This window comes from Streptomyces sp. NPDC012508 (assembly GCF_042902595.1).
Classification (GTDB): Bacteria; Actinomycetota; Actinomycetes; order Streptomycetales; family Streptomycetaceae; genus Streptomyces.
On the sequence record NZ_JBIBEO010000008.1, the window covers coordinates 305,932 to 346,902 of the forward strand.

Here is a 40,971-nt window from a genome sequence, read left to right on the forward strand (position 1 = left end):
CTCCTGAATCACCCCCATGATCTCGACACGCTTGATCGAATCAATCCCCAGATCCGACTCCACACCCATGTCGAGCTCCAGCATCTCCGCCGGATAGCCCGTCTTCTGCGCCACCACCTCCAACAACACCGACCGCACCGTCTCCACGTCCACACCCGCAGACGCCACAGAGACAGCACCCGCGGCAGGGGCAGGGGCAGGGGCAGGAGCGGAAACGGGCTCCTGAGCCGGGGCCGGGGCCGCCTCCGGGACCGGAGTCCCGACCGGTACGGGCGGGGTCCAGCCCGGGGGCAGCGCCGGGAGGACCGGGGGCTCCGGCAGGGCCGGCGCCTGGACTGCGGGCCTCGGCGCGGGGACGGACGGCGCAGGGACGGACGGCGCGGGGGCGGAGCGCGCGGGGGCCGCGGCGGCGGCACCGCCCATCTCCAGCTGGGCCAGCTGACGCAGCACGTCGTTGGCGTGCGCATGGGTGCGCCCGATCGCGAGGCCGTGCTCCTTGACGGAGCTCACACCCGGCAGCACCTGCTCCAACTGCCCCTGATCGGCTGCTCGTTCCAGGATGTGGGTGAGGCGCTCGACGCTCTGCAGCTGGCCGTTGAGGTACTCGTCGTGGAGGGAGAGATGGTCCGAGAGAAGTTCGGTGAAGCGATCACTGGGCATGTGCTCGTTCTCCTGAGCAGGGGGCTGGGTGTCCAGAGGGATCCGGACGTCCCCCGCTGCGGTACCGGTGACCGTCGGGACGGCCCGGGTCGGTTCGGGGAGGGGCTGCTCCGTCGCCCGCGCAGGGGCGGCCTGCGGGAGGCTCGGGGCCGGAGGTTCCGCACGTACGGCCGGCTGCTCCGCTCCACGCGCCCCAGGCAGGACGGCGGGCGCGGCGGCGGCCGGCACGGCGGCGACCGGCACGGCGGCCGAAACCGGTGTCACGGCCGAAACCGGTGTCACGGCCGAAACCGCTGCGGCGGCGCCGTTCGGTGCGACGGCCGCGGGCACCCGGTAGCCGTTGGACAGGGCATCCTGGTACGCGGCCCGGCGCTCCGGGGACACGTAGTTGATGCCGTTCAGCATCAGCGACATGCCCTTGGTCGGGACGGGCTCCTCCACGGCGGCGGCATACCGGTCGGTGACGGCGACCGGGAGACCGAGCACCGCGAGCCGGGCCACGGACTGCTTGAGGGTGAGGTCGGCGTCCTTGCCCGGTCCACCGTCGAGGGCGATCGCGCTGTGCGGGCGGTCGCCCAGGATGCGGCCGACCAGCCCCGTGAGGACGGACTGGGGACCGAACTCGACGAAGACCCGGAACCCGTCCGCGTACATCTCCTCGACACGCGTCGCGAACTCCACCGGGTTGATGAGCTGTTCGGCGAGGACACGACGGTTGTCGACGGGGTCCGTGCCGTAGACGGCGCCGGGGCTGTTCGCGTAGACGCGCCCACGCGGCACGCCGATGTCGACGGTGTCGACGACGGCCCGGAAGTCGTCCACGGCGTGAGCGACGAAGGGGGTGTGGAAGGCCGCGGAGACCGGCAGCCGTCGGGCGCGCACCCCGGCGAGGCCCGCGGCCTCGACCAGGCGGTCGACCTCGGCGGTGGCGCCGCCGATCACGATCTGGTCGGGCGCGTTGCGGTTGCAGACGCGCAGCCCCTCGCGCTCCGCCAGGAGTTCGGCGACGCGCTCCTCGGGGGCGAAGACGGCGGCCATCGCGCCGGTGTCCTCGGCGGCCTGCCCGGAGGCGGGCGACATGGCCCGGCCGCGGGCGCGGGCCAGCTGGTGGAGGGTGTCCTCGTCGTACGCCCCAGCCGCGTAGAGGGCGGTGAGTTCGCCGAAGCTGTGGCCGAGGAAGCCCTCGGCCTCGAAGCCGAGTTCGGTGAGGTACCGGAAATGACCGGCGGAGAGGGCACCGATGGCCGGCTGGGCATAGGCGGTGGCCCGCAGGGCGGCCTCCTGGGCGGCGCGGCCCTCGTCGTCGACGAGCGGCGGCGGGAACGCCACCCTGGAGAGCGGGGTGTCCTCGCGGAAGTGCTGGTTGGCACGGTCGAAGGAGGAGCGCAGCGGGGGCAGCGCGAGGACGGCGCTCAGGCCCGGGTCGACGTACTGGCTGCCCTGTCCGGCGAAGAGCGCGGCCACCCGGCCCGTGTCGCCGGCGGACCGCCGGTAGTGGACCCCCTTGGGGTGGGACCACGCGTCGCGGTCCGTACGCGCGCGCAGTTCGCCCGCCGCGATGTCGCGCAGCGCGTCGGCCTCGGCCTCGTCGCGGGCCACGAAGGCCACCCGGGCGTGGGCCGCGGGGACGGGTCCGCCGGTGGGCGGCGTCTTCGCGGCGAGGGCCTCCGCGAGGGCCTCGGGGCCCGCGGCGTGCCAGAGGTGGACGCGGGCGACCGGGAAGCGGACCGCCAGGTCGTCGCCGTCGCCGTGCTCCTGGAGCACGGCGTGGAAGTTGGTGCCGCCGAAGCCGAACGCCGAGAGCGCCGCCCGGCGCTGGGGGCGCTTCGGGTCGCGGATCCAGGGCCGGGTTCTGGTGTTGACGTAGAACGGGCTGTCCGTGCCGAAGGCGGCGTTGGGCCGGTCCACGTTGATGGTGGGCGGCAGGACCTTGTGGTGCAGCGCGAAGGCGAGCTTGATCATCGAGGCCGCGCCGGCCGCCGCCTTGGTGTGGCCGATCTGGGACTTGACGCTGCCGATGGCGGCATAACCCCGTTCGCCGCCGTCCTTGGCGACCACCTCGGTGAGCGCGCTCAGCTCGGTCGCGTCGCCGACGGCCGTACCGGTGCCGTGCGCCTCGAAGAGCTCGATGCTGTCGGGGGCCGCGTCGGCGTCCTGGTAGGCGCGGCGCAGCGCCTCCATCTGGCCCTCCTTGCGGGGGGCGTAGATGGATTTGAAGCGTCCGTCGCTGGAGGTGCCGAGACCCCGGAGGACGGCGTACACCTGGTTGCCGTCGCGTTCGGCGTCGGCGAGGCGGCGCAGGGCCAGCATGCCGATGCCCTCACCGATCAGCGTTCCGTCGGCCTCACTGTCGAACGGGCGGATCCGCCCGGACTTGGAGAGCGCGGGCGTCTTGCTGAAGCAGAGGTACATGAAGATGGTGTTCTCGGCGTCGCAGCCGCCGGTGAGCATGGTGTCGGCGCGCCCCTCGAGGAGCTCGCTGACGGCCGTTCGGACCGCGCCGAGCGAGCTGGCGCAGGCGGCGTCGATCGTCATGTTGATGCCGCCGAGGTCGAACCGGTTGGCGATACGGCCGGCGACGACGTTGCCGAGCATGCCGGGGAAGGAGTTCTCCTCCCACGGGGCGTACGCCATACGGAACTTGGCGGCGATCTCCTCGGCGTCGCGCTCGGAGAGCCCGCAGCTCCTGACCACTTCCTTGAGCACGGGGCTCTGGAGCCGGGCGGTGAGCGGCTGGGTCAGCTGGTTGGCGCCGGTGATGCCGAGGACCACGCCGGTGCGCTTCGGGTCGTACCAGCCCTGGTCGGCTCCGGCGTCCTTGAGAAGGTCGCGGGTGACCGTGAGGCTCAACAGCTGGAGCACATCGGTCACTTCGAGCGTGTTCGGCGGGAGGCCGAACTCGAGGGGGTTGAAGGGTACGTCGGGGATGAAGCCGCCGCGCCTGGCGTAGGTCTTGTCGGGCACCGAGGGGTCGGGGTCGTAGAACTCGTCGACGTCCCAGTGCCCGGCGGGCACATCGGTGGTGCAGTCGGCCGCGGCCACGACGTTGGCCCAGAACTCCCGTACGTTCTGCGACTTCGGGAAGAGCCCGGACAGGCCGACGATGGCGATGGGGTCCCGGGCCAGTCTGCGGTCGAGCATCCGTTCCTGGAATTCGTTCACTGCGTGTCCCTCCGGGTGGTGACGAGCTGTGGAGGCCGGGCGTCCGGAATCAGACCGGCGATGGCCCGCGAGGCGTCCGGGCGGATCAGCATGGTGTAGTGGTCGCCGGGCACGGAGTGCGCCTCCACCGTGCGATCGGCCAGTTCGGCCCAACCGAGGGTCGGGTCGGAGGGGATGAGGCTGTGCCGCGCCTTGATCTGGGTGAGGGGCACGGTGGCGGGCAGCGGACGGTACGGCGAGGTCAGCCGGTTGTTGCGCAGGAGCCCCGCCGTGTAGGCGTCGAAGAGCTTCCGGATGCTCTGCACCGGCGTCCCCTCGGGCAGCGCGCCGCACGCCACGGCGTCCTGGAGCAGCTGCTCCAGTCCGGCGAGGACATGGTCGGCGCCGACGGCCGAGGACGGAACCTCGGACGACGTCGCGGCCGGGGGGACGGACGGGGTACGGAAGGGAACATCCGTGCCGCGCTTGGCGCCGAGGAACATCGCGAACCAGCGCAGGACGATCCTGGGGTCGACGAAGTCGTCCTCCGCGTAGGTGTACGTCTCCGTCGGCGCGATGCTGTCGAGCAGCACGATGCCGTCCGGCCTTTCCTCGGGCTTCAGACGCTCCGTCATCCCGTGTGCCAGGACACCGCCGAAGGACCAGCCGACGAAGGTGACGGGCCCGGCCGGGCCTCCGCCCCCCGCTTCCGCACTGCCGGCGACGTCCGCGCGGTAGGCGTCGATCAGGATGTCGACCAGGCGGTCGACGGTCAGGTCGGACGCGCCGGGATTCAACGCCGCCTCCACGTACGCGGGGACGGCGCCGACGTCGAGCACCGCGAACCCCGTGTCCTGCGGCAGCGCTCCGGCCAGGTTGGCCCAGGTCGCGACCGGCAGGGCACCGGGGTGAACGGCGTAGACGGTACGGCCACCGGGCGGGGTCGCCCGGTGACGTACCAGCACCTGTGCGGCGGCCGCTCTGCTAGGCCGCCGCGCCACGCTGAGCACTCTCCTCGGCGATGTGTGCCGACAGGGCCTCGATGGTCGGGTGGTACCACAGCGCCGTGGTGCCCAGCTCGAACCCGAGCCAGTTCTCCATCTCGCCGGCGATGACGAGCGCCTCGGTGCTGTCGAGGTCGAGCTCGTCGAAATACTGCCCGGGGGAAATGCTCGACGGGTCTTCACCGAGCCGGTCCGCGATCTTCTGCACAAGCCATTCCTGAACCTCGCCGGCCGTGACCTTGACCATTACCTGTTCCTTTCTAGAACCTGCACGCACCTGCCACCCCGGACGCCACTGAAACAGGCTTCCGGGGTGCACAGGTGTACGTGAGAGAACAATGAGCGGTCAGGCCTCCGCTCGCAGTTCGAAAGCCTAGGGAGAGCGTCACCGATTGTGCAACACACCCCTGGGTAAACGACTTCCCATTTCGGAAGCACCGACCGTGGCCGGCCCGGAGACGGCAGCGGCCCGGCGCAGCCGGGCCGACCAGGAACGACACCGGGATTCCGCTCCGCGCATCCCCTCGGCCCACCCCTCCGTACGCAGACGAGTCGGTGGAAACGGGCTCGGCGACCCCATCGAGCCTGGTCCGAAGCTCTTTCGGAATGTCAGCGGCGCGTCAGAAGCAGCTCAGCGCGCCGTCCGGGCGCTTTCGTATGATGTGAAAGAGCCAATGGAATTCCATGCCCCATTCACCTTGCTTCGCCGCGATCCGAATCACCCACCAGGCGCGCCGCGCACCCTCGACCCGGCTGGGTCCCATCAATTCGACTGCGTTGCGGCACAAATGATTTCGACGGCGTGACGTCCAGGAATCCAAGAAGGAAGAAATCCCTCACCACGTCTTCTCTCCGACGCCTGAAGAAGATCCGGAAGAATGCGACCGGAAACGAGGTGTCCTGGGCGGTCGCAGCTCTCCACGAGGGGCCGGCATGCCGTCGATAAAGCCTCGTCGACAGGTGGCGGAATTCTTCGGACAGGGAACGTGCGCGACGTACGGGCAAGAGCACGGCCGGAACGGCGCACCTCACCCGGCGACCGCCCCCACCCCCCGCTCGACGACGAGCCGTACGAGCTCCGGGGCGGCGCCCAGCGGCGCGGACAGGACGTCCGCCCCGGCGGCCGCCGCCTCGGCGGCGATCCGGTCGGGTAGCAGGCCGGGCGCGAGGACGTACGGCGCGACGGCCACCCGCGGCACCCGCCGGGCGCGCAGTTCCCGTACGGCGTCGCCGGGCCGCCGCCCGGGACCGGTGACGTACGCGGGAAGGGCGTCGCGCCAGCCGGCCTGCCGCAGCGCTCCGGCGACGGCGGCGACGGACGCGCGCGCGTCGGCGTCCCTCGACCCGGTCGCGGCGACGACGACGCCGGTCGATTCCCGGTCGGCGGTCCCCGACCCGGCTTCGAGAAGCCGCCGTTCGAGAGCGGCGACGAGCAGGGGCGATCCGCCGAGGACCTCTGTCGTGCGCACGGGCACGGCCCAGTCCCCGGCCAGGGCCGCGGGCAGGTCCGTCGTCGCGTGGTAGGCGCGGGAGAGAAGGAGGGGGACGACGACGACCCGATCGGCGCCGTCGGCGACGCTGTCGCCCAACACGTCGGCGATTCCGGGTCGGTCGAACTCCAGGAAGGCCAACTCGGTCCGCAGGCCGGCGAGGGACCGGACGCCGTCGGCGAGCGTGCGCAGGGTGGCCGAGTGGCGGGGGCCGCGGCTGCCGTGGGCCACCAGGAGCAGGGCAGTCCCGGCCGGACCCACCGTACGTACGACGGGCGTGGCATGCGGTCCGTGCGGGGCGAGCATGCGACCGACGGACATACGGCACCTCCTGGGCCCCCCGTACGACGGGAGGTTCCGCCGCGCTCGGCACGCTAGGCGAGGCCGGTCACACGCCACTGACCGGGCGCTGACCGACCCCGGAGCGGACGCCGCCGGCGGGCGGAACGGGAAGCGGACCGGTGGGGTTCACCGGTCCGTTTCACTTCGAGGCGGAGGTTCAGGCGCTGCGCAGTTGGCCGAACGGCGACTCTCCCCGCACGACCGCGCCCCCATTTCCGGCCACGTCGAGCGTGAGGGTGGGGTCCCGGCGGAGCATCCGCTGGTGCGCGTCACGAACGGCCTCGGACGGTTCGAGTCCGAGCTCCGTCACGAGCCGCGTGTGCAGCCGGCGGTAGGTCTCGAGGGCCTGCCAGATCCGCCCGACCTGGTACTGCGTGACCATCAGCTGAAGATGGAACCGCTCGTGCATCGGATAGCGGGCCGTCAGCTCCGTGAGCCTGCTCAGGACCTCGGCGGTGTGCCCGGAGGCCAGGTCGACGGCGACGCAGGTCTCCAGGACGCTGAGGCACGACTCCTCGAGCCGCAGCGTCTCGACCCTGAGCGGCGGGCCCTGGGCGACGTCCGAGAGGGCGTTGCCCCGCCACAGGGAAATGGCCTGGTTGAGCAGTTCGGAGGCGCGCGGGTGGTCTCCGCGGCGTGCTGCCGCGAGGCCGGCCGCGGCCAGGCTCTCGTGCTCCAGCGCGTCCACGTATCCGGGACCTATGTTGAGGACGTAACCGCCGTGCGTGGTCGCGAGGATCTCCTTGACGCGGCACTCCGTCCCGCTCTTCACACCGGCGGCGGTGATCGCACGCCGCAACTGCATCATGTACGTCTGCAACGTCGCCTGGGCGCTGCGCGGTGGGCTGTCGCCCCAGAGTTCGTCGATCAGCTCCCACATGGGCACCGTGTGCCCGGCTCTCAGTGCCAGTAGGGCCAGCACCTGACGGTGCTTGGCAGCGCTGGGTGTCCACGCCGTACCACCCAGATGCGCGGCCAACGTCCCCAGCAACTTGATCTCCACTTAGCCAACTCCCCCCCGACCAGTAAGCACCTTGATGCTGGCAGGGACGATCAAATTCCAGTAGTGATCCGGTCACCAATCGGCCGTGAACGGCAACGTGATCGCTTTGGCCGGATCTCGACTCCAGCGAAAGCCCAGAGGGGCATCAGACGCGTCTCAAGTACCGGCTCCCGGTGCCGTGTGAGGCTTCCCCCATGAGATTCACCATCCTCGGACCGGTCGGAATCGTCACGAACAACGAGTTGACCCCTGTCGCCGGTCACCGGCAGCGCATCCTCCTCGCCTCCCTGCTCCTGGCGGACGGACGGCTCCTCACCAACGAGCAGCTCTACAACGAACTGTGGGGCGACGACCCGCCGCACACGGCCCACAACGCCCTCCAGGCCCAGGTGTCCCGCCTCCGCCGCACCCTCAGCCGGCTGTCCGCCTCCTCCGACGACACGCCGCCCGTGGTCACCCACTCGGCCGGCTACGTCCTGAAGGTCGATCCGAGCGCCGTCGACATGCACACCTTCCGGAGTCGCACGACGGAGGCGAGACGCGTCGCCGACAAGGACCCGGGCCGCGCGGTCGACCTCCTGGACTCCGCCCTCGCCCTCTGGCGCGGCAAACCGCTCCAGGACGTCGGCAACAGCCCCCTCTGCCACAGCATGGCCGTCCAGCTGGAGGAGGAGTACCTCACCGCCCAGGAGACCCGCCTGGAGCTCAAACTCCACTGCGGCCGCACGGAGGAGGCGATAGGCGAACTGCGCGCGATCAGCGTGGTCCATCCCTGGCGCGAGAGGATCACCGAGATGCTGATGCTCTCCCTCTACCACGTGGGCCGCCGCGCCGAAGCGCTGGAGACCTACCACAGCGCCCGCCGCCAGCTCACGGACCACCTGGGCATCGAACCCTCCCGCCGCCTCAAGGACACGCTCCGCGTGATCCTCCACGAGGAGCCCACCCCCACGCCCCGCACACGACCGGTCCTGGTCCGCTGACCTCAGGCGTCCTTCATGACCGGCGCCAGGATCCACGACTGCCGAGGGAACCGAGGGGCGGAGTCGGCGTCGTCCGGAAAGCCATGCCGGTCGACCCCGTTCACGACGGCCGGTCGGCGGTGGAAACCTCCGGCTTGTCGGGCTCGTTCGCGGTCGGTGGAAGCCCGGTGAGAAAGGCGCGGATCTCGTCGGCCTCGGGGACGGCCAGGGCGGTGTAGAGGTCGAGGGCCTGCCGGGCGTGGTCGTGGGCGAGGTCGATGCGGCCGAGGTCGCGGTGGACGTGCGCCAGGCCGTCGTGGGCGCGGGCCTGCTCGGGGCGGTAGCTGCACTCGCGGGCGAGGGTCAGCGCGGTGTCGTGTTCGGCCGCGGCCCGGGCGAGGTCGCCCATGGACCGTGCGGCTTCCGCTAGGGCGTTGAGCGACTCGGCCTCGTCTCCGGGGAAGTCGAACCTGCGGCTCAGCTCCAGGGCCTGGTGGTGATGGTGCCGGGCCTCGTCGTAGCGGCCCTGCCGTTGGTAGACCAGCCGGATGTTGTTGAGCACGACGGTCTGGCCGATGCGGGACCCCGTCTCGCGGTGCACGTTCAGCGCCTGCCGGTGGTGCTCGTGGGCGTCCTCGTACCGTCCTTGGCATTCGTGGACGATGCCGAGGTCGGTCAGGCACCTGGCCGCGCCGACGCGGTCGCCGAGCTCGCGGAAGAGCTCGAGGGCCTGCGCGCTGTGGTCGTGGGCCTGGTCGTACTCCCGCCGTCGCCTGGAGACGGCGCCGAGGGCCTGCAGCGCGCCGGCCGCCGCGCCCTGGTCGCCGATCCCGCGCGCGAGGTCCAGGGCGTTCCGGTAGTGCTCGGCCGCCTGCTCGTAGGCGCCGTGCCACCAGAAGTACACCTGGCCGCGGTCGATGAGCGTGCGGGCTTCGGCTGCCGAGTCGCCGCTCCGGCGGGCGGCTCGCAGTGCCAGGTCGTTGAGGGCCAGCGCGTCGGCCTGGTGGGCGTGGCCCAGCAGGTAGCGGTGCAGGGTGGCGGCCAGTTGGCTGGTGTGCGGCAGCCAGTCGTGCTCGGCCGCGTACTGGCCGGTCGCCATGAGGTTCGCGCGTTCGCTGTCCAGCCAGGTGATCGCCTCGGCCTCGTCCTGCGGGGGCCAGGCCGGGGCGTCCGGCGCGGGGATGCGTGGCCTGCGGTCCTTGCCCTCGGGGTAGAGGTGGTCGATGGCCGTGCTCGCGAGGTGGAGATAGTGGTGGAACAGCCGGCCGAGGGCCTCGCGCTGGGCATTGAGGGGTTCCTGGGCGGCCGCGGTGGCGAGGGCGTGTTCGCGCAGCAGGTCGTGGAAGGTGTAGCGGCCGAGCTGGTGCTGGGTCAGGACATGGGCGTCCAGGAGGTCTTCGAGGAGCGTCTCGGCCTCATCCAGCGGGAGGTCGGCCAGCGCGGAAGCCGCCTCGGGGCTGATGTCGCGGCCCGGCTGGAGCCCCAGGAGCCGGAACATGCGTTGCTGGTCCTCGGTCAACTGCTCGTACGACAGCGTGAACGCCGCTGCCACTCCTCGCTCCGAGGTGGCCAGCTCGGAGAGTCTGCGGCGCTGGTCGCGGAGCCGGTCGGCCAGGTATGCGACGGTCCAGCGGGGCCGATGGTGCAGGCGGGCGGCGGCGATGCGGACGGCCAGCGGCAGGAATCCGCACAACTGCAGGACATCGAGGACGGCCAGGGGTTCTGCGCCCGCCCGTTCGCCGACGATCGCCGTGAACAGCTCCACGGCCTCCGCGGCGGGCAGGACGTCCAAGGACAGGGCGTGTGCCCCGTCGAGGTCGGTCAGCCGTCGGCGGCTGGTGATCAGGATGAGGGTGCGGGAGGCTCCGGGCAGCAACGGTCGTACCTGCTCGGCGCCGAGGGCGTTGTCGAGCACGGCCAGCACGCGACGGCCGGAGAGTTCGGACCGCCACAGCGCGGCGCGGTCGGCGACCGAAGCGGGTATGTGCTGGGCGGCCAGGCCGAGTTGGCCCAGGAGGATCTCGAGCGCGGCACCGGCGTCGAGGGGCGCCTGGCCGGCGGTGTGCGCCTGCAGATCGATGAAGAGCTGTCCGTCCGGGAAGTGATCCGCGAGGCGGTGCCCCGCGTGGACCGCGAGCGTCGTCTTGCCGACCCCTGCCATCCCGTCGATCGCCGAAATCGTCACGACGCCGCCGTTGTTGCCCGACCACAGGCGGATCAGCCCGTCGAGCTCGTCCTCGCGTCCGGTGAAGTCCGGGACGTCGTACGGAAGGAAGTTGATCCCCTGCGGCTTCGGCGGCGCGGTGACCGGCGGCCGTAGATCGGGGGCGTCCCGGAGGATGTCCTGTTCGAGCTTGCCGAACGCATGGCCGGGGTCCAGTCCCTGCTCTTCTGCCAGGGTCTCGCGGAAGGTTCGTGCCACCTGTAGCGCGTCGGTCTGGCGTCCGGCGCGGTGCAGGGCGAGCATCAGCTGGCAGCAGAGCCGTTCCCGCAGAGGGTTGGCCGCCGCGTGGACGGACAGTTCGTCGATGAGGTCGTCGTGCCGCCCCCGGGCCAGTTCCAGCTCGGCCAGGCGCTCGACGGCGGTCAGCAACTGCCCGTTCAGACGTGCTCTGGCGCCCTGGACGTAATGGGCGGTGATGTCGGCCAGCGGCTCTCCCCGCCACAGCGCCAGCGCCGCACGTATCTGGTCCGCGGTCTCCCCCGGGTCGTCGGAGACGTCCGCTGCCTTGGCGGTCAGGCTGGTGAACTCGTCCAGATCGAGCTGTCCCGGCTCGGGGGTGATCACGTACCCGGCCGGCCGCGTGGCCAGCATCCGGTCGGCTTCCGAAGCGCGCAGCATGCGACGGATCGCGGCGATGGTGGTCTGGATCTGTGCGCGGGCGGAATCCGGGGGCAGCGGCCCCCACATGGCGTCGATCAGGCGATCCGCACTGATCGGGACCCCGGCATGCAGCAACAGGTAGGCGAGCACCGCGCGGTGGCGGGGTGCAAGGCCGGGCGCGTCCGAACCGGGAGCCACGGCCTCCACCGGGCCGAGGATCTTGAACCGCATGCCGTCACTCCAGAGGTCACCAGCGCGTGCATCGAGGAAGCATCGGGAATGTATCAAGATCACCCTGCATGGTTGTCGGCATGCAAGGACTCCACACCGTCGAACCGGAGATCACGACCGATGAAGCCGCAGCTCTCTTCACCGCCACCCACCAGGCCCTGGGGGTCGTCCCCAACCTGGCCAGGGTGATGGCGAACAGCCCGGCCGTGCTGAAGGGGTACGTGGACGCCGTCACCGCCCTGGGCGCGGAGGGAACCCTGTCGGCGGGCGTACGCGAGCGGATCGCGCTGCTGGTGGCGCAGGAGAACAGATCCGACTACTGCCTCTCCGTGCATGCGTTCCGCGGGACGAAGGTGGCCGGGCTGAGTGCGGCCGAGGCCACCCGCGCGCGGCGGGGCGAGGCCGACGACCCCTGGGCCGCCGCTGTCCTGGAGCTGGCCGCCGTGATGGTCCGTGAGCGCGGAACCCTTGCCGACGAGCAACTGGCCGCCGCCCGGCGCGCCGGCCTGTCCGACGGGCAGATCGTCGAGGTCGTCGCCCATGTCGCCCTCAACGTGTTCACCAACTACCTCGCCACGGCCGCCCGAGTCGACATCGACTGGCCGCTGGTGCGCCACACCGACTGAAAGAACGCGGACGCGGTGATCCGGTAGAGCCGGGTCGTCCGAACCGGGTCGCCCCAGCCCCCTCCGTCGCGGTCCCTCGGCGGACGGCAGCGCACCCTCGGGACCATCCCGACGTACGAACAACTCGACGACGAAAGACATCACCTTGACCACAGCAGTACACGTCAATCCGCTCCAGCGCGTTTCGGCCGCCGATGCCGTCGCGTGGCATCAGGTCGTCGCGGCCTCGACGGCCCACGACCTGCCCGGAGTGCCGACCCCCGACCCCGGACAGATCCACGCCCAGCTCACCAAGCCCGCCCTGGGCAGCCACCGGCTGACCTGGCTGGCCACCGCTGCCGACGGGCGCCCTGTCGGAGTCGCAGCCCTGCGGGTGTTCACCTCCCCGGGCCAGGAGCACCTGGCCGAACTGGAACTCCACGTCGACCCCGCACACCGCCGCACGGGAGCCGGCTCCCGCCTGCTGTCGGCGGTCGTGGCGGCCTGCCGCACCGAGAACCGGCGCAGCCTGATCGCCACAGCCGCGGCGGACGGTCCGGGCGAGGCCTTCAGCGAACGGTCGGGCTTCCGACGGGCGCTGACCCTGGATCACCTCATGCTGCGCCTCGACGGGACGGACGCGGACGACCTGCTCCGGATCGCCGATGCCGAGCACCCCGGCTACCGGCTGACCGGCTGGACCGGAACGGTTCCCGACGACCTCGCCGCCGCTTTCGCCGCGGCCAAGAACGCGATGAACGACATGCCCGTCGGAGACCTGGACTACGGCAGTGTGGCGTGGGACGCGGACCGCGTTCGCGCCATGGCCGCGGTCGTCGCCGACCGCGGGGACACGCTGCTGACCGTCGCCGCCGTCCACGACGACGGCACCATGGCCGGCTACACCGAGATCCTGATCCCCCAGGGCTCGGCGCCGCGCGTCCAGCAGTACGACACGGCGGTCGTGCCCGCGCACCGCGGCCACGGGCTGGGGCTGTGGGTCAAGGCCGCCATGGTGCGCCGGCTGCGCGACGAGCACCCCGGCGTCGTCGAGATAGAGACGGACAACGCCGACGACAACGTCCACATGCTGGCGGTCAACCACCGCATGGGCTTCCGCTCCTACCGGCGCACGCGCGAGTTCCAGCTCGACGTCCCCGCGACCTGATCCGTACCACCTCCACCTCACCTCCGACACGCAGAAGCGAGAAGACGTGCGCAAGCTGATCTACTACATATCCGCCACCCTCGACGGCTACATCGCAGGCCCCGAGGGCCAGTACGACTTCCTCCCCTTCGAGGGCGAGGAAGCCGCGGCGATCCTCGCGGACTTCCCCGAGACCATGCCCACACCCGCGCGTGAGCCGTTCGGCGTCGCCGACCGGGCCGCCCAGCGGTTCGACACGGTCATCATGGGCCGCGCGACCTACGACCCGGGCCTGAAGGCCGGGCTCACCAGCCCGTACGCCCACCTGACGCAGTACGTCGTCTCCCGCTCGCTCGTCAGCCCCGATCCGGCGGTGACCGTCGTCGACGACCCGGTCGCGCTCGTCCGTGAGCTCAAGGCACAGGACGGCATGGACATCTGGCTGTGCGGCGGCGGCAAGCTGGCGGCCGTCCTGGGCGACGAGATCGACGAACTGATCATCAAGCGCCACCCGATCTTCATCGGATCCGGCATCCCTCTGTTCGACGGCCCCTTCACCCCGACGCGCTTCGCCCCGGTCGCCACACGGTCCTTCGACTCCGGGTTCACCATCACTCACTTCGCGAAGGAACTGGCATGAACGTCTCCGCCTCCACCCTCTCCCTGACCGTCGCCGACGTGGACGCCTCCCGCGCGTTCCTCTGCACCCACCTCGGCTACGAGGTGGCCATGGCCGACGACGGCTTCGTGTCCCTGACGCGCGGGGACGCCGCCGTCGATGTCGTCCTGCTCCGCGGAGGTACGGACGTCCTCCCGCCCGAGCAGCGCGACCAGCGGGCGGCCGGTCTGATCCTGGCGCTCACCGTCACCGACCTCGCGGCGGAGGAGGCCAAGCTGCGCGCGGCAGGCGCCCCCATCACCATGCCGCTGCGCGAAGAGCCGTGGGGCGAGCGGCTGTTCCAGATGACCGACCCGAACGGTGTCGTCGTCCAGCTCGTCGAATGGGCGGCCACCGCCGACGGCCATCCGGCCGACGACGAGAGCGCCGCCATGGTCGTGATCACACCCTCCACCGACCACGTCACCATCTCCCCGAACGCCACCATGGCCGGCCTGGCGGCCCCCAGCCGCGGCAGCTCCGAACTCAGCACCTGGACGGTCACGATGGACGCCGGCGCCACCGGCCCCGAGCACTCCATCAGCCGTGAGCAGGTCTGGACGGTCACCGCGGGTGCGCTGGAGGTGACCTGCCTCGGCCGCACGGAGAAGGTCGCGGCCGGCCAGACCCTGATCCTGCCGCCGGGCCTCCTCCGCCGGATCCACGCTCCGGAACAGGCCGAGGCCCACGTCTCGATGCCCGCCGACGGGGTCGCGTCCGTTCCCGGCACCGAGGGCACTCGTGAACTGCCCTGGGCCATGTAGCTCGACAGACACAGCCGAAGAAACCACGAACAGCACAAGACAGGAGATTCACAACATGCGTGCGCTGTTGTCGACATATGGATCGCGCGGGGACGTCGAACCGCTGGTGGGGCTCGCGGTGCGGTTGCGGGAGCTCGGCGCGGAGGTGCGGGTGTGCGCGCCGCCGGACGAGGTCTTCGCGGAGCGGCTGGCCGGGGTCGGCGTGTCCGTGGTGGGTGTCGGCCGGTCGGCCCGCGCGCTGACGACCGCGGCTCCGCCGCCGTCGAAGGACAATCTGCCCCAGCGCGCAGCGGAACTGATCGCCAGTCAGCTGGAGGTGATGCCCGCGGCGGCAGAGGGGTGCGACGTGCTGGTGGCGACGGGGGCGATGCCGGCCATCGCCGGTGCGCGTTCGGTGGCCGAGAAGCTGGGCATCCGCTACGTGTCCGCGATCTTCCAGCAGCTGACCCTGCCTTCGCCGCAGCGCCCGCCGCTGGCATACCCCGGGCGGCCGTTCCCGCCGGAGGTGACCGACAACCGGGCGCTGTGGGAGCTGGACGCCCAGAGCATCGACGCGCTGTTCGGCGAGGCGCTGAACACCAACCGGGCGTCGATCGGCCTGCCCCCGGTGGACAACGTCCGCGACTACGGCTTCGGCGACCGGCCGTGGCTGGCGACGGACCCGGTGCTGGACCCGTGGCGGAAGACGCCGGACCTCGACGTCGTACAGACGGGCGCCTGGGTGCTGCCGGACGAACGCCCCCTGCCCGCCGACCTGGAGGCGTTCCTGGACGCCGGCGCCCCACCGGTGTACGTCGGCTTCGGCAGCATGGCCGTACGCGGGGGTGACGAGGCGGCGCGGGTTGCCATCGAGGCGGTCCGGGCGAAGGGCCACCGGGTCCTCGTCGGGCGCGGCTGGGCGGAACTGGGCCTCATCGACGACCGGGACGACTGCTTCGCCGTCGGCGAGGTCAACCATCAGCAGCTGTTCGGACGCGTGGCTGCCGTCGTGCACCACGGCGGTGCGGGTACGACGACGACGGCCGCTCGGGCCGGCGCACCGCAGGTGGTGGTCCCCCAGCTGGCGGACCAGCCGTACTGGGCCGCCCGGGTGGCCGACCTCGGCATCGGCGTAGCCCACGACGGCCCGGTTCCGACCGTCGACTCCCTGTCGGCCGCGCTCGGGACGGCCCTGGCCCCGGAAACCGGCAGCCGGGCGAAGGCCGTGGCCGGCGAGGTCCACACCGACGGCGCGGCAACGGCAGCGAAACTACTCCTCGACACCGTCGGCTGAGGAAGGGAAGGGGCCCGCGAGTCGTCAGCTGCCCTGCTTCACCGGCTCAAGGATCGCCACGCACTCCACATGGTGCGTCATCGGGAACAGGTCGAACGCGCGCAGCGTCCGGACCCTGTAGCCGCCCTCCTTGAAGTAGGCGATGTCGCGGGCCAGGGCCGCCGGGTCGCAGGCCACGTATGCGATGCGGCGGGCGCCCAGGCCGGCGAGGTGCTTGACCGTCTGCTTGCCGGCGCCCGCGCGGGGCGGGTCCAGGACGATCAGGTCGACCTCGGAGATGCGGGTGCGCGGGAGGACGGTCTCGACCTTGCCCTGCTCGATGCGGACCCGGTCGTAGGCCTCCAGGTTGTGGCGGGCGTCCTCCACCGCGCGCTTGCCGGACTCGATGCCGAGCACCGCGCCCTGGTCGCCGACGCGGTCGGCGATCGCGCCCGCGAAGAGGCCGACGCCGCAGTAGAGGTCGAGGGCCGTGTCGCCCTTGCGGGGCATCAGGCCCTGCATCACGGCGAGGACCAGCGTCTGGGCGGCCTTCGGGTGGACCTGCCAGAAGCCGCCGTTGCCGACGCGGTACGTGCGGTCGTCGGCGCGCTCGCGGACGAAGGGGCGGCCGTGGACGCGGTGGACGCCGCCGTCCTTCTCGTCGACGCGGAGCACCGAGACCGGCTTGTCCAGCTCCACCAGCGGGAGGCGGGCGCCGGGGCGGGGAGTGAGGATGACCTGGCGGTCGCCGGAGCCGGAGGCCGCGATCGCCTCGACCGAGGCCATGCCCTCCCAGTCGCGCTTCTCGATGCCGAGCTCGGAGACCCCGGGCGCCGCGATCATGCAGTGGTCGATCACCTCGACCTCGTGCGAGCGGTGCCGGCGCAGGCCGGCGTGGCCCTCGGTGTCCACCGCGTACTGGACGCGCGTGCGCCACTGCGGGACCTCGCCCGCCGGGACCTTGTCGCCCTCGGCCGGCATGACGGTGCCGTCCCAGCCGGCCTCCTCGGGCGTGAGCCCGGCCAGGCGCTGGAGCTGCTCGGCGACGACCTCGCCCTTGAGGCGGCGCTGGGCGCCCGGCTTGGCGTGCTGCCAGTCGCAGCCGCCGCACTTGCCCGGGCCCGCGAACGGGCAGGGCGCCTCCACCCGGTCCTTGGACGCCTCCAGGATCGTGACCGCGTCCGCGCGCAGGTAGCGGGACGTCTCCTCGCCCTCCGTGACCCGCGCGACGACCCGCTCGCCCGGCAGCGCGTGCCGGACGAAGAGGACCCGGCCGCCCTCCGTACGCGCGATGCAGTGGCCGCCGTGGGCCACCGGGCCGACCTCGACCTCGTACTCTTCCCCGACCAACGAAGAAACAGGTGCGTTCTGCATGACGGGGTGACTCCAGAGAAAGAGAGAGGTGGGCTGCCGCTAGCGGCAGCCCACCAGTCTACGTGCCCTTGCCGGTCGATTCCTTCGCGCGCTTCTCGACCGGACCGCGGCGCACCGAACCCGGCGCGTTCCAGTCCTGGCGCTTCCTCGCCCGCTTCCGCGCGGCCTCGGAGGACTGCAGCTGGTACGGGACGGACGTCACCATCACGCCGGGGGTGAAGAGCAGGCGGCCCTTGAGGCGCAGGGCGCTCTGGTTGTGCAGCAGATGCTCGTACCAGTGGCCGACGACGTACTCGGGGATGTAGACCGAGACGGCGTCGCGCGGGCTCTCGCGGCGGATGTTCTTCACGTACTCGATCACCGGCCGGGTGATTTCGCGGTACGGCGAGTCGAGGATCTTCAGCGGTACGTTGATCCCGCGCCGCTCCCACTCCTCCCGCAGCGCCTTGGTCTCCGCCGGGTCGACGTTGACGCTCAGCGCCTCCAGCTCGTTCGCGTGGAGCAGCTTGGCGTACGCGAGCGCGCGCAGCGTCGGCTTGTGCAGCTTGGAGACGAGGACGACGGACCGGACGCGCGACGGGCGTACGTACTCGTCGGGGCGCTCCTCGGCGGCGGCGATCTCGTCCGCGACCGAGTCGTAGTGCCGGCGGATCGCGGTCATCGTCCCGTAGAAGATCACCATGCCGAGCAGCGCGACCCAGGCGCCGTGCGTGAACTTGGTGGCGAGGACGACGACCAGGACCAGGCCGGTGAAGAAGGCACCGAAGGTGTTGATCGCGCGGGAGCGGATCATGTGGCGGCGCTTGGCCGGGTCCTTCTCGGTCCTCAGGTGCCGGTTCCAGTGCCGGACCATGCCGGTCTGGCTGAGGGTGAAGGAGACGAAGACGCCGACGATGTACAGCTGGATCAGCTTCGTCGAGTCGGCGCCGTAGACCCAGACCAGGAGCGCGGCGGCGCCGGCGAGGAGCACGATGCCGTTGGAGAAGGTGAGCCGGTCGCCGCGGGTGTGCAGCTGGCGCGGCAGGTAGCGGTCCTGGGCGAGGATCGAGCCGAGGAGCGGGAAGCCGTTGTACGCCGTGTTGGCGGCCAGGAAGAGGACGAGCGCCGTGGCCGCGGCGAGGAGCACGAAGAAGAACGTTCCGTCGCCGAACACGGCGGCGGCGACCTGGGAGATCACCGGGTCCTGGACGTAGCCCGGGCCGACCGGCACGCCGTTCTGCAGCAGGTCCTGGGCGGGCTTCTCGGCCATCCGTACGTCGGTGGCGAGGGCCAGGAAGATGATGCCGCAGAACATGGTGACGGCGAGGGCGCCCATGAGCGCGAGCGTCGTGGCCGCGTTCTTCGACTTGGGCTTGCGGAAGGCGGGGACGCCGTTGGAGATCGCCTCGACGCCGGTGAGGGCGGCACAGCCGGAGGAGAAGGCGCGGAGCAGCAGGAAGAAGAGCGCGAAGCCGGCCAGACCCTGGTGCTCGGGCTTGATCTCGAAGTCGGCGGTGGGGGCCTTCATGGTCTCGTCGAGGACGATCCCCTTGTAGGCGCCCCAGGCGATCATGATGAAGACCCCGGCGACGAAGACGTACGTCGGGATGGCGAAGAGGCTGCCCGACTCCTTCACCCCGCGCAGGTTCATCAGCGTCAGCAGCACGATGACGCCGACCGCGCAGAGGACCTTGTGCTCGACGACGAACGGGATGGCCGAGCCGAGGTTCTCGATTCCGGAGGAGATCGAGACGGCGACGGTCAGGACGTAGTCGACGAGCAGGGCGCTGGCGACGGTCAGTCCGGCCTTCGGGCCGAGGTTGGTGTTGGCGACCTCGTAGTCGCCGCCGCCGCTCGGGTAGGCGTGGACGTTCTGCCGGTAGGACGCGACGACCGTGAACATCAGGACGACGACGGCCAGCGCGATCCACGGGCTGAAGTGATAGGCCGACAGACCCGCGATCGACAGGACGAGCAGCACCTCGCCGGGTGCGTACGCCACCGAGGACAGCGGGTCGGAGGCGAAGACAGGGAGGGCGATGCGCTTCGGAAGCAGGGTCTCCCCGAGCTTGTCGCTGCGCAGAGCCCGTCCGATCAAGATCCGTTTGGGCAGGTCGGTCAGTTTGGACACGGAGAGGATCGTAAGCGTTCGAAAACAGCCATGCTCACCGCGACCCCCAATCCGCACGGAATCTCCCTGGCGGGGACCGCGGATGCGGTCCCGAAAGGTGTTGCCGCATAAGCTCGGATCGGGCAGCACGGCAGGGCGCTGCCCGCCACGGCCCGGGCCAGTCGGGTGAGGAAAGTTGTGAGCAGGGTGTATTCGCAGGTCAGTAAGACGATCAGGAGTGCGGGGTAAGGGGACGTGCACATCGTCATCATGGGCTGCGGGCGAGTGGGAGCCGCTCTCGCGCAGACCCTGGAGCAGCAGGGGCACACCGTCGCCGTCGTGGACCAGGACCCGACGGCTTTCCGCCGTCTCGGCTCCGGCTTCGGCGGACGGCGTGTCACCGGCGTCGGCTTCGATCAGGACACGCTGCGCGAGGCGGGGATCGAGGAGGCCGGTGCCTTCGCCGCGGTGAGCAGCGGCGACAACTCGAACATCATCGCGGCGCGGGTCGCCCGCGAGATGTTCGGCATCGAGAACGTGGCCGCCCGGATCTACGACCCCCGGCGCGCCGAGGTCTACCAGCGTCTGGGCATCCCGACCGTCGCCACGGTCCGCTGGACCGCCGACCAGATGCTGCGGCGCCTCCTGCCGTCCGGCGCGGAGCCGCTGTGGACCGACCCCAGCGGCGGGGTGCAGCTCGCCGAGGTGCACACGTCCGCCGCGTGGATCGGCCACAAGATCAGCAAGCTGCAGGACGAGACGGGCGTGCGCGTGGCGTTCCTCACCCGGCTGGGCGAGGCGATCATCCCCTCCTCGCAGACCGTGCTGCAGGAGGGCGACCTCGTGCACGTGATGATGCGTACGGACGAGATCGCGAAGGTCGAGGAGGCCTTCGCCGAGGGTCCTGAGGAGGGCGGTCACTGATGCGTGTCGCTATTGCGGGCGCGGGTGCGGTGGGCCGTTCCATCGCGGGCGAGCTCCTGGAGAACGGCCACGAGGTCCTGCTGATCGACAAGGCGCCCACCGCCATCTCGGTGGAGCGGGTGCCGCAGGCGGAGTGGCTGCTCGCCGACGCCTGCGAGATCACCTCGCTGGACGAGGCGGCGCTGCAGCGCTGCAACGTGGTGATCGCGGCCACCGGTGACGACAAGGTGAACCTGGTCGTCTCGCTGCTCGCGAAGACCGAGTACGGCGTGCCGCGCGTGGTCGCCCGGGTGAACAACCCCAAGAACGAGTGGCTCTTCAACGAGTCCTGGGGCGTCGACGTCGCCGTGTCGACCCCGCGTCTGATGTCGGCCCTGGTGGAGGAGGCGGTGAGCGTCGGCGACCTGGTCCGGCTGCTGCGCTTCAGCCACGGCGACGCGAACCTGGTGGAGCTGACGCTCCCGCCGGAGTCGGCAGTCGCGGGGACGTCCGTGGGCGATGTCGCCTGGCCGCAGGACACCTCCCTGGTGACGATCATCCGGGGCTCGCGGGTGCTGACCCCGAGCCCGGAGGAGACTCTGGAGGCGGGCGACGAGCTCCTCTTCGTGGCCGCCCAGGCGCGCGAGGAGCAGCTGGAGGACCTGCTGTCGGTCCGCCGCGACGAGGGCGCCGCCGGCTGAGTCCGGCCGGTACGACGAAGGGCCCGGGACCTTGTTGAGGTCCCGGGCCCTTCGTCGTACCGGTGACGCCGTCGAATCGGTCGTACCGGCGTACCGGTCACGCTTCCGGATCCGGCGTACGTACTGGTTACGCCTCCGGCGGGCGCGACGCGGCCGCCTTACGGGCCTTCTCGGCCTTCTCCTCCGCCTCCATCTCGGCGAAGACGTCGATCGGCGGCGGGGCCTTCGCCAGGAAGACCCACGTCAGGTACACCGCGAGCAGGAAGGGCGGGATCTTCAGCGCGACGAGGACCCAGCCGAACTTGGTCGTGTCGGCCCACCAGTACATCGGGAAGAGGATCGCGCACTTGCCGAGCAGGATCAGGCCCCACGCCCAGCTCGCCTTCGCGTAGGCCTTCTTGCGGCCGGGGTTACGGGTCCGCCAGGAGAGGTTCTCCTTGAAGACCGGGCCGAGGATGAGGCCGATCAGCGGGACGCCCGCGAGGGTGGTGATGATGTACGCGAGGGCGAGGCCCAGCGTGTACAGCATGCCCGGCAGGTAGAAGTCCTTGGCGTTGCCGGTCATCATCGCGAAGACCACACCGAACGCGACACCGAAAACACCGCTGAAGGCGTGCTTCACGGTGTCCCGGCGGATCAGCCGGACGGCGACGAGGACCAGGGAGACCGCGAGTGCCGCGATCGCCGAGATGTGCAGGTCCTTGTTGATCGTGAAGATCGTGACGAAGAGCAGGCCGGGGACGACCGTCTCGATCATGCCCCGAAGGCCGCCGAAGGCCTCGAACAACGCGGCCTCGGTGACCTCCTTCGAGGCCTGGCTCTGCTGAGCGCCCTTGCTGTCCGGGGCGTCCTGATCCGTCGTCGGCTTGTCGAGCGACGTCACCGGCTACTCCTGTCCGAGCGGTCGGAGCTCGTATTTGGGGTTGAAGAGGACCCGCCGGCCGTGGCTCATGGAGATCCGGCCGGAGGCGATCAGCTTGCGGCCCGGCTCGATGCCCACGATGGACCGCCGGCCCAGCCACACCACGTCCAGCGGGGCCGTGCCGTCGAACAGCTCGGCCTCGAGGGCGGGCACACCCGCCCGGGGGCGCAGCGTGACCGTGCGCAAGGTACCAGTCACCTTGACTATCTGGCGGTCGGAGCAGTCGCAGATACGCGTGCAGCCCGACGCTTCGGCGTCCTCCTGGAGCTCGACGGACTCCAGCTCCTCCTGCGAGGTGGACAGCCGGTCGAGCATCCGGCGGAAGCGTCCGGCCGGCTTCTCTGTACGCGGTGCAGCACTCATACAGAAAGCGTACCGGCCCCCACGGACTGGGGAATCGTCCTCCGGACGGACCCCGACAGGGCCTCTCCGGACGCTGCACCGGAAGCCCCGCGACGGTCGCACGGACGGCCCCACGGACCCCACGGACGACACCACGGGCCCCACGGGCCTCTCAACCGGCCCCCTCGAACGCCTCTCCCGAGCCCCGCCGGCTCCTCTGCCGGTCGATTCAGCGCTCGAAGCGGTAGCCCATGCCCGGTTCGGTGACGAAGTGGCGCGGGTGCGAGGGGTCGACCTCCAGCTTGCGCCGTAGCTGCGCCATGTAGACCCGCAGGTAGTTGGTCTCCGTGCCGTACGACGGGCCCCAGACCTCCTGGAGAAGCTGCTTCTGGCTCACCAGGCGCCCGCTGTTGCGGACGAGTACTTCGAGCAGGTGCCACTCGGTGGGCGTGAGGCGGACGTCACGCCCGTCTCGGTGGACCTTCTTCGCGGCCAGGTCGACCGTGAAGCCCTCCGTCTCGACCGTGACGACGCTGTCGTCGCCGCCGACCGGCTCGGCCCTGCGGACCGCGGCACGCAGCCGGGCCAGGAGCTCGTCCATGCCGAAGGGCTTGGTGACGTAGTCGTCGGCCCCGGCGTCGAGGGCCTCGACCTTCTCGTCGGAGGTCTGCCGGGCCGAGAGCACCAGGATCGGCACGCGGGTCCAGCCGCGCAGCCCCTTGATGACCTCGACACCGTCGATGTCCGGCAGGCCGAGGTCGAGGACGACCACGTCGGGATGGCGCTCGGCGGCGAGCCGAAGGGCGGTGGCGCCGTCGGGCGCCGCGTCGACCTCGTACTTGCGCGCCTTGAGGTTGATCACCAGCGCGCGGACGATCTGCGGCTCGTCGTCGACGACGAGAACCCGGGTCATCGAGGGCTTCCTTCTCTCTGCTGCGTACGTCGGGGAGTGCGGGGGGTGCGGGGAATCGGTGGGCTCACGTGGTCACCCGGGCGGGCACGTCGGCGGCAGGGGGCGGCGGTGGCCGTCCCGTCACGGCCTTGAGGGTGATCGTCATGGTCAGGCCGCCGCCGGGGGTGTCCTCCGCGGTGATGGTGCCCCCCATGGCCTCCACGAAGCCGCGGGCGACCGCGAGACCGAGGCCGACACCGGAGCCGCGCGGGGCATCGCCGAACCGCTGGAACGGCTCGAAGATGCCCTCCTTGCTCTCGTCCGGCACGCCGGGCCCTCGGTCGACGACCCGCAGCTCCACCCGCTCGCCCAGAGCGCTGGCGGAGACGACCACCGGCACACGTTCCGGACTGTATTTCACGGCGTTCTCGACGATGTTGGCGACGACGCGCTCCAGGAGCCCCTTGTCGACCTCGACCATCGGCAGCGTCTCGGGGATGTCCAGCTCGGCGCTGCCGTCGGGGACCCCGCCGAGCGCCATCGGGACGACCTCGTCGAGGTCGATGGAGCGGATCAGCGGGGTGACGGTGCCGGTCTGGAGCCGGGACATGTCGAGGAGGTTGCCCACGAGGTGGTCGAGCCGGTCGGCGCCGTCCTCGATGCCTTCGAGGAGTTCGGCCCGGTCCTGCTCGGACCACTCGATGTCGTCGGAGCGGAGGGAGGAGACGGCCGCCTTGATGCCGGCGAGCGGGGTACGCAGGTCATGGCTGACGGCCGCGAGCAGGGAGGTGCGGATCTTGTTGCCCTCGGCCTGCTTGCGGGCCTCCTCGGCCTCTCCGACGAGCCGCTGGCGGTCCAGTACGACGGCCGCCTGGGCGGCGAAGGCGCCGAGCACGCGCCGGTCCTCGGCGGGCAGCACCCGGCCGGTGAGCGCGAGGGCCAGATGCTCACCGACGGGCATGTCCACGTCGGCGTCCTCGGGCCGTGCGACGGGGCGCGCCCCCACGCTCGCCGCGCAGGTCCACGGCTCGACGTCGCTCTCCCGTTCGAGGAGCGCGACGGATTCCATGGCGAAGGTCTCGCGGACCCGTTCGAGCAGGGACTCCAGGCTGGTCTCGCCGCGCAGCACGCTGCCCGCGAGGAACGAGAGGGTCTCGGCCTCGGCCCTCAGCCGGGCCGCCTGATGGGTCCGGCGGGCGGCCAGGTCGACCACCGAGGCCACGGCCACGGCGACGCCGAAGAAGACGGCGATCGCGACGATGTTCTTCGGGTCGGCGATGGTCACCTGATGCAGCGGCGGGGTGAAGAACCAGTTCAGCAGGAAGGAGCCGAAGGCGGCCGACGCCAGCGCCGGCAGGAGTCCGCCGAGCAGCGCCGCGGCCACGGTCAGCGCCAGGAACAGCAGCATGTCGTTGGCCAGGCCGAGGTCCGCGTCGACATGGGTGAGCAGCACGGTGAGCAGCGCCGGGCCCCCGACGCCGGCCAGCCAGCCCCAGATGATCCGGGAGCGCCCGAGGCGGGTGCCGCGGGTGACGGGCAGTCCGCGGCCCTTGGCGACCTCCTCGTGGGTGACGATGTGGACGTCGAGGTCGGGGCCGGACTCGCGGGCGACGGTCTGGCCGACGCCGGGGCCGAACATGTACTGCCAGGTCTTGCGGCGGCTGGAGCCGAGGACGATCTGGGTGGCGTTGACGCCCCGTGCGAACTCGAGGAGCCCGGAGGGGATGTCGTCGCCTATGACGTGATGGAACGTTCCTCCGAGGTCCTCGACCAGGGTCCGCTGGACCGCGAGCTCCTTGGGCGAGGCGGCCGTGAGGCCGTCGCTGCGGGCGATGTAGACGGCGAGGACCTCGCCGCCCGCGCCCTTCTCGGCCAGCCGCGCGGCGCGCCGGATGAGCGTGCGGCCCTCGGGGCCGCCCGTGAGCCCGACGACGATCCGCTCGCGGGCCTGCCAGGTGGAGCGGATGCCGTGCTCGCCCCGGTACTGCTGGAGGTACTCGTCGACCCGGTCGGCGGTCCAGAGCAGTGCCAGCTCGCGCAGGGCCGTGAGGTTGCCGGGGCGGAAGTAGTTGGCGAGGGAGGCGTCGATCCGGTCGGGTTTGTAGATGTTGCCGTGGGCCATGCGGCGGCGCAGGGCCTGTGGCGACATGTCGACCAGCTCGATCTGCTCGGCGCGCCGCACCACCTCGTCGGGGACGGTCTCCTGCTGCCGTACGCCGGTGATCGACTCGACGACGTCGCCCAGCGATTCGAGGTGCTGGATGTTGACCGTCGATATGACGTCGATCCCCGCGGCGAGCAGCTCCTCGACGTCCTGCCAGCGCTTGGAGTTGCGGGAGCCCGGCACATTGGTGTGCGCCAGCTCGTCCACGAGGGCGACGGCCGGCTTCCTGGCCAGGACCGCGTCCACGTCCATCTCGGTGAAGGAGGTGTCGCGGTACGGGAGGGTGCGGCGCGGAACCTGTTCGAGGCCGTGCAGCATGACCTCCGTGCGCGGCCGGTCATGGTGTTCGACGAAGGCGACGACGCAGTCCGTGCCGCGCTCGACCCGGCGGTGTGCCTCGGAGAGCATCGCGTAGGTCTTGCCGACACCCGGTGCCGCACCGAGGTAGATCCGTAGCTTGCCCCGTCCCATGCCATGACCTTACGTCCAGCGAATCGGACATTCCGCACAAGGGGCAAGGGCGACGAGCCGTATTGACGCGATTCTGATGGGTCCGGCAGCGGGCGTCGGGACCGGCCGAGCCGCCCCGCGCCCGTGTCACCGACCGTGTTCGACGATCTCGCCGTCGCTGAGTTCGAGCACGCGGTCCGCGAGCCCCAGGAGCTGGGCGTCGTGCGTGGCGACGAGCGCCGTGACGCCCTCGCTGCGGACCACCGCACGCAGGAGTTCCATCACCGCGAGCCCGGTCTCCGCGTCGAGCTGCCCCGTCGGCTCGTCGGCGATCAGCAGGGCGGGCCTGTTGGCGAGGGCCCGGGCGATGGCGACGCGCTGCTGCTGGCCGCCGGAGAGCTCGCCGGGCCGCTGCGCCGCGTGGTCGGCGAGGCCGACCAGGGCAAGGAGAAGGGCGACCCGCTCCTCCCGCTCCTTCGGGTCCGCCTTGCGCAACCGCAGCGGCACACCCACGTTCTCAGCGGCGGACAGGATCGGGATGAGCCCGAAGGACTGGAAGATGAAGCCGATGCGGTCCCGGCGCAGCTCCAGGAGCCCGTCCTCGCCGAGGTCCGCCAGGTCCGTCCCGTCGATGGTGATCCGGCCGCCGTCCGGGGTGTCCAGGCCGCCGACCAGGTTGAGCAGGGTGGTCTTGCCCGAGCCCGAGCGGCCCTTGAGCGCCACCAGCTCGCCGCGGTGGACGTCGAAGGAGACCCCGCGCAGGGCGTGGACGGCGGCCGCGTCCGTACCGTACGAGCGTCGCAGGTTCTCGACGCGGACCATGGGTCCGCCGGCCGGGTCCTCGGCGACCGCCGTGGCGGACCGCGCGCTGCTCTCGCTCATCCCTCTGCTCCCACTCGTCGAACGTGTGCGCCCGTCGGCGTGCCCGTCAGTATCGGTCGCCGAGCGCTGTCCGGCCAGGGTCGGCCGCGGCCGGCCGCGGCCCGGGACGCACCGGTGGGCCGCATTCCGGACAAGCTGTTCGGAATACGGCCCACCGGCCTTGATCTGTTGTGCGGTACGGAACGGGGTCAGCGGACCTCGGTGATCTCCGGTCCGCGCTGGAGCTGGCCCATGCCGCCGGAGAAGCGCGAGCCCTCCTGCTCCTCCTGCTGCACGCCGTCCGGCACCATCTGCGCGTCGTTGGGCAGCTTGAGGACGATCGGGTCGCGCGGGGCCATGGGGCCCTCGCCACGGACCACCACGGTGTCCCGGACGATCTGCTCCAGGAGACCGGCGGCCTCCGGCTGCACCGCGCCCTGGCCGGAGATGACTCCGCGCAGGAACCAGCGCGGGCCGTCGACGCCCACGAAGCGCACCAGCTGCACACCGCCGGTGCCGTCCGGCAGCTGCACCGGGACCTGGGCCCGCAGCTCCCAGCCCAGCGGCCCCTCGACCTCGTCGATGACACCGCCCTGCTGGGTGATGCCGGAGGCGATCTCCTCGCGGACCTCGCCCCAGATGCCTTCCTTCTTCGGTGCGGCGAATGCCTGCAGCTGTACCGCGCTGTCGCGCAGCACGACGGTGGCCGCGACGATCGCGTCACCCGCGACCTCGACCCGGAGCTCCATGCCCTCGACTCCGGGCACGAAGATGCCACCGAGATCCACGCGCCCGTCCTCGGGCTTGGAGACCTCGGAGATGTCCCACGGTCCGTCGGGCCGGGGCGCCGGCGGAAGGTTCACCCGACGCGGCGCACCGGCCGTGTCGTCAGTGTCGACCTCGTCGACGACCTGCTCGGCCTCGCCCGCTGCGTCCTCAGCGGCACCGCTCTTCTTGCGACGTCCGAACACGTCACTGTCCTTCCCGGTCGGATACGACCGAAGCGTATCGATTCCCACCCGTTGTGCCGTCCACAGCGGAATGACCGCCGGTGGACCCGAAGCCCCCCTCGGCCCGCGCCGAGCCGGGAAGCTCCGCCACCTCGTGGAAGCGCACCTTCTCGACCTGCTGGACGACCAGTTGGGCAATCCGGTCGAACCGTTCGAACCGCACGCTCTCACGCGGGTCGAGATTGACCACGATCACCTTGATCTCTCCACGGTACCCGGCATCCACCGTCCCTGGGGCATTCACGAGGGCGACTCCGCACCTGGCAGCGAGCCCGGAGCGCGGGTGCACGAACGCGGCGTAGCCGTCGGGCAGGGCGATGGAGATCCCGGTGGGCAGCACGGCGCGCTCCCCGGGGGCCAGGACGGCCGCCTCGGTGGTCACGAGATCGGCTCCGGCGTCGCCGGGGTGACCGTAGGCGGGGATCGGTACGTCCGGGTCCACACGGCGGATCAGTACGTCGACAGGGTTGGTCATCAGGGGTTCACCTCGAAGGCGCGGGCGCGCCGGACCTGGTCGGGGTCGGACATGGCGGCGCGGATCTCCTCCGGGCGGCCGTTGTCGATGAAGTGGTCGACCTTGACCTCGATGAAGAGGGCGTCGGCGCGGACCGCGACGGGGCCTTCCGGCCCGCCGATCCGGCCGACGGCGGTCGAGTAGATCTTGCGCCCGTGCACGGCGGTGACCTCGGCCTCCAGGTGCAGGACGGTGCCGACCGGGACGGGCCGGGCGAAGTCGGTCTCCAGACGTCCGGTGACGGCGATGACGCGCAGCAGCCAGTTCAGGGAGCCGAGGGTCTCGTCGAGCGCGGTGGCGAGGACGCCGCCGTGCGCGAGACCGGGGGCGCCCTGGTGGTCGGGGGTCACGGTGAACTCGGCGGTGACGGTCACGCCCTCGCCGGCCCGGGCCTCCAGATGGAGTCCGTGGGGCTGCCCGCCGCCGCACCCGAAGCAGTGCTCATAGTGCGCGCCGAGCAGCTCGCCGGGGGCGGGCGCGTCGGGGTGGCGTACCGGCGGTATGGCGTCGGCCGGCGGGGTGAGAGCGGGAGATGTTGCGGTCACAGCCGCAGACCTTACCCGCGAGGCCAGGCGCAGGTCGCGCCGTGCCAAGCTTGGACGCATGCAGCCTTCCCCCTCGTCCCCCGCTCCGACCGCCGCGCCGCGCTTCGACGAGCGGCTGACCGCCCCCGGCTCGTGGTGGGTCATCACGGTTCTGCTGGGTCTCAGTGGCGGTCTGGTGATGTTCCCGCTGGGCACGGTCCCGGCGCTGGGCGGGCTGATCGCCGCGGGCGCGCTGGCGGCCGTGGGCGTCTCCGCGTACGGCTCCGCCCGGATCCGGGTGGTGGCCGGTTCGCTGGTCGCGGGCGAGGCGCGGATCCCGGTCTCGGCGCTGGGGACGCCGGAGGTGCTGGACGCGGAGGAGGCGCGGGCCTGGCGCACGTTCAAGGCCGATCCGCGCGCCTTCATGGTGCTGCGCAGCTATGTGCCGCGGGCGGTCCGGATCGAGGTCACGGACCCCGAGGACCCGACGCCGTACGTGTATCTCTCCAGCCGAGACCCGGAGGGTCTCGCCACGGCCGTCGAGGCGGCCCGCACCGAGGCCTGAGCGTGCGCTGGTGGGCCTGAGCCCGCGCTGTGGCCTCCGCCCGCACCGAGGTCCGAGCCCGCGCTGGGGCCTGAGCGTGCGCCGACGGCTCAGCCGGCGCCGGGCCGGAGCCCGCGCTGGGGCCTGAGCGTGCGCCGACGGCTCAGCCGGCGCCGGGCCTGAGCCCGCGCGGACGTGAGGGAGCCGCGCCGGGCAGGGCGGCCCGCGCCGGGGCCTAGAAGCCGATCTCCTTGGGGTTCTCGGGCTGCTCCAGCGGAGGCAGCCCCTCCAGGGCGTCCCAGGGCACCTGGCGCGCGCGCAGGTCCTTGCGGACGTGCTCGGCGAGCTTCCTGGTGTCCCGGCGGTTCATCACCGCGCCCACGGCCGCGCCGACCATGAACGGCATCAGGTTGGGCAGGTTGCGCACCATGCGCTTCATGATCTGCTGGCGCAGCTCGCGCTTGAGCTGCCCGCCGAGCGCCGCGTTGACGGTCGTCGGCTTCGCGGGGTCGATGCCCCGCTCCTCGGTCCAGGAGGTCAGATAGGCCGTCGACCGCTGCGTGAGCGCGCCGGGCGGCCTCAGCCCGTACACCTCGTGCAGCTCGGCGATCAGCTTCAGCTCGATCGCGGCGACTCCGGTGATCTCCGCGGCGAGTTCCGCGGGCATGGCGGGGGGCACGGGCAGCATCGCGGCCGCTCCGATGCCGGCGCCGACGGTCGAGCTGGCGTTGCAGGCGCCCGCGACGAGTTTGTCGGCGATCTGCTCGGGGCCGAGCCCGGGAAAGTGCTTGCGCAGGGTCGCCAGGTCCCGCACGGGCACGCGGGGGGCGATCTCGATGATCCGGTCGGCGAGATAGCCGATGCCGGCCTTGGCGCCCTCGCCGCCACGCTTCACGCCGCGTTTGACGGCGTCGATCCGCGCGCGGTCGAGCTTCATACGGTCCAGCTGGGCGCGCGCCGGATCGGCGACGCGCTTCACGGCGCCGCGACGGCGTCCGCCCCGCTCCGCCGGTACCGGCGTCGCGGATGCTTCGGTCGCGGGCGTACCGGACACGGGAGTGCCGGACGTGGCCGCTTCGAGCGAGGCCGAGCGGCCTCGCTCGTCGTCACGTGCGCCGAGAGAGGGCAGGAGGGCGGTCTCCTCGGCTTCCGGTGCCTCCTGGGCACCTTCCGCCGCCTCGTTGCCGCCCTGATTCGCCTCCGGCTTCCTGGGAAGCCGGAAGCGACGCTTCCGAGAAGGTGTGTCGTCGCCTGCCACGGCCGACCGATCTCAGTCGCAGTCGCGGCAGATCGGCTGACCGTTCTTCTCCCGAGCCAGCTGGCTGCGGTGGTGCACGAGGAAGCAGCTCATGCAGGTGAACTCGTCGGCCTGCTTCGGCAGGACCCGTACGGCGAGCTCCTCGTTCGAGAGGTCCGCGCCGGGCAGCTCCAGGCCTTCGGCGGCCTCGAACTCGTCGACGTCGACCGTCGAGGTCGACTTGTCGTTCCGGCGGGCCTTCAGTTCCTCAAGGCTGTCCGAATCGACGTCGTCGTCGGTCTTGCGTGGGGTGTCGTAATCCGTTGCCATGTCGCTCTCCCCCTCTGGGTGGTTGCGGTGTCTCCAGCGCACGTAACGCGTGAGAGGCCGGACTTGTGCCCGACCTGAGGCGGAGATTTTGCCTCACATCAAGGTCTGTTACTCAATCGACACCCAACCGGTCCTCTCACGAGTGATCGGCTTTGGGTGGCGAACGGGACCGTACACGGTCCTCCTGCCGTCCTTCACGGGCGCCACCCCGTGTACTTCCCGTCATCCAGAGCCCCGGAAACCCGGACTTTTCCGGGTTTTCCCATGGATTTCTCGATCACGGAGAGTGGAGAGCCGGATGCGTGCCCCTGTGATCGATCACACATGAGCGTCTCAGGAACGGGATCCAGAATTCCGCGCAAAGCGAACGGAACCGGCTGGTACCCGAAGTGTGTCAGATCGGGAGAGTGACACGCATCACGAGACCGCCGCCTTCGCGGGGCTCCGCGATGATACGGCCACCGTGGGCGCGCGCGACGGATCGCGCGATCGACAGGCCGAGTCCGACGCCCTTGTCGCTCCCGGTGCGCTCCTGCCGCAGCCGCCTGAACGGCTCGAAGAGGTTGTCGATCTCGTACGCGGGAACGACGGGACCGGTGTTCGAGACGACCAGGAGTGCCTGGCCGTGCTCGGTCTCGGTGGTGACCTCGACCCAGCCTCCCTCGGCCACGTTGTACCGCACGGCGTTCTGGACCAGGTTCAGGGCGATCCGCTCCAGCAGCACGCCGTTGCCCTGGACGACGGCCGGCCCGCACTCGCCGCGGATCTCCACGCCCTTGGACTCGGCCTCCGCGTGCACCTGATCGACGGCGCGCGAGGCCACCTCCGCCAGGTCGACCGGCTTGCGCTCGACGATCTGGTTGTCGCTGCGGGCCAGCAGCAGCAGGCCCTCCACCAGCTGCTCGCTGCGCTCGTTGGTGGCGAGCAGGGTCTTGCCCAGCTGCTGGAGCTCCACGGGCGCCCCGGGGTCCGACAGATGCACCTCCAGGAGCGTGCGGTTGATCGCCAGCGGCGTGCGCAGCTCGTGCGAGGCGTTGGCGACGAACCGCTGCTGGGCGGTGAAGGCGCGCTCCAGGCGCTCCAGCATCTCGTCGAAGGTGTCGGCGAGCTCCTTCAGCTCGTCGTCCGGTCCGTCCAGTTCGATCCGGCGCGCGAGGTCGGATCCGGCCACCTGGCGAGCGGTCCGGGTGATCCGGCCCAGCGGGGAGAGCACCCGGCCGGCCATGGCGTAGCCGAAGGCGAAGGCGATGATGCTCAGGCCCAGGAGGGCGAAGAGCGAGCGGCGCAGGAGGTCGTCGAGGGCCAGGTCCCGCTGGTGCTGGAGACAGGCGGAGACGGCCTCGTTGAGCTGCTCTCCAGTGCCCGTGGCGGGCAGCTGGCACCAGGAGGTGGTCGGCTGGACCTCACCCTTGACGACCTTGAAGGGCAGCTCGGAGGCGCTGTCGCCGAGCGCCTGCGCGGTGAAGAGATAGATGATCGACAGCAGCAGAATGCCGGCGATCAGGAACATTCCGCCGTACAGCAGCGTGAGCCGTATGCGGATCGTCGGACGGAGCAGGGGCCTGACCGGGTCTCGGGGGTCCCAGGTCGGCTTCGGGGGCGCCTGTGGCGGCGCGGGGGTCGCGGCCACGGGGTCAGATCCGGTAGCCGGAGCCGGGGACGGTCACGATGACCGGCGGCTCGCCCAGTTTCCGGCGCAGGGTCATCACCGTGACCCGTACGACGTTGGTGAACGGGTCGGTGTTCTCGTCCCAGGCCTTCTCCAGGAGCTGCTCGGCCGAGACGACCGCACCCTCGCTGCGCATGAGCACCTCCAGGACGGCGAACTCCTTGGGGGCGAGCTGGACCTCCTTGCCCTCGCGGAAGACCTCACGGCGGTTCGGGTCGAGCTTGATGCCGGCGCGCTCCAGGACGGGGGGCAGCGGCACGGTGGTGCGCCGGCCGAGAGCGCGCACGCGCGCGGTGAGCTCGGTGAAGGCGAAGGGCTTCGGCAGGTAGTCGTCGGCGCCCAGTTCCAGACCCTCCACGCGGTCGCTGACGTCACCGGAGGCGGTGAGCATCAGGACGCGGGTGGGCATGCCCAGCTCGACGATCTTCCGGCAGACGTCGTCACCGTGGACCAGCGGAAGGTCGCGGTCGAGCACGACCACGTCGTAGTCGTTCACCCCGATCCGCTCCAGGGCTGCGGCGCCGTCGTACACGACGTCGACGGCCATGGCCTCCCGGCGCAGTCCGGTGGCCACCGCATCGGCGAGCAGCTGCTCGTCCTCGACGACGAGTACGCGCACGTCGGTCATTCCTTCCTACGGGCCCCTGCCACTGATGCGGACCGGGCGCTGGTGAGCACTGACTGTGCGTGTCCATCCTGCCCCGTACGCGCGTAAACCGGCTGTAAGGCGGCGTACGGGCGGGCAGGGAGGGGCTTCGGGAAGGGCCGGGGGCGCGCGGAAGCGCGGGCGGGGGCGGAGGGGGCGTGCGAAGAATTCACCTGACTTCACGGGCCAGTTGAGGTTTCTGTGAGGAAACTCCTGGGGAGGACGTCTGCACACCCCGTGATCACGCCCTGTATGTGGCACGTACGTGGCACGCCACATGCCCGCTCTGTCCCCCCAGAGGTAGCAGCGTGTGATCCACCCACCCTCGGCACACCCCCGTGCCACCGACCCATGACGAGGGGGCGCACGATGGACGCTTTCACCGCAGGACTGCTGCAGCGCATAAGGACCGCGCAGACCGACCTCACACGGGCACGCGAGACGGGCGACGACTTCCTCGCGGAGGTCGAGCAGGCCGAGCTCGAAGACCTGCACCGACTCGCCGCGGAGCACGGCGTGGAGGTCGGCGCCGCCAGCGCCTGACCCCAGACTCGGAAGGTGCCCCGGTGTCGCCGACACCGGGGCATCTTCACGTCCGCGGGGCCGCGGCCGCCGCGGTGGGCTCAGTCGTGCCAGGCGCCGAGCTCCTCCAGGAGCTGCTGGAGGGGCTCGAAGACGCCGGGCGGGGCGGCGACGGCCAGGTCGCCCGAGGGGCGCTCTCCGGGGCGTCCACCGGTCAGGGCGCCCGCCTCCCGGGCGATCAGGTCCCCGGCGGCGAGGTCCCAGGGGTTGAGACCCCGCTCGTAGTAGCCGTCGAGCCGACCCGCGGCGACGTCACAGAGGTCGATCGCCGCCGACCCGCCGCGCCGGATGTCGCGCAGGCGCGGGATCATCCGCTGGGCGACGTCGGCCTGGTGGGCGCGGCGGGTCTGGACGTAGGCGAATCCGGTGGAGATCAGTGCCTGGTCGAGCGGCGGCGCGGGTCGGACCGCGAGGCGGCGGTCCCCGATGTGGGCTCCACCGCCGAGCACCGCCCGGTACGTCTCGTTCCGCATCGGCGCCTCGACCACGCCGACGACGGTCTCGCCGTGCAGCTCGGCGGCGATGGAGACCGCCCAGGTCGGCAGGCCGTACAGGTAGTTCACCGTCCCGTCGAGCGGGTCGATCACCCAGCGGACCCCGCTGGTTCCGGGGCTGGCGGCGCCCTCCTCGCCGAGGAAGCCGTCCTCCGGCCGGTGCTCGGCGAGGAAGCCGGTGATCAGCTTCTCCGCGGCGATGTCCATCTCGGTGACGACGTCGATGGGGCTGGACTTGGTCCTGGCCACCGTCAGGTCGTCCGGCCGGCCGTCGCGCAGCAGCGCACCGGCCCGGCGCCCGGCCTCCAGGGCGAGGCCGAGCAGTTCGGTCAGCAGGGCGGGGTCCGGGGCGCCGGTCGGGGCGGGGTTCACGGGCTCGGTCACAGCGGCTCCTCAGGCGTACGGGCTGTCGGCGCCGGCCGCCGCGGGCCGCTCCGCGCGCGCGGGGCAGCAGCCGATCGGGCAGAGGTCGTGGGAGGGTCCGAGGGCGCCGAGAGCGCAGCGCTCGACGCGGGCACCGCGCTCGCTTGCCGCGCGCTCCAGGACGAGGTCCCGCACGGCCGCGGCGAACCGGGGATCGGCCCCGACGGTCGCCGAGCGCCGCACCGGAAGGCCCAGCTCGGCGGCCTTGGCGGTGGCCTCGGTGTCGAGGTCGTAGAGGACCTCCATGTGGTCGGACACGAAGCCGATCGGCACCATCACGGCGGCCGGGACACCGGCGCCGTGGAGCTCCTCCAGGTGGTCGCAGATGTCCGGTTCCAGCCAGGGGATGTGAGGGGCGCCGCTGCGGGACTGGTAGACGAGCTTCCAGGGGTGCTCGACGCCGGTCCTCCGGCGGACCTCGTCGACGATCACCCGGGCCACGTCCAGGTGCTGCCTCACATAGGCCCCGCCGTCGCCGTGCTCACCGACGGGACCCGAGGAGTCGGCGGCCGAGTCCGGGATGGAGTGCGTGGTGAAGGCGAGATGGGCGCCGGCCCTGACGGACTCGTCGAGCTCGGCGAGCGAGGTGAGCACGCCCTCGACCATGGGCTCGACGAAGCCGGGGTGGTTGAAGTAGTTCCGGAGCTTGTCGACCCGGGGTAGCGGGAGCCCCTCCGCCTCCAGCTCCGAGAGCGCGTCGGCGAGATTCTCGCGGTACTGCCGGCAGCCGGAGTACGAGGCGTAGGCGCTGGTGGTGAGGACGGCGATGTGACGCCTGCCGTCGGTGACCATCTCCCGCAAGGTGTCGGTGAGGTACGGCGCCCAGTTCCGGTTTCCCCAGTAGACCGGGAGGCCGAGGCCGGCCTCCGCGAAGTCCTCGCGCAGCGCGTCGAGCAGCGCGCGGTTCTGGTCGTTGATCGGGCTGACGCCGCCGAAGAGGAAGTAGTGCTGCCCCACTTCCTTCAGCCGCTCCTTGGGGATGCCTCGGCCGCGGGTGACGTTCTCGAGGAACGGGACGACGTCGTCCGGGCCCTCGGGGCCGCCGAAGGAGAGCAGCAGGAGGGCGTCGTACGGTGCGGGATCGTGCTGATCGGACATGGCACAGATCCTCCCACCCTTCCCCTGCCTGCGGCGGGGAGGCCCCTGCTGACGGCGGGCGGCCCGCCCCGGCCGAAAATGCTGGTGCGGCATCCAATTCAACACCGTAGGCTTTAACCATTAATTACACGTGTTGAGTAACGCCCGGAGCTCCCCTTGCCCACTCCCTACCGCGCGATCTTCGCGGCGCCCGGCACCCGATCGTTCTCGGTCGCCGGTTTCATCGGCCGGATGCCGCTGTCCATGATGGGCATCGGCGTCGTCACGATGATCTCCCAGGTCACCGGGCGGTACGGCCTCGCGGGCGCGCTCTCGGCGACCATGGCCATGTCCGCCGCCGCGCTGGGCCCGCTGGTCTCCCGGCTGGTCGACCGGCACGGCCAGCGGCGCGTGCTGCGCCCGGTCACCCTCGTCTCGCTCGCCGCGGCCGCCGGGCTGCTGCTCTGCGTCCAGCAGGGCGCCCCGGACTGGACCCTGTTCGTCTTCACCGCCGTGATCGGCTGTGTGCCGAGCCTCGGCGCGATGACCCGGGCCCGCTGGGCGGAGCTGTACCGCGGCGAGGCCCGCCGGCTGCACACCGCGTACTCCTGGGAGTCGATCGTCGACGAGGTGTGCTTCATCTTCGGCCCGATCATCTCGATCGGTCTGTCGACGATCTGGTTCCCCGAGGCGGGACCGCTCTTCGCGGCCGTCTTCCTCGCCATCGGCGTCTTCTGGCTGACCTCGCTGACCGCCACCGAGCCCGAGCCGCACCCGCACGACGGGAGCTCCGGCGGCTCGGCGCTCCGCTCCCCCGGCCTTCAGGTCCTGGCCCTCGCCTTCGTCGCCACCGGCGCCATCTTCGGCTCCATCGACGTGGTGACGGTGGCCTTCGCCGAGGAGCAGGGCAGCAAGGCCGCCGCCAGTCTGGTGCTCGCGGTCTACGCGCTGGGCTCCTGCCTGGCCGGCGCCGTCTTCGGTCTGCTGCACCTGAAGGGCGAGCCGTCCCGCATGTGGCTCCTGGGTGTCTGCACGATGGCCGTGAGTATGATCCCCCTCCTACTGGCCGGGAACTTGCCGTTGCTGGCCGTGGCGCTCTTTGTCGCGGGCCTCTCCATCGCACCGACGATGGTGATCACGATGTCCCTCGTCGAAGCGCACGTACCTCGCACCAAGCTGACCGAGGGCATGACCTGGACAGGGACCGGGATGGCCATCGGAGTGGCGCTCGGCTCCTCGGCCGCCGGCTGGGTCGTCGACGCGTCGGGCGCGGAAGCGGCGTACGTGGTGCCCGTGATCTCGGGCGCGCTCGCGGTCCTGGTGGGTCTCCTGGGCTACCGCCGGCTGCGGAGGCCGGTGCCGACAGGGGAGGGGCAGCGTGAGCAGTACGCCGACCGAACGGTGGACGAGCACGAGGGCGACGAGCAGCCCGTGGCGTAACTGGGCGGGGAACGTCACCTCCCGCCCCGCCCGGGAGGTGAGCCCCGCCTCGGCCGACGAGCTGGCCGACGCCGTCAGGAAGGCCGCGGCGGACGGGCTGCGGGTGAAGACGGTCGGTACCGGCCACTCCTTCACCTCGATCGCCGCCACGGACGGGGTGCTGATCCGCCCCGATCTGCTGACGGGCATCCGGCGGATCGACCGCGAGTCGTTGACCGTGACCGTGGAGTCCGGTACTCCGCTCAAGCGGCTCAACGTGGCGCTGGCCCGTGAGGGCCTGTCGCTCACGAACATGGGCGACATCATGGAGCAGACGGTCGCCGGGGCCACCTCCACCGGAACGCACGGCACCGGCCGCGACTCGGCCTCGATCGCCGCGCAGATCCGGGAGCTGGAGCTGGTCACCGCCGACGGGCAGCTGCTGACCTGTTCCGAGAAGGAGAACCCGGAGGTCTTCGCGGCCGCCCGGATCGGCCTCGGCGCGCTCGGCGTGATCACGGCGATCACCCTCGCCGTGGAGCCGGTCTTCCTGCTCACCGCGCGCGAGGAGCCGATGACCTTCGACCGGGTCACCTCGGAGTTCGACGCGCTGCACGCGGAGAACGAGCACTTCGAGTTCTACTGGTTCCCTCACACGGACAACTGCAACACCAAGCGCAACAACCGCAGCGCGGGCCCCGCCGCCCCGCCCGGGAAGGTCAGCTCCTGGATCGAGGACGAGCTGCTCTCCAACGGGGTCTTCCAGCTGGCCTGTTCGCTGGGCCGCGCGGTCCCGCCGGTCATCCCGTCGCTGGCCAAGGTCTCCAGCCGCGCGCTGTCGGCCCGTACGTACACCGACATCCCGTACAAGGTCTTCACCTCGCCGCGCCGGGTGCGCTTCATGGAGATGGAGTACGCGCTGCCGCGTGAGGCGGCCGTCGCGGCGCTGCGCGAGGTGAAGGCGATGGTCGAGCGCTCGCCGCTGAAGGTGAGCTTCCCGGTGGAGGTGCGGACGGCTCCGGCCGACGACATCGCGCTCTCCACGGCCTCGGGCCGGGAGACGGCGTACATCGCCGTGCACCTCTACAAGGGCACGCCCCACCGTGCGTACTTCACGGCGGTGGAGCGCATCATGACCGCCCACGGCGGCCGGCCGCACTGGGGCAAGGTGCACACCCGGGACGCCGCGTACTTCTCGGAGGTCTATCCGCGCTTCGCCGAGTTCACCGCGCTGCGCGACCGGCTCGACCCCGGCCGGCTCTTCGCCAACGACTATCTGCGGCGCGTGCTGGGCGCCTGACGGTCATTCGGCGGGCGCCCCGGTCTCCGGAGCGCCCGCGCCGCTGGACGGCGTGCCCGACGTCGCGGGCGGAGTCGGGGTCGGGGTCGGCGTCGGGTCCGACGGTGTCGTCGTCGCGGGCGGCGTGGGGGACGGCGTGGGCGCCGGCTCGCCGCCGGTGGAGCCCGAGGAGGTCGGCGAGGGGTCGGGGGTCCTCTCGCCGGTGCCCGGCGCCGCGTCTCCGGCGGGGGCGGTGGCGCCGCCCTCCTGCTGCTGTCGCCCCTGCTGCGGCGAGGGCTCGTCGTCGGACGGGGTCTCGTTCCGGGTCTCCCCGCCGCCCCGGACGACGGAGCCGAAGGTGGTCCGCCCCTTCGTGCCGCTGAAGTCCTGATCGGAGATCAGTTCGTAGGCGGTGATGCCTCCCATGGCCACCAGGAAGACGAGCGCGGCGCCGACGGCGGAGCGCTTCCAGCCCCGGACGCGCGTGCCGTGGGTGGTCGCCCGGCCGAACTCCTCGTCGTACGGGGGCGCGGCGGGCCCGCCGACCGTCGTGAGCACCTGGGTGCGGTCGGGGGCCGCCTGGCGCGCCGGAGCCTTCGACGGCTCGACGGGGACGGTGACCACCCGTATCTGCTCCCCGGTGCGCTTGAAGAGGTGCTGGAAGACCGAGCCGCCGCAGGTCGCGATGACGCTGATCACACCCGCGCCCAGGATCGTTCCGTACACGCCGAGCGTGGAGGCGAGTTTGGCCGCCACGACCGCGGCGACCGCGGAGCCCGAGACCTGAGCCATGCTCAGATCGAGCTTCTTCTTCTCACCGTTCTTCTCCTGCTCCATACCCACAAGGGACAAATGGGCGAAGTGAAAAGTTCCGTTTCTGCTCTTTCTGTGAAGAGCGCCACGCGGCGTCGGAGATCGCGGACACTCAACTCCCGTACCCCCGGAGAAGTTGGGCGGCGCGCCGGTCCACCCAGGTGGCCCGAATGGAGTACTGTGGCGATCCCTGGGTCACGGCTCCCTCATGGGTGCCGGGACGCGGGGAGGGGGCCGAAAGCGGCACTCGAACCGGCGGCGCCAAGGCATCGCGCGGTAGCCCGCTGCGGAGCGTGACCATCGGTCACTCTGCGTCGCAGATGGGTAACCGTGCCATAACGGCGTTCCAGGGTCCAGGCCCGACACGCCGGGCAACTCGGCAAGGTTGTGGCAGGCTGCACCCGGGCAGGCCACACTCGACTAGCGGAAGCAGCGACGCACGTGACGTCGGCAGGCACCACCCGGGAGGTCCCCATGCCCGAACTGCGTGTCGTGGCCGTCTCCAACGACGGCACACGACTGGTGCTGAAGGCTGCTGACAGCACGGAGTACACGCTTCCGATCGACGAGCGGCTGCGCGCCGCCGTGCGCAACGACCGCGCGCGTCTCGGTCAGATCGAGATCGAGGTGGAGAGCCACCTCCGCCCTCGCGACATCCAGGCGCGGATACGTGCCGGTGCCTCCGCCGAGGAGGTCGCCCAGCTCGCCGGGATTCCCGTCGACCGCGTACGGCGCTTCGAGGGGCCCGTGCTCGCGGAGCGGGCGTTCATGGCCGAGCGGGCCCGCAAGACACCCGTACGCCGGCCCGGCGAGAACACCGGACCGCAGCTCGGCGAGGCCGTACAGGAGCGGCTGCTGCTGCGCGGCGCCGAGAAGGACACCGTGCAGTGGGACTCCTGGCGCCGTGACGACGGCACGTGGGAGGTGCTGCTCGTCTACCGCGTCGCGGGCGAGGTGCACACCGCGAGCTGGACGTACGACCCGCCCCGGCGGCTCGTCCAGGCCGTGGACGACGAGGCGCGCGCGCTGATCGGCGAGACGGACGACACGATCGCCGCCGCGCCGGAGCCGAGCTTCCCGTTCGTGCCCCGGATCGCCCGGCTGCCGCGTGACCGGCCGCTCGACCGCGCGCTCGACCGTCAGATCGAGCGTCCGGCTCCGGTTCCCGAACCGGAGGAGGAGCGCGACTCGCTGACCAGCCTGCTGGAAGCGGTGCCGAGCTTCCGTGGCGACATGGTCGTCCCGGACCGGAACTCCGACCCGTCCTCCACCGAGCCGACCGACGAGCCCGAGGCGGAGGAGCCGCCGGCCCCGGCGGCCTCGGCCGGCGCGGGCTCGGCCTACGCCGACGTCCTGATGCCGCGCGCGGTCTCGGGCCACCGTGACCGCCTGACCGGCACGACGGACCGCCAGGCCGAGGCGGACGGCGTCCGCCCCGGCCGCCGCGCGGCGGTCCCGAGCTGGGACGAGATCGTCTTCGGCACGCGAAGGAAGAAGCAGGACTGACGCCCGTACGAGGAGGGGGGCCCCCCCCGGGGCCGGGGGGGGGCCCCCCCCCGAACGGCCTTGGGGGGGGGGGGGGGGGCCGGGGGGGCGGCGGGCCCGGGGCCCGGGGGGGCGGGGCCCGGG

36 protein-coding genes are annotated in these 40,971 nt (G+C 71.5%); 13 read left to right on the forward strand and 23 right to left on the reverse strand.

Translation table 11 applies throughout. The features are described from left to right. The 5 genes from ACFY8U_RS27230 to ACFY8U_RS27250 form a co-directional block, all read right to left on the reverse strand. The coding region (locus ACFY8U_RS27230; RefSeq protein WP_389574719.1) for a beta-ketoacyl synthase N-terminal-like domain-containing protein at nt 1-3,822 on the reverse strand (3,822 nt) is incomplete at its 3' end. Then, nucleotides 3,819-4,802, reverse strand: coding sequence for a thioesterase domain-containing protein (locus tag ACFY8U_RS27235; RefSeq protein WP_389574722.1), 984 nt, complete (start codon nt 4,800-4,802; stop codon nt 3,819-3,821). The genes ACFY8U_RS27235 and ACFY8U_RS27230, both read right to left, overlap by 4 nt. Next, the gene (locus ACFY8U_RS27240; RefSeq protein ID WP_071369419.1) at nt 4,786-5,052 is read right to left on the reverse strand and encodes an acyl carrier protein; all 267 of its coding nucleotides are present in this window, start codon (nt 5,050-5,052) and stop codon (nt 4,786-4,788) included. The genes ACFY8U_RS27235 and ACFY8U_RS27240 overlap by 17 nt, the downstream gene beginning before the upstream one ends. Before the next feature lie 781 nt (nt 5,053-5,833). Further along, nucleotides 5,834-6,616: a sirohydrochlorin chelatase gene (locus ACFY8U_RS27245; RefSeq protein ID WP_389574725.1), complete on the reverse strand. Its 783-nt coding sequence runs from the start codon at nt 6,614-6,616 to the stop codon at nt 5,834-5,836. A 178-nt stretch (nt 6,617-6,794) separates the two neighbouring features. Then, nucleotides 6,795-7,640, reverse strand: coding sequence for an AfsR/SARP family transcriptional regulator (locus ACFY8U_RS27250; RefSeq protein WP_361679459.1), 846 nt, complete (start codon nt 7,638-7,640; stop codon nt 6,795-6,797). A gap of 194 nt (nt 7,641-7,834) precedes the next feature. Between ACFY8U_RS27250 and ACFY8U_RS27255 the strand changes: the two genes are divergently transcribed. After that, nucleotides 7,835-8,623, forward strand: a complete 789-nt coding sequence (locus ACFY8U_RS27255; protein WP_389574727.1) for a BTAD domain-containing putative transcriptional regulator — start codon at nt 7,835-7,837, stop codon at nt 8,621-8,623. A gap of 100 nt (nt 8,624-8,723) precedes the next feature. Here ACFY8U_RS27255 and ACFY8U_RS27260 read toward each other — a convergent pair whose 3' ends face one another. Next, the gene (locus ACFY8U_RS27260; protein ID WP_389574730.1) at nt 8,724-11,657 is read right to left on the reverse strand and encodes a BTAD domain-containing putative transcriptional regulator; all 2,934 of its coding nucleotides are present in this window, start codon (nt 11,655-11,657) and stop codon (nt 8,724-8,726) included. Nucleotides 11,658-11,737: 80 nt separating this feature from the next. Between ACFY8U_RS27260 and ACFY8U_RS27265 the strand changes: the two genes are divergently transcribed. From ACFY8U_RS27265 to ACFY8U_RS27285, 5 genes are all read left to right on the forward strand, one after another. Beyond that, a complete protein-coding gene (locus ACFY8U_RS27265; protein WP_389574732.1) occupies nt 11,738-12,283 on the forward strand; it encodes a carboxymuconolactone decarboxylase family protein in 546 nt (181 codons plus the stop codon). 145 nt (nt 12,284-12,428) lie between these two features. Then, nucleotides 12,429-13,430: a GNAT family N-acetyltransferase gene (locus ACFY8U_RS27270; RefSeq protein ID WP_389574734.1), complete on the forward strand. Its 1,002-nt coding sequence runs from the start codon at nt 12,429-12,431 to the stop codon at nt 13,428-13,430. Between the two features lie 46 nt (nt 13,431-13,476). Next, nucleotides 13,477-14,049 carry a dihydrofolate reductase family protein gene (locus ACFY8U_RS27275; RefSeq protein WP_389574736.1) on the forward strand — a complete coding sequence of 191 codons (573 nt, stop codon included), beginning with the start codon at nt 13,477-13,479 and terminating at the stop codon, nt 14,047-14,049. After that, nucleotides 14,046-14,831 carry a VOC family protein gene (locus tag ACFY8U_RS27280; RefSeq protein WP_389574739.1) on the forward strand — a complete coding sequence of 262 codons (786 nt, stop codon included), beginning with the start codon at nt 14,046-14,048 and terminating at the stop codon, nt 14,829-14,831. The genes ACFY8U_RS27275 and ACFY8U_RS27280 overlap by 4 nt, the downstream gene beginning before the upstream one ends. Nucleotides 14,832-14,886: 55 nt before the next feature. Continuing rightward, entirely contained in the window at nt 14,887-16,104 is a 1,218-nt protein-coding gene (locus ACFY8U_RS27285; protein ID WP_389574742.1) for a glycosyltransferase, read from the forward strand. Between the two features lie 24 nt (nt 16,105-16,128). Here the strand turns inward: ACFY8U_RS27285 and ACFY8U_RS27290 are convergent, their stop codons facing one another. Beyond that, nucleotides 16,129-17,457: a class I SAM-dependent RNA methyltransferase gene (locus ACFY8U_RS27290; RefSeq protein WP_389574745.1), complete on the reverse strand. Its 1,329-nt coding sequence runs from the start codon at nt 17,455-17,457 to the stop codon at nt 16,129-16,131. 58 nt (nt 17,458-17,515) lie between these two features. Beyond that, nucleotides 17,516-19,567 (reverse strand): APC family permease, encoded by a 2,052-nt coding sequence (locus ACFY8U_RS27295; RefSeq protein WP_389574748.1) that lies wholly within the window; start codon nt 19,565-19,567, stop codon nt 17,516-17,518. Between the two features lie 234 nt (nt 19,568-19,801). On the opposite strand from ACFY8U_RS27295, the gene ACFY8U_RS27300 reads away from it, so the two are divergent. Both ACFY8U_RS27300 and ACFY8U_RS27305 read left to right on the forward strand, forming a co-directional pair. Next, complete coding sequence (locus ACFY8U_RS27300; protein WP_361769051.1) at nt 19,802-20,470, forward strand: TrkA family potassium uptake protein; 669 nt, start codon at nt 19,802-19,804, stop codon at nt 20,468-20,470. Further along, entirely contained in the window at nt 20,470-21,150 is a 681-nt protein-coding gene (locus ACFY8U_RS27305; protein WP_361441851.1) for a TrkA family potassium uptake protein, read from the forward strand. Before ACFY8U_RS27300 ends, ACFY8U_RS27305 begins: the two co-directional genes overlap by 1 nt. A 127-nt stretch (nt 21,151-21,277) precedes the next feature. Here the strand turns inward: ACFY8U_RS27305 and ACFY8U_RS27310 are convergent, their stop codons facing one another. From ACFY8U_RS27310 to ACFY8U_RS27345, 8 genes are all read right to left on the reverse strand, one after another. Then, nucleotides 21,278-22,033, reverse strand: coding sequence for a DUF3159 domain-containing protein (locus ACFY8U_RS27310; protein ID WP_389574751.1), 756 nt, complete (start codon nt 22,031-22,033; stop codon nt 21,278-21,280). Nucleotides 22,034-22,036: 3 nt separating this feature from the next. Next, entirely contained in the window at nt 22,037-22,435 is a 399-nt protein-coding gene (locus ACFY8U_RS27315) for an OB-fold nucleic acid binding domain-containing protein (RefSeq protein WP_260226041.1), read from the reverse strand. 208 nt (nt 22,436-22,643) lie between these two features. Then, a complete protein-coding gene (locus ACFY8U_RS27320) occupies nt 22,644-23,327 on the reverse strand; it encodes a response regulator (protein WP_361441844.1) in 684 nt (227 codons plus the stop codon). Nucleotides 23,328-23,391: 64 nt separating this feature from the next. Next, nucleotides 23,392-25,941, reverse strand: coding sequence for an ATP-binding protein (locus ACFY8U_RS27325; protein WP_389574755.1), 2,550 nt, complete (start codon nt 25,939-25,941; stop codon nt 23,392-23,394). A gap of 126 nt (nt 25,942-26,067) precedes the next feature. Beyond that, on the reverse strand, nt 26,068-26,802 hold the full coding sequence (locus ACFY8U_RS27330; RefSeq protein WP_389574758.1) for an ABC transporter ATP-binding protein: 735 nt from the start codon (nt 26,800-26,802) through the stop codon (nt 26,068-26,070). Nucleotides 26,803-26,990: 188 nt separating this feature from the next. Beyond that, nucleotides 26,991-27,752, reverse strand: coding sequence for a DUF3710 domain-containing protein (locus ACFY8U_RS27335; RefSeq protein WP_260226045.1), 762 nt, complete (start codon nt 27,750-27,752; stop codon nt 26,991-26,993). A gap of 1 nt (nt 27,753) precedes the next feature. Further along, nucleotides 27,754-28,266: a dUTP diphosphatase gene (dut, locus tag ACFY8U_RS27340; RefSeq protein WP_361441835.1), complete on the reverse strand. Its 513-nt coding sequence runs from the start codon at nt 28,264-28,266 to the stop codon at nt 27,754-27,756. Beyond that, the gene (locus ACFY8U_RS27345) at nt 28,266-28,850 is read right to left on the reverse strand and encodes a PaaI family thioesterase (protein ID WP_361441832.1); all 585 of its coding nucleotides are present in this window, start codon (nt 28,848-28,850) and stop codon (nt 28,266-28,268) included. Before ACFY8U_RS27345 ends, dut begins: the two co-directional genes overlap by 1 nt. A gap of 58 nt (nt 28,851-28,908) precedes the next feature. Between ACFY8U_RS27345 and ACFY8U_RS27350 the strand changes: the two genes are divergently transcribed. Then, a complete protein-coding gene (locus ACFY8U_RS27350) occupies nt 28,909-29,394 on the forward strand; it encodes a DUF3093 domain-containing protein (RefSeq protein WP_361604149.1) in 486 nt (161 codons plus the stop codon). A 214-nt stretch (nt 29,395-29,608) separates the two neighbouring features. Here the strand turns inward: ACFY8U_RS27350 and ACFY8U_RS27355 are convergent, their stop codons facing one another. From ACFY8U_RS27355 to ACFY8U_RS27370, 4 genes are all read right to left on the reverse strand, one after another. Then, complete coding sequence (locus ACFY8U_RS27355; RefSeq protein ID WP_389574763.1) at nt 29,609-30,631, reverse strand: hypothetical protein; 1,023 nt, start codon at nt 30,629-30,631, stop codon at nt 29,609-29,611. A 12-nt stretch (nt 30,632-30,643) separates the two neighbouring features. Continuing rightward, nucleotides 30,644-30,940: a DUF4193 domain-containing protein gene (locus ACFY8U_RS27360; RefSeq protein WP_003955561.1), complete on the reverse strand. Its 297-nt coding sequence runs from the start codon at nt 30,938-30,940 to the stop codon at nt 30,644-30,646. A gap of 394 nt (nt 30,941-31,334) precedes the next feature. Next, nucleotides 31,335-32,570: a HAMP domain-containing sensor histidine kinase gene (locus ACFY8U_RS27365; protein WP_361441823.1), complete on the reverse strand. Its 1,236-nt coding sequence runs from the start codon at nt 32,568-32,570 to the stop codon at nt 31,335-31,337. Between the two features lie 4 nt (nt 32,571-32,574). Then, on the reverse strand, nt 32,575-33,228 hold the full coding sequence (locus ACFY8U_RS27370; protein WP_024758527.1) for a response regulator transcription factor: 654 nt from the start codon (nt 33,226-33,228) through the stop codon (nt 32,575-32,577). 396 nt (nt 33,229-33,624) lie between these two features. Between ACFY8U_RS27370 and ACFY8U_RS27375 the strand changes: the two genes are divergently transcribed. Further along, the gene (locus tag ACFY8U_RS27375; RefSeq protein ID WP_260226051.1) at nt 33,625-33,798 is read left to right on the forward strand and encodes a hypothetical protein; all 174 of its coding nucleotides are present in this window, start codon (nt 33,625-33,627) and stop codon (nt 33,796-33,798) included. Between the two features lie 80 nt (nt 33,799-33,878). Here the strand turns inward: ACFY8U_RS27375 and ACFY8U_RS27380 are convergent, their stop codons facing one another. After that, nucleotides 33,879-34,715 (reverse strand): inositol monophosphatase family protein, encoded by an 837-nt coding sequence (locus ACFY8U_RS27380; protein WP_389574767.1) that lies wholly within the window; start codon nt 34,713-34,715, stop codon nt 33,879-33,881. Between the two features lie 9 nt (nt 34,716-34,724). Next, a complete protein-coding gene (locus tag ACFY8U_RS27385; RefSeq protein WP_389574770.1) occupies nt 34,725-35,852 on the reverse strand; it encodes a ferrochelatase in 1,128 nt (375 codons plus the stop codon). 156 nt (nt 35,853-36,008) lie between these two features. On the opposite strand from ACFY8U_RS27385, the gene ACFY8U_RS27390 reads away from it, so the two are divergent. Then, nucleotides 36,009-37,271, forward strand: a complete 1,263-nt coding sequence (locus tag ACFY8U_RS27390) for an MFS transporter (protein ID WP_389574773.1) — start codon at nt 36,009-36,011, stop codon at nt 37,269-37,271. Further along, nucleotides 37,210-38,550 (forward strand): D-arabinono-1,4-lactone oxidase, encoded by a 1,341-nt coding sequence (locus ACFY8U_RS27395; protein WP_389574776.1) that lies wholly within the window; start codon nt 37,210-37,212, stop codon nt 38,548-38,550. Before ACFY8U_RS27390 ends, ACFY8U_RS27395 begins: the two co-directional genes overlap by 62 nt. Before the next feature lie 3 nt (nt 38,551-38,553). On the opposite strand, the gene ACFY8U_RS27400 is transcribed toward ACFY8U_RS27395, so the two are convergent. Further along, nucleotides 38,554-39,366: a hypothetical protein gene (locus tag ACFY8U_RS27400; protein ID WP_389574779.1), complete on the reverse strand. Its 813-nt coding sequence runs from the start codon at nt 39,364-39,366 to the stop codon at nt 38,554-38,556. Between the two features lie 417 nt (nt 39,367-39,783). Between ACFY8U_RS27400 and sepH the strand changes: the two genes are divergently transcribed. Continuing rightward, entirely contained in the window at nt 39,784-40,848 is a 1,065-nt protein-coding gene (gene sepH / locus ACFY8U_RS27405; RefSeq protein ID WP_361441803.1) for a septation protein SepH, read from the forward strand. Nucleotides 40,849-40,971 lie beyond the last annotated feature (123 nt).

Coding starts and splice junctions, on each gene's coding strand:
- ACFY8U_RS27375 (WP_260226051.1), top strand. CDS start 33,625: ATGGACGCTTTCACCGCAGGACTGCTGCAGCGCATAAGGACCGCGCAG.
- ACFY8U_RS27385 (WP_389574770.1), bottom strand. CDS start 35,852: ATGTCCGATCAGCACGATCCCGCACCGTACGACGCCCTCCTGCTGCTC.
- ACFY8U_RS27325 (WP_389574755.1), bottom strand. CDS start 25,941: ATGGGACGGGGCAAGCTACGGATCTACCTCGGTGCGGCACCGGGTGTC.
- ACFY8U_RS27315 (WP_260226041.1), bottom strand. CDS start 22,435: ATGAGTGCTGCACCGCGTACAGAGAAGCCGGCCGGACGCTTCCGCCGG.
- ACFY8U_RS27360 (WP_003955561.1), bottom strand. CDS start 30,940: ATGGCAACGGATTACGACACCCCACGCAAGACCGACGACGACGTCGAT.
- ACFY8U_RS27260 (WP_389574730.1), bottom strand. CDS start 11,657: ATGCGGTTCAAGATCCTCGGCCCGGTGGAGGCCGTGGCTCCCGGTTCG.
- ACFY8U_RS27240 (WP_071369419.1), bottom strand. CDS start 5,052: ATGGTCAAGGTCACGGCCGGCGAGGTTCAGGAATGGCTTGTGCAGAAG.
- ACFY8U_RS27280 (WP_389574739.1), top strand. CDS start 14,046: ATGAACGTCTCCGCCTCCACCCTCTCCCTGACCGTCGCCGACGTGGAC.
- ACFY8U_RS27350 (WP_361604149.1), top strand. CDS start 28,909: ATGCAGCCTTCCCCCTCGTCCCCCGCTCCGACCGCCGCGCCGCGCTTC.
- dut (WP_361441835.1), bottom strand. CDS start 28,266: ATGACCAACCCTGTCGACGTACTGATCCGCCGTGTGGACCCGGACGTA.
- ACFY8U_RS27320 (WP_361441844.1), bottom strand. CDS start 23,327: ATGACCCGGGTTCTCGTCGTCGACGACGAGCCGCAGATCGTCCGCGCG.
- ACFY8U_RS27265 (WP_389574732.1), top strand. CDS start 11,738: ATGCAAGGACTCCACACCGTCGAACCGGAGATCACGACCGATGAAGCC.
- ACFY8U_RS27245 (WP_389574725.1), bottom strand. CDS start 6,616: ATGTCCGTCGGTCGCATGCTCGCCCCGCACGGACCGCATGCCACGCCC.
- ACFY8U_RS27255 (WP_389574727.1), top strand. CDS start 7,835: ATGAGATTCACCATCCTCGGACCGGTCGGAATCGTCACGAACAACGAG.
- ACFY8U_RS27290 (WP_389574745.1), bottom strand. CDS start 17,457: ATGCAGAACGCACCTGTTTCTTCGTTGGTCGGGGAAGAGTACGAGGTC.
- ACFY8U_RS27330 (WP_389574758.1), bottom strand. CDS start 26,802: ATGAGCGAGAGCAGCGCGCGGTCCGCCACGGCGGTCGCCGAGGACCCG.
- ACFY8U_RS27285 (WP_389574742.1), top strand. CDS start 14,887: ATGCGTGCGCTGTTGTCGACATATGGATCGCGCGGGGACGTCGAACCG.
- ACFY8U_RS27305 (WP_361441851.1), top strand. CDS start 20,470: ATGCGTGTCGCTATTGCGGGCGCGGGTGCGGTGGGCCGTTCCATCGCG.
- ACFY8U_RS27400 (WP_389574779.1), bottom strand. CDS start 39,366: ATGGAGCAGGAGAAGAACGGTGAGAAGAAGAAGCTCGATCTGAGCATG.